Source organism: Anoxynatronum buryatiense (assembly GCF_900182905.1).
In the GTDB taxonomy this organism is placed as follows: Bacteria; Bacillota; Clostridia; order Peptostreptococcales; family Tindalliaceae; genus Anoxynatronum; species Anoxynatronum buryatiense.
In genome coordinates, this window is sequence record NZ_FXUF01000013.1 from 1 (window position 1) to 57671 (window position 57671).

At 47.6% G+C, this 57671-nt stretch carries 42 protein-coding genes and 5 pseudogenes (1 of these 47 running past the window's edge); 23 read left to right on the top strand and 24 right to left on the bottom strand.

The genetic code is table 11. The features are described 5' to 3' along the window. The coding region (locus QOL74_RS14170; protein WP_283410155.1) for a hypothetical protein at positions 1-200 on the top strand (200 nt) is incomplete at its 5' end. A 671-nt stretch (positions 201-871) separates the two neighbouring features. Beyond that, positions 872-1477, top strand: a complete 606-nt coding sequence (locus QOL74_RS14175; RefSeq protein WP_283410156.1) for a DNA-3-methyladenine glycosylase family protein — start codon at positions 872-874, stop codon at positions 1475-1477. Between the two features lie 133 nt (positions 1478-1610). Here QOL74_RS14175 and QOL74_RS14180 read toward each other — a convergent pair whose 3' ends face one another. Beyond that, a complete protein-coding gene (locus QOL74_RS14180; protein WP_283410157.1) occupies positions 1611-2945 on the bottom strand; it encodes an MATE family efflux transporter in 1335 nt (444 codons plus the stop codon). A gap of 386 nt (positions 2946-3331) precedes the next feature. Here QOL74_RS14180 and QOL74_RS14185 point away from each other — a divergent pair, with 386 nt between their 5' ends. Then, a complete protein-coding gene (locus QOL74_RS14185) occupies positions 3332-4228 on the top strand; it encodes an ATP-grasp domain-containing protein (protein ID WP_283410158.1) in 897 nt (298 codons plus the stop codon). Positions 4229-4617: 389 nt separating this feature from the next. Here QOL74_RS14185 and QOL74_RS14190 read toward each other — a convergent pair whose 3' ends face one another. Then, on the bottom strand, positions 4618-5520 hold the full coding sequence (locus QOL74_RS14190; protein ID WP_283410159.1) for a LysR family transcriptional regulator: 903 nt from the start codon (positions 5518-5520) through the stop codon (positions 4618-4620). A gap of 206 nt (positions 5521-5726) precedes the next feature. Here QOL74_RS14190 and QOL74_RS14195 point away from each other — a divergent pair, with 206 nt between their 5' ends. Then, positions 5727-7445, top strand: coding sequence for an FAD-dependent oxidoreductase (locus QOL74_RS14195; RefSeq protein ID WP_283410160.1), 1719 nt, complete (start codon positions 5727-5729; stop codon positions 7443-7445). A 165-nt stretch (positions 7446-7610) separates the two neighbouring features. On the opposite strand, the gene QOL74_RS14200 is transcribed toward QOL74_RS14195, so the two are convergent. The 5 genes from QOL74_RS14200 to QOL74_RS14220 all read right to left on the bottom strand — a co-directional run bounded on the left by QOL74_RS14200 (position 7611) and on the right by QOL74_RS14220 (position 18707). Then, positions 7611-8273, bottom strand: coding sequence for a hemoblobin-interacting domain-containing protein (locus tag QOL74_RS14200; RefSeq protein WP_283410161.1), 663 nt, complete (start codon positions 8271-8273; stop codon positions 7611-7613). Continuing rightward, a complete protein-coding gene (locus QOL74_RS14205) occupies positions 8270-13975 on the bottom strand; it encodes a hemoblobin-interacting domain-containing protein (protein ID WP_283410162.1) in 5706 nt (1901 codons plus the stop codon). The genes QOL74_RS14200 and QOL74_RS14205 overlap by 4 nt, the downstream gene beginning before the upstream one ends. A 245-nt stretch (positions 13976-14220) precedes the next feature. After that, positions 14221-14835, bottom strand: coding sequence for a response regulator transcription factor (locus QOL74_RS14210; protein WP_283410163.1), 615 nt, complete (start codon positions 14833-14835; stop codon positions 14221-14223). Then, positions 14771-16255, bottom strand: coding sequence for a sensor histidine kinase (locus QOL74_RS14215; protein WP_283410164.1), 1485 nt, complete (start codon positions 16253-16255; stop codon positions 14771-14773). The genes QOL74_RS14210 and QOL74_RS14215 overlap by 65 nt, the downstream gene beginning before the upstream one ends. Continuing rightward, complete coding sequence (locus QOL74_RS14220) at positions 16248-18707, bottom strand: histidine kinase N-terminal 7TM domain-containing protein (protein ID WP_283410165.1); 2460 nt, start codon at positions 18705-18707, stop codon at positions 16248-16250. The genes QOL74_RS14215 and QOL74_RS14220 overlap by 8 nt, the downstream gene beginning before the upstream one ends. A gap of 371 nt (positions 18708-19078) precedes the next feature. Between QOL74_RS14220 and QOL74_RS14225 the strand changes: the two genes are divergently transcribed. Beyond that, on the top strand, positions 19079-19435 hold the full coding sequence (locus tag QOL74_RS14225) for a hypothetical protein (RefSeq protein ID WP_283410166.1): 357 nt from the start codon (positions 19079-19081) through the stop codon (positions 19433-19435). Between the two features lie 226 nt (positions 19436-19661). Here the strand turns inward: QOL74_RS14225 and ltrA are convergent, their stop codons facing one another. Both ltrA and QOL74_RS14235 read right to left on the bottom strand, forming a co-directional pair. Further along, complete coding sequence (gene ltrA, locus QOL74_RS14230) at positions 19662-21080, bottom strand: group II intron reverse transcriptase/maturase (RefSeq protein WP_283410167.1); 1419 nt, start codon at positions 21078-21080, stop codon at positions 19662-19664. A gap of 505 nt (positions 21081-21585) precedes the next feature. Continuing rightward, a complete protein-coding gene (locus QOL74_RS14235) occupies positions 21586-22224 on the bottom strand; it encodes a YczE/YyaS/YitT family protein (protein ID WP_283410168.1) in 639 nt (212 codons plus the stop codon). 51 nt (positions 22225-22275) lie between these two features. Here QOL74_RS14235 and tnpA point away from each other — a divergent pair, with 51 nt between their 5' ends. The 12 genes and pseudogenes from tnpA to QOL74_RS14290 all read left to right on the top strand — a co-directional run. Then, on the top strand, positions 22276-22455 hold the full coding sequence (tnpA, locus tag QOL74_RS18490) for an IS66 family insertion sequence element accessory protein TnpA (RefSeq protein ID WP_430383876.1): 180 nt from the start codon (positions 22276-22278) through the stop codon (positions 22453-22455). A gap of 38 nt (positions 22456-22493) precedes the next feature. Then, positions 22494-22622: pseudogene (locus QOL74_RS14240) on the top strand (hypothetical protein); the annotation flags it as partial. A 45-nt stretch (positions 22623-22667) separates the two neighbouring features. Then, positions 22668-23137 (top strand): annotated as a pseudogene (locus tag QOL74_RS14245) (IS66 family transposase); the annotation flags it as partial. Continuing rightward, on the top strand, positions 23073-23327 hold the full coding sequence (locus QOL74_RS14250; RefSeq protein WP_283410238.1) for a hypothetical protein: 255 nt from the start codon (positions 23073-23075) through the stop codon (positions 23325-23327). The pseudogene QOL74_RS14245 and the gene QOL74_RS14250, both read left to right, overlap by 65 nt. A 417-nt stretch (positions 23328-23744) precedes the next feature. Continuing rightward, positions 23745-24179 carry a hypothetical protein gene (locus tag QOL74_RS14255; RefSeq protein WP_283410169.1) on the top strand — a complete coding sequence of 145 codons (435 nt, stop codon included), beginning with the start codon at positions 23745-23747 and terminating at the stop codon, positions 24177-24179. A 145-nt stretch (positions 24180-24324) separates the two neighbouring features. Then, positions 24325-24558, top strand: a complete 234-nt coding sequence (locus QOL74_RS14260; RefSeq protein WP_283410170.1) for a transposase — start codon at positions 24325-24327, stop codon at positions 24556-24558. A 98-nt stretch (positions 24559-24656) separates the two neighbouring features. Then, positions 24657-24980 (top strand): annotated as a pseudogene (locus QOL74_RS14265) (helix-turn-helix domain-containing protein); the annotation flags it as partial. Positions 24981-25135: 155 nt separating this feature from the next. Further along, a pseudogene (locus tag QOL74_RS14270) lies at positions 25136-25283 on the top strand (IS66 family transposase); the annotation flags it as partial. A gap of 129 nt (positions 25284-25412) precedes the next feature. Beyond that, entirely contained in the window at positions 25413-26645 is a 1233-nt protein-coding gene (locus QOL74_RS14275; protein WP_283410171.1) for a tyrosine-type recombinase/integrase, read from the top strand. Then, positions 26642-27625, top strand: coding sequence for a tyrosine-type recombinase/integrase (locus QOL74_RS14280; protein WP_283410172.1), 984 nt, complete (start codon positions 26642-26644; stop codon positions 27623-27625). The genes QOL74_RS14275 and QOL74_RS14280 overlap by 4 nt, the downstream gene beginning before the upstream one ends. Beyond that, complete coding sequence (locus QOL74_RS14285; RefSeq protein ID WP_283410173.1) at positions 27618-28646, top strand: tyrosine-type recombinase/integrase; 1029 nt, start codon at positions 27618-27620, stop codon at positions 28644-28646. Before QOL74_RS14280 ends, QOL74_RS14285 begins: the two co-directional genes overlap by 8 nt. Before the next feature lie 138 nt (positions 28647-28784). Further along, positions 28785-29387: pseudogene (locus tag QOL74_RS14290) on the top strand (IS66 family transposase); the annotation flags it as partial. A gap of 440 nt (positions 29388-29827) precedes the next feature. Here QOL74_RS14290 and QOL74_RS14295 read toward each other — a convergent pair. Beyond that, entirely contained in the window at positions 29828-30643 is an 816-nt protein-coding gene (locus QOL74_RS14295) for a YczE/YyaS/YitT family protein (RefSeq protein WP_283410174.1), read from the bottom strand. Between the two features lie 264 nt (positions 30644-30907). Between QOL74_RS14295 and QOL74_RS14300 the strand changes: the two genes are divergently transcribed. From QOL74_RS14300 to QOL74_RS14310, 3 genes are all read left to right on the top strand, one after another. Next, on the top strand, positions 30908-31804 hold the full coding sequence (locus tag QOL74_RS14300) for a LysR family transcriptional regulator (protein WP_283410175.1): 897 nt from the start codon (positions 30908-30910) through the stop codon (positions 31802-31804). A gap of 205 nt (positions 31805-32009) precedes the next feature. After that, a complete protein-coding gene (locus QOL74_RS14305) occupies positions 32010-32708 on the top strand; it encodes an aspartate/glutamate racemase family protein (RefSeq protein WP_283410176.1) in 699 nt (232 codons plus the stop codon). A 92-nt stretch (positions 32709-32800) separates the two neighbouring features. Further along, complete coding sequence (locus QOL74_RS14310; RefSeq protein ID WP_283410177.1) at positions 32801-33541, top strand: hypothetical protein; 741 nt, start codon at positions 32801-32803, stop codon at positions 33539-33541. A 45-nt stretch (positions 33542-33586) separates the two neighbouring features. On the opposite strand, the gene QOL74_RS14315 is transcribed toward QOL74_RS14310, so the two are convergent. The 12 genes from QOL74_RS14315 to QOL74_RS14370 form a co-directional block, all read right to left on the bottom strand. Then, a complete protein-coding gene (locus tag QOL74_RS14315; protein WP_283410178.1) occupies positions 33587-34774 on the bottom strand; it encodes a hypothetical protein in 1188 nt (395 codons plus the stop codon). Between the two features lie 20 nt (positions 34775-34794). Continuing rightward, positions 34795-35790 carry a LacI family DNA-binding transcriptional regulator gene (locus QOL74_RS14320; protein ID WP_283410179.1) on the bottom strand — a complete coding sequence of 332 codons (996 nt, stop codon included), beginning with the start codon at positions 35788-35790 and terminating at the stop codon, positions 34795-34797. Between the two features lie 13 nt (positions 35791-35803). After that, positions 35804-37936, bottom strand: coding sequence for a phosphodiester glycosidase family protein (locus tag QOL74_RS14325; RefSeq protein WP_283410180.1), 2133 nt, complete (start codon positions 37934-37936; stop codon positions 35804-35806). Between the two features lie 31 nt (positions 37937-37967). Then, positions 37968-39674 (bottom strand): ABC transporter permease, encoded by a 1707-nt coding sequence (locus QOL74_RS14330; RefSeq protein ID WP_283410181.1) that lies wholly within the window; start codon positions 39672-39674, stop codon positions 37968-37970. A gap of 84 nt (positions 39675-39758) precedes the next feature. Continuing rightward, positions 39759-40757 carry an ABC transporter ATP-binding protein gene (locus tag QOL74_RS14335; protein WP_283410182.1) on the bottom strand — a complete coding sequence of 333 codons (999 nt, stop codon included), beginning with the start codon at positions 40755-40757 and terminating at the stop codon, positions 39759-39761. An 80-nt stretch (positions 40758-40837) separates the two neighbouring features. Beyond that, positions 40838-41869 (bottom strand): extracellular solute-binding protein, encoded by a 1032-nt coding sequence (locus tag QOL74_RS14340; RefSeq protein WP_283410183.1) that lies wholly within the window; start codon positions 41867-41869, stop codon positions 40838-40840. Between the two features lie 441 nt (positions 41870-42310). Beyond that, on the bottom strand, positions 42311-43927 hold the full coding sequence (locus tag QOL74_RS14345; protein WP_283410184.1) for an amidohydrolase: 1617 nt from the start codon (positions 43925-43927) through the stop codon (positions 42311-42313). A gap of 14 nt (positions 43928-43941) precedes the next feature. Next, positions 43942-44817: a carbon-nitrogen hydrolase gene (locus QOL74_RS14350; RefSeq protein ID WP_283410185.1), complete on the bottom strand. Its 876-nt coding sequence runs from the start codon at positions 44815-44817 to the stop codon at positions 43942-43944. Positions 44818-44905: 88 nt separating this feature from the next. After that, the gene (locus tag QOL74_RS14355) at positions 44906-46273 is read right to left on the bottom strand and encodes a Na+/H+ antiporter NhaC family protein (RefSeq protein ID WP_283410186.1); all 1368 of its coding nucleotides are present in this window, start codon (positions 46271-46273) and stop codon (positions 44906-44908) included. A 634-nt stretch (positions 46274-46907) separates the two neighbouring features. Beyond that, entirely contained in the window at positions 46908-48287 is a 1380-nt protein-coding gene (locus QOL74_RS14360) for a sigma-54 interaction domain-containing protein (RefSeq protein ID WP_283410187.1), read from the bottom strand. 63 nt (positions 48288-48350) lie between these two features. Further along, positions 48351-48953 (bottom strand): indolepyruvate oxidoreductase subunit beta, encoded by a 603-nt coding sequence (locus tag QOL74_RS14365; RefSeq protein ID WP_283410188.1) that lies wholly within the window; start codon positions 48951-48953, stop codon positions 48351-48353. Then, positions 48950-50965, bottom strand: a complete 2016-nt coding sequence (locus QOL74_RS14370) for a thiamine pyrophosphate-dependent enzyme (RefSeq protein WP_283410189.1) — start codon at positions 50963-50965, stop codon at positions 48950-48952. Before QOL74_RS14370 ends, QOL74_RS14365 begins: the two co-directional genes overlap by 4 nt. Positions 50966-51141: 176 nt before the next feature. Between QOL74_RS14370 and QOL74_RS14375 the strand changes: the two genes are divergently transcribed. The 3 genes from QOL74_RS14375 (at position 51142) to QOL74_RS14385 (ending at position 53913) form a co-directional block, all read left to right on the top strand. Beyond that, the gene (locus QOL74_RS14375; protein ID WP_283410190.1) at positions 51142-51552 is read left to right on the top strand and encodes a molybdenum cofactor biosynthesis protein MoaE; all 411 of its coding nucleotides are present in this window, start codon (positions 51142-51144) and stop codon (positions 51550-51552) included. 27 nt (positions 51553-51579) lie between these two features. Beyond that, complete coding sequence (locus tag QOL74_RS14380; protein WP_283410191.1) at positions 51580-52455, top strand: MerR family transcriptional regulator; 876 nt, start codon at positions 51580-51582, stop codon at positions 52453-52455. A gap of 219 nt (positions 52456-52674) precedes the next feature. Further along, positions 52675-53913, top strand: coding sequence for a M28 family peptidase (locus tag QOL74_RS14385; RefSeq protein ID WP_283410192.1), 1239 nt, complete (start codon positions 52675-52677; stop codon positions 53911-53913). A gap of 294 nt (positions 53914-54207) precedes the next feature. Here QOL74_RS14385 and QOL74_RS14390 read toward each other — a convergent pair whose 3' ends face one another. Next, positions 54208-55542, bottom strand: a complete 1335-nt coding sequence (locus QOL74_RS14390; protein WP_283410193.1) for an MFS transporter — start codon at positions 55540-55542, stop codon at positions 54208-54210. A gap of 13 nt (positions 55543-55555) precedes the next feature. Beyond that, positions 55556-57671, bottom strand: the 3' portion of a protein-coding gene (ppsA, locus tag QOL74_RS14395; RefSeq protein ID WP_283410194.1) for a phosphoenolpyruvate synthase. 509 nt of this gene lie beyond the right edge of the window; 2116 of the gene's 2625 nt are visible here — the last part of the coding sequence; the start codon falls outside the window, past its right edge; the stop codon is at positions 55556-55558.

The window sequence follows — 57671 nt, forward strand, 5'->3', positions numbered from 1 at the left end:
TCCCAGTAGGCTTCGTTCTCATAGGCGTAAGTGATGCCGGTTTGCTTATTGGTTTGATAAACGATGCTCATACCCATCCCTCCTCGTTATATATTATAATATATAACGAGGATCATGTCAATCAAAAAGTGCTTGATTTTGTTGAAATATCAATGTTTTTTATCGATTTCATCGTTATATATCTCGGGAAGGCAGGATAGAACCCTCCGTCTTTCTGTGATATCAGACCGCCGGAGGGGTTTATCTATACAGGCCCCCACACGGCAGAAAGTTCACCGATAAAAATATGAAAGGCATATTCTCGTTCAGAACCTAACATTCTGATGAAATGCGCCATCGAAAACCCTCCATTTCATTGCATGGGTGTTTTTTCTTGCTGCTTGCATGAGTGTTTCTTCAACAACGTACCATATTCACCAAATCACTTCGTTGATTTTAAATGAATTTTATGTAAATTTCTGTTTACACCACCGGCTATCGGTGATTCTTCGGCGGGTTCACCGTCCGTGTCTGATTCAATCTCAGACTCAATGTCAGATTCAATGTCAGACTCGCTTTCTGATTCACTTTCTGATTCAGCGTCGGTGTCCGTTTGAAAATCAAACTCAGAAAAATGAACTGAGCCGGAACAGGAAACAGTTGACAACCCGTGAATATCGGATGATGATAGACATACAGAGATAAACCGGGAACTAATAAGAGAGAGACGGTCCATGTGAGAAAAATCCATGGGAGAATGATCCATGTGAGAGAAAAATCCATGTGGGGAGAACGCCAAAGTGAGGCGTGAGCAATATGGGGGGAGAAGATCAATGATGCAGTTGCAAAACAGTCTGTTGAATGTACTTATTATCCGGGGATGTGACAACCTATGAAACCGGTTTTTAGATATGGAGAGAAAGAAGTGAACTACCTGAAAAGCAGAGACCGCAGGTTGGGCGACATGATTGACCGCATGGGTCCACTGGAAGTGGAGACAATGCCCGATGTGTTCACAGCGCTGGTGTTTAGCATTATCAACCAGCAGGTATCCAGTAAGGCGGCTGATACGGTGTGGGCCCGGCTGCTGGAAATCACCGGCACCATGACCCCTGAAACCATTCTGGCCACAGACCCGGAAGTGCTTCAAAAATGCGGCACCACCCACAAGAAGATCAGCTATATTCGGGGCATCGCAGATGCGGTGGCGACGGGTCAGGTTGATTTCAGCCAACTACACTTTATGAGTGATCAGCAGGTGATTAAACAATTGTCCTCCCTTCATGGCATCGGGCCCTGGACGGCTGAAATGTTATTGCTCTTCTCTCTCCATCGTTATGATGTGATCAGCTATGATGACCTGGCGATCCGCCGGGCCATGATGAAGCTCTACGACCTGGACCAGTTATCAAAGGAACAGTTTCAGCGCTACCGAAAGAGATACTCACCCTATGGGTCAGTGGCGTCACTGTATCTCTGGGAACTGTCGGTGGAATAAAGCCGGTGCCGATGCCGATGGCCATGAAGAAACGCCTCTCATGAAGAAGCGCCTGCCGTTTGGTAAAATACGCATATCCCAAATCACAAAAAGCCTGCATCAGCAATGATTCATCTGATGCAGGCTTTTCACTTTAAAAACGGCCGCCTTTTCTAAAAAACCTGAGATAATACCCTGCCATGAAAATAGCTGTCACCGCCCAGGTGATGGGGTATGTGATGGCAATTCCCTTCACACTGTCCACCCGCGACATGATAAGGTAAAGAAGTGCTATTCTTAAAATGCCTATGTTCGCCAGGGTGATGACCATGGGTGGCAGCGTCCTGCCTGCCCCTCTGATACTTCCACCTGTCACTTCCATTATCAGGTATATCCAATAAAAGGGGACCGTGATGCTGATAATGTTGATACCCAGATCTATCACGCCAGCATCTCGATTGATCAGGCCAAAGGCCTGTCGCCCAAAAATCATCACCAGGGCACTTAAGAGGATGGTGACGATGCTCCCCATCACCAGGCAGACCAGCGTACCTTGTCGAACCCTGTCAAATGCCCGGGCACCCATATTTTGACTTGTAAAGGTGGTGATTGCCTGTCCAAAGGCCATGATGGGCAGATACACAATTAACTCCACTTTAAAATAAGCAGTAAAAGCGGCAAGGGCATCCACCCCCAGGCTGTTCACATGATACTGCACCACCACATTCGACAGCGTAATCAATAATGCCTGTAACCCAATGGGGACGCCTATTCCCACGATTTTTCCAAAATGGCTGCTGTCAATTCCCAGTTGCCTCCAGGAGAACCGGTATGCTTCATCACAGTTTCCCAGATAGATCAGCACCAAGACAGCGGCGACTGTTTGAGAAAACAACGTGGCCCAGGCCACCCCTTCAACACCCTTTTTTAATACCAGCAGAAAAAAAGCATTCATGATCACATTGGTCAGCCCGCCCGCCAGCTGAATATACATGGTCATCTTGGCATTACCCATGGCTCTGATGATACTGGCCCCCATGTTGAAGGTGATCATCGAAACCGAGCTGATGAAATAGACCCTCATGTACGTAATGGCAATGATTCTGATTTCATGGGGTGTGTTGATCCATTCCACGAAGGATGGTGCAAAGATGTATCCGATGACCATAATCAAGCCGCCACAAAGGAAGCCAATCCCCATTCCGCTGTGAACGACTTTCTTCAGTTCCTTTTGGTCACCACCGCCAAAAGCCATGGATGTGACAACGCCTGATCCAATTGACAGGCCCGAAAAAAAGCCAACCAGACAGGTCACAAAAAGGGTGGAAGCGCCTACGGCTGCAGTGGCTTCTTTTCCCAGCACATTGCCCACAAAAATTAAATCAACGGTGTTATAGAGTTGTTGGATAAAGCTGGTTCCCAGTAAGGGTAACGCAAAGAAAAGAATTTTTTTCCATATAACGCCTTCTGTCATATCTCCGCTTTTCATTGATCAGTCTCCAAAAGATGTATTAGGTGCCCAGCACCCAAGAAAACACGCCATTTTCTCCCAACGGCTTGATGTGTTGATAATGATACTCAATCCATCCAACTCATTCTATCCTATGTACGGCCGTACTTTCTGTCAAGTTCTTTCTGCTTTAATCTGCGTTTTTGCTTAAAATACTCGATGATTGGCGTAGGTACCGCTTTTTCCCACTGCCACAGGAAAAGAAGGGCCGTTAACCCATCGGCATCGAAATGAAAACCCTTCTCATTAAGACACTTCTATGCTATACTGACCTTCATGGAGATTAATGAAAACAGTGCGCATTCATTTTGTTTTCATTCTTTGATGCTGCACGATTTCATCCTACATCTTAAGGAGGTTCTCACGTGAATCGAAAGCAATCCGTTGCCATTTTAGTCAGTGAAAAATATGCCTTAACCCCCCATGCCGATGACCTGGCGCTTAAGGAACATCTTGAAAGTTTTGGTCTCCAGGCCACTTTGGTTCCCTGGGATGATGCTTCTGTCTCTTTTGATGCCTTTGATTTGGCCATTGTTCGATCCTGCTGGGACTACCAGCACCATGTCTCCGCGTTTTTGGATCGGATGCAACACATTGGGCAGCAATGTATCCTTGTGAACCCGACTGCCACCATTGTTTGGAACAGCGATAAGCGCTATTTGCAGGAGATTGCCGCTCGGGGTATTCCCATCGTCCCCTGTCATTTTGTGGATTCTGCCGATGCCTTAACCCCAAACTGTTGGCCTTTTACCGCCGAAAAGCTGATTATCAAACCCACTGTCAGCGCCAGTGGTTATGACACCCACCTGGTGAACGCCCATGACTTCAGCGCCATTCAGGAATGTGTGCGGTCATTTGGAGAACAAAAAACGGCCATCATCCAACCCTTTATCTCAAGTGTCAAGACTGCAGGGGAGCGATCAGCCGTCATCATCGACGGTATGCCTATGTTTGTGATGAAAAAAACACCCGCTGATGAAGGTTTTTTAGTGCATGAACACTGGGGGGGCACTTACACCGAAACCACTCTCACTGAAAAAGACCAGCTGTTTTTATCCCGCCTGGTGGATGTGTTGAATCCCATGCCCCTTTATATGCGGGTTGATTTTCTATATGACCATCAGGGAGATCCATTGTTACTGGAACTGGAACTGATTGAGCCGAATCTTTACTTGTCCCGCAATCCGGCGGGTTTGGAGCTTCTGGGGCAGGCCATTACTCGTATTCTCAGTGAGCCTTCCCACTTCAGCGAATGTTCATAAACCGATTCAAACCCTCGTTGCCATCACCACGGCTTCTCAGGCCGCTGCAATGCGCATCGCTTTGATCCTGTTCATCTTAGGCTGTGCCAAATATTCCGAAGACGGCAGCCTCTTTTTTTGCAAAGTGCATTGTTCAAAAGCCTGTCATCGCACAAAAGCCTGTATCAGAATTTCCCTATCTGATACAGGCTTTTGTCTTACACTTCTTACACTTCTTACACTTCTTACACTTCTTACACTTCTTACACTTCTTACACTTCTTACACTTCTTACACTTCTTACACTTCTTACACTTCTTACACTTCTTACACTTCTTACACTTCTTACATGTATCTCTTTTTCTTCTTCTTTTTTTATTTCTATTTTTCGTTTAGAATCTTTTCAACCATTCATTTCTCACTGCTTGTCCAATCCTGCTTTTGACAAAATTCTTTATAGAGATGAATATTGGGGTTATCATTGCCTTTCTGCCAGGCAAGCACAAAATCAAGGTACATCCGTTCACTGTCAATGTCCACATAGGCAACCGATTCATGCCCCTTTATTTTGAAGGATCTTGGAATGGGTGTGACTCCCATGCCAGCCGATGCCATGGCAATCCCTGTCTCATATTTATCCACAAATTTTGCGTTTTCCATATCAAGGCCGGCTTCCGTAAGGCCTATGTTAATGGCCCTCAGTGTTTTTTCCGCATCCGAATTGTTGCTCATCACGATTTTCTGTCCGTTTAGAGATTCTGGTGCAACCATCTGATACTGATTGAGGGGATTGGTCTTCGAAACCGCCACTGCCGAGTAATCCCGAAATAAATACACGCTCTCAATTGTGGCTATTTCTTCAATTTCCCTTTTCTCAGAGAAAAAAACATCAATTCTTCCACCAAGCAGCATCTGGGTTAATTGGCCCCAACCGCCGATATGAACATCCACTTCTATGTCCGGGTACTGCTGGTGAAATTCGCGAATACGCTGATGAATATTGGCCCATTCCACAGGACCGTGGTATCCGATAGCCAGATGGTTTTTGCCTTCAGCGTGCAGCTTTTGCGCCTGGATCATCACATTCTCATAGTCTGCGACTATTTGGGTAAACTTTTCCTGGACAAGCTTTCCCGCTTCGGTCATTTCCACCTTGTGGCGGCTTCTTTTCAATAGTTTAACGCCCATTTCCTTTTCCATCATATTGATTTTCTGACTCATCGCCGGTTGAGAAATAAACACTTCTTTTGCTGCCATGGAAAGATTCTGATAACGGGCAACGCTTAAAAAGCACTTCATGCTGAAGATATCCATTTGATTCCCCACCTCGCTAAGAAAACCTTTTCCCTGCACATCAAACTTCCGGTAGCTGTAGCGTACCATTGAAACGTTGTACCGTCAATGGTTTCCCTGCTTTTGTCATTGCTTGAATAGGAAACTGTTATATGCTTATAAGTAGGTGTACGCTCCTTCAGCGACGTATTTATGTTATTTTTATATCAAGACAGGAGATGATATGAATGAAAAGAAATCAATTGAAAATCTATTCTTTGCTTCTCTGCTTTGCACTGCTTTTCACAGTAGGCTGCAGCCAGCCCGCATCACAGGAACCCTCGGCACCGGCTGAAGACCCGGCGGCTGAAGTGCCGGAATCCGGCATGACTGCCGGCACTTACGAAACCGTCTGCCGCGGATTTTATGGTGATTTTGATATCGCTGTCACCGTGAGTGATTCTGAGATTTTGGATATTGAACTGGGTGAATACCAGGAAACAGAAGCTGTTGGCGGTGTCGCCCTGCGACTGATGAAGGATAACATACTGGCCGCCAATACAGCCGGTGTTGACCTGATCTCCGGTGCAACGGTAACTACTGCCGCCTTTCGTGCAGCCGTCATTGACTCCCTGAGACAGGCCAATGCTCCGGAAGCTCTCACTGCTGCACCGGAACAGCCGGCAATGCAAGAGCTGGCTGTTGAAACCGATGTGCTGGTCATTGGCGCCGGTGCCGCCGGATTTGCCGCTGCCATCTCAGCTGCTGAAAACGGCGCTGATGTCACGCTCATCGAGAAGCAGGACATCGTGGGTGGTTCCACCATTATTTCAGCCGGTATTGTGTATGCTGCCCTGGACGAAAGCGATGTGGCTCCCATGGTGGACTACTACATGGAGCGGGCTGAGCAGCATGCCGACCGGGAACTGCTGACATTTTATGCAGAAAACTCCATTGATACCATTGCTTTTCTGGACAGCATCGGTGTTCACTGGATGATGAATGTGCCTGCCGGTACTGCTCCCCAGCCCCGTGCCCATTTCTCCATGTACGAAGACGGCACCTTCATGATTGGTTCAGCTTTGATCGAACCCCTGGAAGAGGAGGCCCGTAGACTGGGTGTCACCATCCTCACAGGCATCAAGGCCACTGAGTTGTTGATGGAAGAAGGCGTTGTGAAGGGTGCCAGGGCAGTTTCCAAAGATACCAACTATACCTTCTCTTCAGAAGCTGTTGTGATGGCCACCGGCGGTTTTGATGCCAGTGAAACATTGAAAGAGCAGTATATGCCCGTTGCAGCCGGCGACTTCCCCTTATCCAACAAAGGCAATGTGGGTGAAGGCCTCCTCATGGGAATGGATGTGGGCGCTGCCACAGATTTCAAGAATGGTGCCATCGGCTTCCAGATTGTTCATGGCAGTCTGCCAAATTCTGGATACAATGCTTCGGCCATGTTTGCCCCCTTATACGTTCAAACTGACGGCACCTTCGTTGCCCCGGGCAAAGATTACCCCATTAACTACACGAACATGAAAAAAGTGGGAGATGATCTTTTCTACGGCCTTTACGATGCCACTGGGGCAGACAGTGCTCAACCTGCCATTGACCGGGGCTATGGGTATCAGGCAGACACCGTGGAAGCCCTGGCGGAAGCTGCGGGGATGGATGCTGCCAAGCTGCAGGCAGCCTTTAATCAGGGAGACGACCTTGTCAACGCCCCCTTCTATGCCGTCGAAGCCCGGCCCAGCACCATTGGTTCCATGGGTGGCCTGTTAATCAATACCCGGGCAGAAGTGCTTGCTGAAGCCGATAATCAGCCTATCCCGGGCCTTTATGCCGCCGGTGAAGTTGCCAACAGCGCTTTCTACTATCAGGAGTATCCTTCCTCCGGTTCATCCATCTCCATCGGGTTAACTTATGGTCGTGAAGCCGGCAAAAATGCGGCTGCCTGGGCCTTGGGCGAGTAAGTCAAGAATCCATCGGATTTTCATTTTTCAGATAAACGTTTGATTAACTTTGATGCACTTTTGGTAATCGGGTAGATGGCTGACCCACTAAGGGTCAGCCATCTACCCGATTTATGACATTTGACTATAGTACTTTGAACCTCCGATTTCTATGATCTTCCCGGTTTAGGGTCGAACAACAGTGAACACAGCCCAATTTTCTGTTCCGGGGTCCGTTAGATATATGTCTATTCCTGTAAACTTGAGAGTGAGAGAATCTTGATTCACCCCTTCACTCAGATTAACCACTATATTGTTGAAGGTAACCTGTCCGTCAGCATCTGCCGATGCACTCAAGGTGCCAGACAAGTTGGATCCACCTCCGTAACCTTGGGGTATTTCTGCTGTTAAGCTTATACCGGCATCAGGCCCATCTATCAATGCATTGCCGAATCTGTCTTTCAGCTGAAGCTTGATTTCCGGCAAAGTCTGGCCGTTGTTGTAGGTTCCCCCCTGTACGGGTCCACTTATGGTTGTCGCTGAAAATAGTCTGTCTGCAGTAATAACCTGTGTAGTAGTGGCATCCAAGTAACCTGTGGCTTTGATTCTGATTGTATGGGCACCTCTTACCTGCAATGGAGGAATTTGGTTTGGGTTCAATCGAATGCCCCCACCATCGCTCTCAAATACAATCTCTAAGCCCTCCATTTTCCCATACTCTATTCCATCCACCTCTACCACAGTGATGGCATTTGCATAGGACTCATCATAGGGGCTACAGTCAATGCTTATCCAATAATTAGGTGTATTGTCCGTGGTGTCTGGTATCAGCGTCGGTGGTGCCGTCAATCTCCCAACAAGAAATTGGCCACCAAGGTAGTGTCTTGTCCGTTCATTTGATAACCGTAAGAGGCAGCTGTGCTGACTACCACACCCTCACGCGTCCAGTTGTGAAATGTGTATCCTTCGTTGGCCACTGCGGTCACCGGCACTTCATCAGAGCCCCCGAAATAGTTGCTTGTGACCCCACCCTCAAGGGTAACGGTACCGCCGTTGGTGGGAGAAGCTTCCAGGGTCAATTGGTATAATTGGGTAAAACTGGCCCACAAGGTAGTGTCTTCCCCCGGCATAGTATAGTCCAGGACCGCCTCTGCGCTAACAAACGGCCCGTTGATTCCTCCCCATGACCAGCCAGCGAATTCGTAGCCCACACTGGGCTGGGCGGTGACCGTGACAGTGAAGCCTTGTAAAAATACACCGCTGCTGGTTCCCGCAGAGGTGGTGGCCGTGCCAACGGCTCCGCTATCCGGGAAAACTTCCAGGGTTAAAGTATACCCTTCCGAGACTGGGATACTGAATTCATCACTCACCACAGATGCACTGGAGCCTTCCAATGTAAAGCTTAACTGTGCGTTTAGAATAGTTGATTCAGTCCCGTTGGTGGCCGTCAAATCAGGAAAATAGGCGTTTCCTGCATTGGCGGCTCTTGTGGTCGTTCCTCCCAGTGTCCAATCCCCTCCACCAAATTTTTCCACCGACACTTCTGCCCCAACAGAGGGGCCTTGGAAGCATTCGTTGTTGTACGCATCTTTAAGCTTGACCATGGGCGGAGTGGCGAAATGACCCCCATTAGCGGTTGGCCCCACGGGTTGGATGTCAATCTCTATAATCGTTGCCAAACCCGGGGTAATGGTTTGATAGGTGTCGGTTACAGCATAATTTTCAGCTCCAATGGATACGTGGTGGCTTCCTGGTTCCTGCAGACCCAGAATTTTCGAGGTGTCAAGAACCATCTTGCCAGCCTCCAGCGTTACCCCTTCTTGACCAAATACCTGGGTGTTTGTTTTGATGATGATGCTGTTAACCGCTGCCCTCCATGCTGGATCATCCACAAAGGTGATTTCAATGGTATTGCCGGCATAGTTGTCTGTGGTATCTGGTGTTAGTATGGGTGCAGACTGACTGCCAAAGGCTGGAACAGTGAAATCCTCACTGAAAATAGTGAAGCTTGGTAGTCCTGTAAAGGTATAGCTTATTTGAGCGTCGGTGATTACTTCAGCACCGGAGGGGTTTGAGGCAGTTAAATCTGTAAAGGTGGCGACACCGTTCACCGCTGTTACTGTACTGGTGCCTCCCAGTGTCCAGGAATCTCCGACAGCTCTCTGCAAAGTGATGGACGCACTGCTGGAAGGGCCATCGGCGCATGCATTGCCATAAGTGTCATAGAGAGTTAATACAGGCTGTTGTTCCAGTTGCCCTCCGCTCACAGAAGGTCCCAGGGGCTGGGTGGTAAATTCAGCGCTTGCCTGTGGCCCGGCAGTAACACTTTGGCTCACCACTGCATTGTTATAACCTGAAGCCTCTACCGTTATCGTATAGGTGCCCGGTGTCTGCAGCTGGGTAATGTTTCCGGTTAAGAGTGTCAGAATCCCTGCTCCGATATTGTATTGTCCCGGTGCTGAGGGTGTTAAGGTGTCATTGCCCACCTTGACTGCCGAAATGGCGTTGATCCAATCTGCCCAATCTCCCGCTGAGAGAGTGATGGTAATATTGTTCCCCGCGTAATTGTCGGTGGTATCTGCTGTCAGGGTGGGGGCCGCCAAGCCAGTTGCCCCTGGGATGGCAAAGCTTTCGCTATAGAAATACTTATTGGGGCTGCCAATCACCTCATACATGAGCTGGGCATCTGTGATGGCCAGTCCTGATGGGTTGGTGACGGTGAGGTCTGCGAAAGAAACCACACCATTGACGGCGCTGACCGTGGTTGTGCCTCCCAGTGTCCAGTTGCTGCCTGTTTTCTTTTCCAGTGTGATTTCTCTGTTGCTGGATGGCCCGTCGGTGCAGGGGTTGTTGTATTTGTCATAAAGGGTCACAACTGGCTGTGTAGCCAACAGCCCCCCATTTTCCACTGGTCCCACCGGTTGTGTGGAAAATGCTGCCCGGTCAAAGAATGTGGCAGTGATGTCCTGCATCACCACAGCATCGGCATACCCGGTGCTTTTTACCCTTATTTCTTTACTGCCGGGGCTTAGGAAGGCATTTATTTTGCTTCCGTACAGTGAGATCTGCCCGTCCACCGCAGCATCCCCTGTGTTGAGGTAATATTGAATGTTGTCAGGCTGAAGAGAAAGAACCTCTCCCTCCACCGAAATCTCTGTAATGGCATTGGCCCATGCCTGTCCGTCGCTGAAAGTGATCATAAGGGTTTGTCCGGCATAGTTTTCCGTGGTGTCTGCGATCAAGTCAGGTGGCATAATTAGGTTAGCTGATCGGCTGACAATAATGGTGTATATTTTTGTGTTGATGCCGTTTTCTGCTGTTACCTGCAATGTCATTTCAGTGTCGGTTCCAGGTATCCCCAAAGCCACAGACAATGGGGTGCCGCTTCCCATAGGGGTGCCGTTGAGTGTCATGGAAGCGCCTGCATGTGAGGGAGAAGCTATGATGTCCACAGCACCGACATCGTCGGCCACTTCCACCGTATAGCTTAAGGTGTTTGCTGCAAAGGCAGGTGATAAGCTCTGGCCAACCACGGATAATGAGTTTAGATTGGCATTGTCAGATAGATTTTCCCATCTGTGATAGGGGGTGGTCACATCTTCCTGTATGGTCCAGATGGTGTTAAAATTCCATTCTGGGAAGCTGGCTTGCTTTTTCATGTTCTCCAATGTCAGACCATTGGCCCCACTGCCTTGGTTCACAACTGCGATTCCCGCATTGTAGTGGTTGTGGTGTATGGTGCCTGATCCTCCCGGTGCAGATGTGTCATGTTTTCCAAGGAAGGCGCCAATGGTTGAGCTGCTGCCTGAAATGGCAACATCAGCATAATTGTACCCGGTATCAGATGGCGAACCTCCTAATAGATGGGCTGCATTGTTTTGAATCTGACCCACAAATCCGCCTGCAACGGTACCTGTGTAGGCAACACTGCCTATTGCGTAACTGTTGGTAATGGTTCCGATGTTTCTGCCTGCAAATCCGCCCACATAGGTTCTGCCGGAAACAGTGCTGATGGCATAGCACTGGTCTGCTGTGGCGAAATAGTTTAGACCCACAAAACCACCGGTATCCTGAGCATAATCTCCGGTAATGGCCACATTTCCATCGGCAAAACAGCCCGTGATGGTTCCATGATTCATATAGCCGACAAAGCCGCCTATCTCTTTGATGCCTGTAACAATTCCATGAGCGCTGCTGCCGGTGATGGTATTGTTACCCGAATTGCCAATAAAACCGCCTACTTTGTGGGTAATTGTGGAACTGGATGTTTCTCCTATAACCCGTACATCGGCGCTACTGCTAGATATGATGCTTTGATGGGCATAACCGATCAAGCCCCCTACTGAATGAAGGCCTTTTACCTTAGTGCTGTTTTCAACAACGCAATTGGTAATATTTGTTTCAATTGCCTCTCCAACCAGTGCGCCGACTGATCCGGTGTTGGGCACATCAATGTCCACACCTTTGAGTCCAATATTACTTAAACCAGCCTCCTTCGTATGGCTAAATAAACCAGAACCTGATTTGTATGTTTGGCTGTTGTCTGCAATTTTCATGTTTTCGATATAGTAGTCATTTCCGTTATAATTCGCCATAAAAGGCTCACCCTCAGTAACCAGGGTTTGGTCGTAAACACCGATGGGTTGCCAGTCTATGTTGTTTAAGTCGATGTCTGAAGTCTGTTGGAAATATAATCCTGAAACTGCGACATAGTAGCGAACTTTGTCCAGATCAGCCGCCGTGGCCACCCGGAAAGGATCTGCCGCCGTACCGCTGCCGGAAAGGCCTACTGCCACTGGCTGGGAGATAACAGCTGTCTGGTAGCCTGTGGCTTCCACGGTCACAGTAAAGGAACTCACTGCTTGCATGGCAGGGATGGACGACGTATTCAGCCTTAGTTTTCCGGCTGTCAGTTCATACTGCGTTCCGGCGGTTAAGGCACCACCATCCACTTTTACCGCTGTTACCGCATTTCGCCAGACACTATTGTCTGTAAAAAGAATGTCCAGATTGGTTTTAACGAAATTACCTATGGTGTCAGCCGACAGCACAGGTGGTATGTCAGCTCCGCCAACGGGAATGTTTTCGTAGGTAACAGCAACCGTCGTGTTGGCACCCATGGTGAAGGTGTGCCGGTTTACCGGTGCTGCCAGTAAGTCTGCCTTCCGGTTGACTCCGTTAACGGAAAAGGTGGCCACTTGCTTCCCTGAGGGAGGTGTGACGGTCACTGTTACGGAAGTATTGGCAGCCAGAGACCCTGCCGCTGGATTTGAGGCAATGCCTTCCCCACTAAGTGCCAGGGTATAGGTGACCTGGGGTGGCGGGTCGGGGGTTGTTGATCCACCTGTTCCACCTCCACCACCGCCTCCGCCTCCTGTAGCAGTCGGACTGGAAGATGTTGAGGCTGGTTTGTCGTTGTCTTTCATCACCGTCACTGATTCGCCAATGGTAGCTTCCCCATTCTTTTCCTCAATGGTACCCATTCCTTCCACTTTGGTGCTGTCATTTTCGGTGCTCAACAGACCAACGATCGTGTTTTCCGACAAGTCAAGAAGGAACTCTTTTCCAGATTCTGTGACCAGTAGTTCGTCCACCCGTGTGTCTCCCTGGGTTTTGATGGTCACCTCTGATGCTTCCACTGTCACCCGGCTGAAATTTCCTACCAGGATAATCAATTCACCAGGCTCAGTGGTGGCAATGATTATTTCCAATCCCTCCACGTTGGTGGCTACAATACGGGTGCCTCCCTCAGGGGTGTTTCGGACAATGATGTTCCCGTACTCCCCTCCATTTATAAAAATGCTCTCAGTACCGCCGCCTTCAATGAAGGTGTCCCCATCAACAGTTATGTTGTTTAGCGTAACGTCGCCCACTCCAACGCTTTCAGCTATGAGAAGGGTTCCGGTAATGTGCTGGTTCTGCAGTACAACATCTTCTGAAGAAATCACCACGTTCCCGTTAGTGGTGCTGGTGCCTTCTGATGGCCCGTAGATTCCCGGGGCATCAAAGACAATGGTTTCTGTGACATCAAGACTTAACGGTAAAAAATAGGCTGTACGGCTGGTTCCATCCCAGTTATACGCTACTCCCAAGGCCGATGCAAGGCGGGACAATGGTACCATGACACGGCCTGGTGGTACGATTTCTACCTCCGTGTCCATCTCCATGAAACCTTGCCCGTTTTTCATAAGCTGACGGCTGCCGATACGTAGGATCAATGTATCAGTCCCGTTTTCCACCACAACAGACCGGGTATCTGCCTCCCAGACCACCGATGCTCCCAGTGCCTGTGCCGCATACCTGACAGGTACCATGACCCGGTTGTCTTTCAGATAGGGCGCTGTGTCTGCCAGGTGCCATTCCCCGTCCAGGGCGTATCCTGGTTTGTCAATGGTAAAAGCCACCGCTCCCGGTGGAAAATCCTTTTCGGACGTGGTTTCCAGTGCCCATGTGGGTACGGTGGAGCCCACCAGCAACAGCAGTGCCATGAGAATTGCCAGATAACAGTTGTGATGGTGTTTGAAAGCCTTATGTTTATGCCTCATATTCATCATTTCCCTCCTCCTGAGATTTCTTTTTCAAATCTTGAACATACCATGATGAGCTTGCCTTTCCATTGGTGCACACTCCCACATATGAGCCTATCACGTTGTCCTAAAGCCATAACAGGCCGCCTGTCCAAAAATAGACGCTTTTCGCAGGACATATGTCCACGTTTTCTACTTACCAGGCAGGCACCGGATATTTGCATAAAAAAAAAGGGGGTTCGTCCCCCTTGTTTCATGACTGCCACTGGTTAATCATCTGGCAGGATATATCCATTTGACACGGCATAAACAGCAAATTTCATGATGCTGTCATAGCCGGTTTTGTTAAGAATGTTGGTGATAACGGCTTTTACTGAACCCTCTGACATGATCAGTTCTTTGGCTATTTCTTTTCTGCTTTTTGCTTTGCAGACCAGTTTCAACACATTGATTTCCGTTTTGGTAAATGTCAGATTGCCTGGCAGCACTGAAGGTGATTTGCCGGGAAAGGTACCATAGCCCTCCATGGTGCTGCGGATGGTCGTGAGAAGGGTTTCGCTGTGTACGTTTTTATAGAGAAAACTGTCCACCCCGGCTTTTCGGGCTGAGTCAAGGTACGTGATTTCCGGCATTCCAGTCATGATGATGACCTTGATCTCCGGAAAGACAGTTCGAAGCTTATCTGCTGCAACAATGCCGTTCTCGTTGTGTTCTGTCCTGACGTCCATCAACACCAGGTCAGGAGAACTTGTCCTGCAGGCTTCCATTGCTTTTCCAGCACTTCCGATACCGGCCACCACTTTCATGTCTGGCTGGGCATCAATGAGGCTGGTCAGCGAATCTCTCACAATCACCTGGTCTTCCACAATGAGTACTTTGATCATACACATTCTCCCTTCCTGTGGTTGGCACATGGGCGCAGATGGTGAAACCCGGATTGGTGTTATATATGAATTTGCCCGAGAGGGACTCAATCTGCCTGCGCATACCAGCCAGCCCTCCCCCTTCTCTTATGGGTTCCCGGGGCGGTGTTCCGTCATTGCGTACTTTTAATGTGAAATGGTTCCCATGATCTTCCAGGGCGACATACACATTGTCCGCGGCGCCGTGGCGCACTGCGTTGGTGGCACTCTCCCGTATGACTTGAAGAATAGTAAAGGCCGCTTCCGTATCAGGAGGCAGGGTTCCTTCCAGATGAACCTGGGTGCCGATGGTTGCGTAGGACTGGGTTATGGACATCAGCAAGTGCTCAGGTGATTTTTCCGTTGGGCTTACCACGTCTTGTGTCAGGTCTTCCACCAGCGATTTGATGTGTTTGAGGCCGTCTTCCCAGTCCACGTCCTTGTCCAGCAGCCGGTTCAGTATCGTAAGGCGCTGACCCAGAATATCATGTACCCTGGTTTTAAGCTCCACAATTTCTCTCTCTTTCACCAACTGTTCCACCTGCTCCAAGGAGTTCATCAGCTTCCCTTCAGTCTGCTTCAGCCTATGGTAGTTGGCTTCCAGCTCTCTGTTCATCAGGTCTTCACTGGTGATGTCGAAGGCAAGCAGTTGCCAGTACTGTTTTCTGCTTACTTCGATCATTTGCAGGGATAACAGCCACGCCCTGTCATCTTTCAGCCGGATCAGTACTTTGTCCCTGTCCAGTTTTTGCACCCTAACATGCCCGGTGCTTTCATTATTAACCAATGTTTCCCACATTTCTACAATATCCAGTTCCGGATTGATGTCAAGGGACATGAACAGGTTTTTCATGGAAGGGTTTAAGATTAACGTGCTCCCACGGGCATTGGCATAGAGTATGCCTCCGGGATAAGCATTCACTGCTTCTTTGACAGACAGCTTGGTCACATGATTTTTGATGATGCCCCATTCTGCATCCAACATCACCGCACTACGCAGCAGTATGTAGAGGTTTATTCCAAGGAATAGTGTGTGGGTGTAGTCCGTATAAAAACCCGGCAGCAGTGTGGCTGTCAGCAGAGCGCAGAGCATCGGCTCACTCTTATGCTCCGCCACCTGAATCCAAAATCCCAGAATGACCAAGGGAATGGCCAGGTACCGGCACTGGTAAAAATACCCCGCAGGATAATTGCGATGATACATGGTAATGGTTAGTTGCAAAATTGATGATAGTAAGTAAATCCACAGGAATACTTCGAAGGCCCCGATCAGTTTTGATGCCTTATGTGTTCTCTGGTAATGCATGAAATGAAGCCGTATGGCTTGGATCACAAATGCCAGTATCAGGAGAACTGAAAAATAGATCCGGGTCACTGGTGCCAGCCGGTATAGTTCAATCATTGGCTTGACCTCCCCCAGGCAGTTTTAAATCGATGATTAGTTCATCCTCATTATGAGCAAAAGTAAGGGTTACCCCAGTCACTGATGAAATTCTTCTAAAAGCCGGGACTTCCTTTAATCCGGCAACTTTCCATGCCCCCTTTGTTTCCAAGGCAATGCGTACCACAAGATCCCCTTCTTCTACTGACAGGTGAAGGAGGATGACAGCCGGAGTTGTTAGGAGGGGGCTTTCCAGTAACTCCTGGAAGTCGTCATACAATATGGATGCAGATTTGCTGCTTAAGGTAATGTTGTCCGTTTCCGTTACCATGCCCATGATGCCCATGTTTTCAGCTTCCCACAGTGACTCCCTCAACCACAGGGCTATTTCAGCCCCGCTGCAGTCTTCACCCCCGGCTTCAAGCAATGCCAGTTGGATGCGACGTTTGCAGTAATTGACAATCACTTTTATGTGTGCCAGTCGCCGTTGCATAACATCGGTATTTCTTTCAGCACCTTCCTTCTTGAACCATTGGTTTACATGGCTGTTGATGGTCTTCACCTTGTCTTTTACCACTGTCTCTATTTGGTCGTAAAGCTGTTGTTGTGTCCGCAGTCGAACAAGTTCACCTTCTATGTTCAGGGTGCGGGTTAATACCTGGTTCTGCCCTTCAATTGTCCTGTTTTGCTGCTCCAGGGTTTTTCTCATTTGAATCACCGTGTCAAGAGACTGGGTGACAACAGCATAACCTCCCTGGATCCGGTTAACGTCATAGAGATAATTCTCACATCCTGGTAACCTAAAGCTCATTGACAAGTTTTCCTTTGCCATTTGCTGCTTCAAATGCTCAGCCAGGGTTTCAGGCAACTGCCTGGCACATTCTGTTTCATATTCAACCTGCATTGTGTCGGAAAGTATGTGCAGGTTTACAGGTGCCTTGTGCAATAGTTTGCCCAGCTGTGTGTTATTTGGAATGAGTCTGTTGCGAAAACAAATCTCCAGAAACGCAAGTGCAAATATTCCGTAGGCAATGCTGAATTCTGATTGTCTCATGAGGGAAATGCCCAGGGAATACCCACCAAAGTAAACGGTGGAAGCCGTCAGCAACAATAGCAGTGGTACGGCTCTTTTCCACTTTGATTCGGTTTTTTCTTTCATGGCTAAGAACACAAAGACAAATATAAGGAAGAATGACCAAAAGAAAATGAAATAATAAACCCATCCGTAAGAGTAGTACAGGTCATACATGTTACCACTGGTTCCACGGTAGAAGTAAAACACCCTTTGATGAACATCGTTGGTAAGCACCAACAATGAGAGCAGGCATGATACCAGCATGCTGGCGTTTCTCAGTCGCCGGCCCATGGGGCTGCTATCTGTGTTGATCAGTATTTGTCCCACCCAGAGCAGTAGAACGGGAAGGAATGTAAGTGGTATATAAAACAGATACCAAAGGGCCCGGTCGAAGGGACTGCTTTGTGTCATTATTTTTATTGTGCGGACCAACATCCAGAACAGCAGCAAACCACTGATTGCAAACAACTTCTGCTGCGATGCTTTTTCAGAGATACGCATTAGCAGAAAGCCGCTCCACACAACAATTACCATCATAAAGCCCAGGTAAGACAGTGTGTTTTCCAGGCCATTGGAGGGTGTCAGCAGCCGTTCTCTAAGCACCTTTCTGCGAAAATCTGCAATGTAAAAGACAGTTTTTAGTGTTTCTCCAGGGCGATGATCTGCTATGGAAGCAACAGCATATGCACCTTCATCCGGGTATATGCCAAGGTCACAGTCACCGTTGGGAAGGCGGAAGCCTGCTCCCATTAAATCACCCGGACTTACCAGCGGCAGTTGGGTTGACTGCGTGCTCATAATCCCCACGGGTAATGACAGTGTGCCTTCTTCCGGCACAATTATTTCCAGTCGTTTTCCTTCCTTTATCAATTGTGCAGCCTGGTGGTCAAAGAGAATCGCCACCGGTGCCACTTCAGGTTCACCAGACACCAGTCGTCCCTCATTGTGAAGCAACCGTAAAAGACGCAGCGAATTGGTGTTTTCACCATTGTTGCCATCCAGGCCAATCGACATGGCCTGCAGACTGGAACCAAACACTACATGGCTCAGTTGAAACCTGTAAGGAAAGTAAACTGCATAGTCACCCTTTTCCAAACAGCGCCAACCGCTTATTTGATCACTGACCAGATCTCTGTCAACTGCAATGATGATGGTACTGATAAAATCTCTGCGATATTCTTTTGCAACACCTGCTTCCAATAATGCCTGAGCCTGGAGTTCATAAGCAATGTGCAGAGGCTCATCTGTTATGGGCAACAAAGCATCATAGTGTGGTATATCGTTGCGAAACTGAACAGAAAGGTCCGGAGAGCCTCTGGTAATCACATTTATTGCGAGGAGCATAAAGACAAGGATGCCCACAACTGCGATGTATGTCCATTTCCCTTTTCTGGTCATCAATGAACATCCTTTCCCCATCCATTATGGTTCAGTTTCTTCATTTTTCCAGCTCTTCATGGCATTCTGGCACATACATGCCATTGCAGTTTGTTGCAGTTTACTTCTTATTTGAACCAACCCGGCTTTATGCTGATTGGGTAGAAATGAAACAGAATATGTAACCATTTTATGATCTACCTACCATGTATTATAATTTTGTCTATTGTTAAATGCAATCAGATTTTTATCTTATAATCTTCAGCTGTTAACGTTTCACCCTAATCCGTTCATTTTTTAATTTCCACATACTTCCATCACAAAACCATCACATTCTCCCACTATAATGAACTTGTATGATCAAACAAATAGATTAAAGAAGATGTGATGAAATGAAAAAAGTATTACAAGTAGCCGCCGTCAGTTTATTGGTTGTTGGACTCAGTGCTTCCATGGCTTTTGCCGACACGCCAGGCAGAGGAAATGCCAATGGTGCACAGCTGCGGGATATGACCAGTTCCGTGGAAGAGCGCCTGAATTTCAAACTGGAGCGCATTGACGAACTGGTGAACCTGGGCCGGTTGACTGAAGCGCAAGCCGTTGAATTCAAAGCTCTGATCACCGAGAGAATGGAAAACTGTACCAGTGACGCTATCGGTCAGAACGTAAAAGATCCTTTGTCTATTGGCTTTGGAAGAACGAATGAAAAAGGATTCATGAGAGGTGCGGGAAACCACTTAAATCGATAGGCAACTGTCATGCTACACCAGAAGGGGCGGAGTGATCCGTCCCTTTTTTCATCTGAAAACTATTAGAATGCATTATCCCGGGACGTAGCACCGCTTATCGCCCTCTTTCTGAAGAGGGAAATAAGCGGTGGGAGTCATCGGAATCGGGTAGATGGCTGACCCTTAGTGGGTCAGCCGACCTCCCACAGAACCGTACGTACCGTTCGGTATACGGCTCCTCCCTTGTTTACACACGAACAGTCTCATAATAGTTGAGAAAATTGAGATATCCTGCCTTTTTAAGTCTCTCAGCAGAGAGGGCTTTGGCGATAATTGGGTTACGGGCACAGCGCCAGTAGCCCTTTCTCATGTTTGCGCCTTCCCTTGCTACCCAGTCTATGATTTTCAGTTTTCTGAGCATGGTATATCGCGTTCTTACTCTTTTCCACTGTTTCCAAATTACCATTCGAGTACGTCTCCGTAACCATTGGTCTATTCTTTGCAGCAGGCTTTTCATGTCTGCGAGTTTAAAGTAATTCACCCATCCGGTAATGAACTGTTTGAGTTTTACTTTTCTTTGCTCGTATCCCATTCCGTTGCTTCGTGATGTGATGTGGCGTATTCTGTCTTTCATCCTTGCTACGCTTTTGGGGTGTACTCGCAAACTCGCTTCTTTCTTGCTGTTGATGTAGAACGCATACCCTAAGAATTTTACCTTGCCTACATAGGCTACTTGTGTCTTTTCCCGGTTCACTTTGAGAAATAGTTTTCCTTCCACGAAGGGGATGATGTTCTTTAGTGTTCTTTCTGCCGCTCTTTTGCTTTTGCAGAAGATGAGCAGGTCATCCGCGTAGCGGACAAACCTGTGCCCTCTGCGTCCCAGTTCTCTATCCAGTTCGTTCAGCAGGATGTTGCTACAAAGGGGACTAAGTGGTCCTCCCTGTGGTACGCCCAGTTTTGTTTCTTCGAATCGGCCCCTTGTGATGGCTCCGGCTTGCAGGTATTTATGGATGAGAGAGATGACTCTCCCGTCCTTGATACTCCGCGCCAGTATCTCCACCAATTTACTTTGGTTCACTGTGTCGAAGAACTTTTCCAGATCCATGTCCACGACGTATTTGTATCCGTCGCGAATGTTTTCCTGGCATGCCTTAACGGCATCATGGGTGCTTTTTCCTGGCTGGAACCCGAAACTGTTCTTTGAGAACTGTGGTTTATAGATTGGCGTCAGAATCTGTGCAATGGCCTGTTGTATGACTCGGTCTACGGCTGTTGGTATTCCCAACTTTCTTTTCTTCCCGTTTTCTTTGGGTATTTCTACCCGCCGTACGGGTTGTGGACGGTATTTTCCGTCCTTGATGGTCTGCCGGAGTTCTTCTTTGTTGTCTTGGAGATATTGTAGAAGTTCTTCCACTTTCATCCCGTCGACTCCGCCTGCTCCTTTGTTCTTCTTAACCCGTTTGTAGGCTTGGTTAAGGTTTTTGGGGCACAGGATTTCCTCCAGCATTCCATCTTTGGATCTGTCGGCGTTGGTGATGTTGTTTTCAGTTATCCTTGAACTGGTAAGCGCTCCCGCATACTCTTCGTGTTCCGCACTATCCCTTTGCGGCCAGCCACTGCTCTCACAGTGTTTTCTGCTATCATTCTGGTTCTTGGTAACTTTCATTGACTATCACCTCCAAGGGTTCCGCCCTTCACAGCACTATTTTCTGTACTGCTACTATGGCTTCATCTGACTCCTCACGATAAATCTTTTCCAACCGGGTTCGGCAAATACGCCTCTGCCGTCCGTGAGGCCTCCCCGGGTAAGGGTCGCAGTCTTTCTCTCCATCTACCTGCCGCATTTACACAAACTGATTCTGGGTAGTTATTGGACTTTGACCTGTTAGGCGGCCTTATCCTCAGTTTATGCCTGATGCGATTTCTGTTCGTCAGGCCAGAGATTTGCCGTCGCCTTCCTTTACACTCCACCTCACGATGGACGCGCTTGGCCTTGGCTATACACTTCCCACTACCGGGCGTGTTCGGGACTTTCACCCGTTAGACTGCGCCCATGCCGGGCGCACAGCGAAAAAGCACCGGTTCCAGGAATGTCTCCTGAGAACCAGTGCTTTTGTATGTGTTGATCCGTTTATTGATGCATTTGTTAATCTATCTACTGCTCTACTGCTCTATTTCTCTGATTCTCTATTTCTCTGTTTCTCTATTTCTCTGCCTGTTTCGCTGTCATTCATGTTACACCATTTTATCTGACAGCCCCTCTGAGAAAGTACTTTGGCTGGCGACTCGCCGGGGTGCCACATGATCCCGCCAAAACTGCACCACATTTTTCTGTTCAACAGCGTGAGCATCAGCCCATCCCTGGGGCTGGCTCCCAAGCCGCAGCTCATGTAGAGAGATACCCCATAGGAAAGAACGAAAAGCCCTGCCATGGAGAAACCCACCTGAGACACCAGGCCCGAAGGCGTGGGCACCACTGCCATCAGCTCCAGCAGATCGATGAAAAAACCCACAAAAAACATGTCGAAAATCGTGCCGATACCGGGATAGAATTTGAACAGCGTCATCATAACGATGATGAACAACCCGATGATCTGGCTCCAGACACCAAAAGAAATACCGGTGACATTCGCCAGCCCCGCGTTGAGAATTCCCCAGGGGAACAGCCCGATATTGGCGTGAATCATCATCACCGTTCCCAGCGCTGCGAGAAAAAGACCAATGATGAGCTTGGGAAAAAGACAGAACAAAGATTTGGTGAATGGCTGACCTTTTGGTCTGATTATGTAAGCGTCAAACCTTCCCCACATGTTCATAATCCCTCCACAATGAGATAATAGCATCAAAGAAAGCGATGGACCATGAATCATGCAACCATCCGCGAACTGCAAATCAGCCAAGTTGAAGCATACCGGAGCAGTGATAAACCTGCAAAGGTCTGGTGCGAAGAAAACCAGTTGAACCTTCACACTTTGAAATACTGGATCAGGAAACTGAACCGTCAGGCAAAGGACAGCACCAGCCCCAATGGGTGCGTTTAAATCAGAATCCACCTACTTCTGTTGGCATCACCCTTCGAATGGGAACTATCACCATTGAAGTCACAGATGGGTTTGATTCCCAGCTCCTTGGTGAAGTCATCCAAGTGTACCTGGCTGTGGGACCCACCGATCTCAGAAAATCCATTGACTGCCTGTCCGTCATTGTTCAGGAACACTTTCAGCTGGATACCTTTTCCAGAGGCCTGTATGTGTTCTGCAACCGGCTCTTTGAGCTGGAAAGGGAGTTGCCAGAAGACCGTTACACTGCCCGCCTGGAACAGTCAAGGCCTGTGCTGGAGGCCTTCTTGGCGTGGCTGAAAGAAAACAAACCTCCGCCCTTCCCAAGTCACCCCTGGGAAAAGCCATTACTTACTGCTTAAACCAGTGGCTCCGGCTGGAAGGGATGGCCGACTGGAAATGTCCAACAATCGGGCAGATCGGGGCATCAAACCCTTTGTCATTGGCCGGAAGAACTGGCTCTTTGCCAACACCTCCAAGGGAGCCAAAGCCAGTGCCATTATCTACATCATTGTAGAAACTGCCAAAGCCAATGGCTGAGTCTTACCTATTTGAAAAACTCCCCAACATGGATCTGATCGATCCAGCAGTGATGGAGAATGTTCTTCCCTGGTCAAAAGCGTTGCCGGCTTCTTGCTTCAGTGGTGCTAAGCCGCTGGTTTAGTTCATTTTATCAGGGCAGTGGTTCAGGGTCTATGTGGACAGTAATTGACGCTTACGTAGAAAAAGAGGGATTAAGAACTTTGTTTTGGCACGATGATTTGCATACTTTTTATCTGATTGGAAAAGTTGATGAAGAAACGATTGTCAGAATGGCGGAAAGCTTAAAGTTAAAAAAACAATTTTTAATGTAACAGATTATATGATTACTCCGTTCTTAATTACAAGGAGGTGATCATATGGCAAAGTTAAAAATTATTAAATGCTGATTGTTATATTAATGATCTGTATGTTCACAGGACCAGTTTATGCATTTGATGAATTTGAGAGGAGGTCAAGTGTAAATTCTGAAGAATCAATCAATCCTTTGTTTGCGCATGCTATATTGTTTCAAAACAATTTTGACATCGCTTCAAACGGTTAAGTGTCGGTTTCATCTTACTTAACAGCTAGTAATGTGGATTCCCTTGGAATCACAATTAGTTTGCAACAATACGTCGATAATAGATGGAAAACAATATAATCGTGGTCAAATACGAATAATGGTGCTTACATGGGACTTAATGATAGTTACTTGGTTTAGATGTTGCGTATTAACACGGGAGGTTACTATGTCAAAAAAAATAGCTTTTCATCATTTAATTACCTTGTTAATATTCGTCATATATGCATTAGTAGGACAATACATTGAAGATTATATTAATCACTACCGAATGCAGACCTACAATCCACTTATTGTGATAAATATGATTGTTACAATGGCTTTTAACAGCGGGGTAGGAATATTACTCGCTTATGATTACTTTTTGAATGAAAAAAAGAAGGAGGGAAGTTGGAAAGTAGATAAATATAAATTATTCATAATTTGCATACCAGCTTTATTTTTATCAGTCGGATCATGGATATATTATTTAAGGATTCCAGTATTATCACATATACTCCAATTATTAGTTCATTTGAGAATCACCGCATTGAATATTTTTCAAATACTATTTGGCTATACTTTAACAACCAGCTTTTTCAAAAATGATAGCAAAAGTCATTAATCAGTATGACTAATATTCAATTCTATTCTGAGTTTAAAGGCGCCTTCGCACAGGGGAAATGCCCCTTGGCCCCCTTAAAAACCAAGACACCCGCAACTTAAAAACTACACTATAATACTATTAGGTCATTAAGGAGGTGTCTCTCATGGGAAGTCGCCGAAAATACAGTGATGAAGAAAAACTGCAGATGGTCAGTCGCTCTCTGAAAGGACAGTCCTTACATGAAATCAGTGAAGAAACAGGGATCCACCCCGCTCTCCTCAGTCGATGGCGTAAGGAATATGTGGAGACAAGCCAGTTTGGTCATAAAAAGCAGTCTTCGCCCCCGCTTTTGTTGCCAGAAGAAGCTCAGAAAGAACTGGACCGTCTTAAAAATTGACTGGAAGAAAAGAACCTTGAAATCGCAGTTCTTCGGGATATGCTAAAAAACCACTGACCTCCCTGAAGAAAACCCAGGTATTGATAAAGTGGCACGCCATGGGCTATCGGGTTCAACTGCTGTGCCATCTTGTCGGGCTGTCCAGAGCTTCCTACTGCCGACTCACCGCATTGGGCGAATGTAAGGGGAAACCAGTCCTGGCAGTGGTTCCTTCCAGTGTTACAAGATACAGCTACGACCTAAAGGGCACAAAATATGATGATCCTGGGCTGAAGAAATTGTTAGAAGACATCGTTGCCGGCGAAGGATATAACTATGGGTATCGAAAACTCACCTTTTGCTTGCGAGCAAAGCACCATATCCACATTAACAAGAAAAAGGTGTATCGTTTGTGCAAAGAAGCCCATCTTCTTAAGCCTGCAAGGAAGCCTAAAAGAAAGTCTCCCCGAGTATTGGCAAGAAATCGCTTTGTCACAGGTCCCAATCAGTTGTGGCAGGGAGATATCAAGTACGGTTACATCCATGGTGAAGAAAGAAGCTTCTACATCCTGTCTTTCATTGATGTGTTTGAAATGTTCCCATCCGCCTGTATGGCTACCAGACCACCCAGGCCAGCAAACACCCTTGACGCCTTCCTGAAAGGCTTCAAGGGGTATCTGCACACTGACGGGTATCAGGGCTACAATCAGATTCCCGGGGTGAAAGTCATCGGCTGTTGGGCTCATTATCCGAGCAATATGATTATCCGAGAGGATATCTGAAAGCAGCGTAAAAACCGACTCAATCTGATATCTTCTCCAATAATACTCATCTCCGATAGAATGGGATTACAAACATTCTAAGGAGGTATTATTGTGAATCCAGAAGAAATTAGAAACCTATCGTTTGGAGGATTGCTTGACGAATTATTGCAAGATCTCGAGGAAAAGTCTTATGCTAAACTGACGTTGTGCAACTATCGCCGGACACTCAGAAAAATTGACTCTTTTATGGTTAAACAAGGTATCGATGTATACACTCCCGAAATTGGCATACAGTACTACGAAATCTACATTGCTGAGAATGAACTGGGCTCCTCACGGCAAAGATTTATATTCACAACAATCCGAAGGCTAAATGACTTTTATTGCGGCAAGGATTATCAAATTCAGGAGAAACAGAAAATAGATCAGATGCCAAGAAATTATGAGCATGTGTTGGTTCTGTATGCTACAGCGTGTGCTGAATCGGGTAACAAGGAAAACACTATCGAGAAGAAGAAACGATGTGTTCGCGTTTTCTTTAGAAAATGCATGTCACTTGGGTGTTTAGACATTCTATCCTTGAACGCAGCTTGCATCACGCGAGCTTGCCTGGCAATCAAGAACAAGGATACTTTGGACGTGGTCAGAGCATTCCTGATATTTTTAAGCAGCAGAGGAATGCTCGAAACAGATTTTTCACCACTTGTTCCACGATACAAACAACCCGTTAAAATACCAGAAACCTTTAGTGAAGAAGAAGTCTGTAGATTTGAGGCTGCCGTCAACCGCTCAAGTGATGTTGGTAAGAGAGACTATGCAATGCTGCTCTTGACGACAAGGCTGGGTATGAGATCTGGAGATATCGCAAAGCTGTCTCTGGATGAGCTGGATTTTGAGCACGAAGAAATTTGTTTCATACAACAGAAGAACGGAGAGATGCTACAACTCCCGATGTTGTTGGAAGTCAAAAAAGCATTGACTGAATACATTAGCAATGTACGTCCCAGTGTAGCAATTAAGTCGGTATTCTTGCGACACAGAGCACCCTACCAGGGAATCACCACTTCTGTCCTTCGATTTGCAACAGCAAAGTATTTTGATTTAGCCGGCATTGATATATCCGCACGAAAGCATGGCCCTCATACATTTAGGTCATCTTTGGCCAGTTCAATGGTCAATGATAATGTTCCATACGAAGCTGTCAGGACTATCTTGGGACATTCTGATCCCGATGCAATAAAGCACTATGCAAAGCTCAACATAGAAAAGCTGCGTGAGTGTGCCATAGAAGTACCAGAACCGACGGGCTCATTTAAAGCATTCCTTGAAGGTGAACGGCCATGATCCAGTTTAGGAGTGTATTGCAAGATGAAATTACCGATTTCTTGGCACTTCGCAAAGAAACAAAAAGCAAAAGCACCTATGACCACGATTGCCACACGTTTAGGTTTTTAGACAACTACCTCTGTTCTATCAATTGTGACGATAAGAATCTCACAGAAGAACAGATGACCGGCTGGAGTAGTACCCTTGGAGGAAAGAGCAGTTCTATTGCCAACGTGGTGCGTGTTATCAAAACCTTTCTGGTGTACCTTAAGGGATATGGAGTTAATGCTTATATTCCACCAGTTCCAAAGGTCAGCGATGATTACATTCCGTATATATTCTCTGATGGTGAATTGAAACTTATATTCTCCATTGCAGATACCTTGCAAAAGACAAAACCACGAAAGAATAATCTTATTCACGTGGAGTTTCCGATGATTTTGCGCCTCATGTGTGGATGCGGGCTTCGCATCGGTGAAACGCTTTCGTTAAGAGTAAAAGATGTAGATTTTGATATCGGTGTGCTGACACTGAGGCACACTAAAGGTGATAAGCAAAGGCTTTCACCTATGCATCCTTCTTTGACAAAAATCATGAGACAATACTGCATGGCCATGGGGATGATCGGTTGTCCCGAAGCATATCTTTTTCCCACCTCGGATCCGACGGAGCCGGTGACTGCACATAATACCCAGCATAAGTTCGATTTCATACTGGAACAGGGTAATATCTTCCTGCTTGGAAGAAAGAAACATCAGAGAGGCCCATGCTTGCATTGCCTTAGGCATGTGTTTGTATTCCAGTCTTTTGCTAAGGCAGAACAAGAAGGTCGCAGAATTGATGACATTGTTCCATACCTTTCCATCTATCTGGGGCATGACAGTCTGAAAGAAACAGAAAAATACATGAAGTTTAGCAGCGAAATGTTTCCGGATGCCATGGAACTGTTTGATGGTTACACTGCGCAAGTATTTCCGGAGGTGAATTTTAGTGAATAAACCTTCGCGATTTTTGGAGTTGCTGAACAGTTTTTTTACAAGCTACATGCCCTGTTCCATTGGAGCAAGCCCTCACACGGTTACATCCTACAAATATGCTTTTCGGTTACTACTGGAGTTCATGTATTCCACAAAGGGAATTCCTGCCGATAAGATCTCCTTTGAACAACTGGATTTTCAAACCCTGACAGAATTCCTTGACTGGATAGAGAAGGATCGTGGCTGCAGTGCATCAACAAAAAACCAGAGACTTTCAGCTATCATGTCTTTTTCGGACTATGCTCAGAACCGGGATTTTGCTGCTGCTTCAGTATTTCGAAGCGGTGTTATTAAAATTCCCGTGAAAAAAGCTCAGAAAAAGCAAAGAGCGGTGCTATCCGTGCAGGAAGTCTCAATACTCCTTCGCTTACCTAACGACAGTAAGAATATCGGCCTCAGAGACAAGGTGCTACTTAGCTTAATGTATGCAAGTGGAGCAAGAGCACAGGAACTATGCGACCTGACGGTAGGAAGCGTACAGTTTAACACAAAAGGAGCTACCCTGAACATCAAAGGGAAAGGCGGGAAGTCAAGGCGCGTTGGTATTCCAGACAATTGCTCAAAGATGCTGCAGAAATACATTTCGCACCGCCGACTGAACGCAAAGCCTGACAAGCATGTTTTCTCAAGTCAAACCCATGAGCACATGACTATTTCCTGCGTTGAAGGGATTTTTAAGAAATACGTACGACAGGCTAAGGTTGAGAATCCAAGCTTGTTCAAAGAAGACAGTTATCCACCTCATTCCATGAGGCACTCAACTGCAAGTCACATGCTGGAAGCTGGTGTTCCAATTGTAGTCATAAAGAATTTTCTTGGTCACGCATCGCTCCAAACAACGCAAATCTATGCAGAATTGTCAAAGAACGTGGTGGATAAACACTTGAAAGAATGGAATGAAAAATGGTTCTTTCATGACTCTGAAGAAACGAGAGAATCTAAAGACAAAAATGAGCTGCCGGATTTCTTGTCGATTAGATAAATCATAGGCTTAGGTCAGATCATGGTTAGGTTATCCGAGAAAAAGCAGAAAGTCTCTTGAAATTAGGCGATTTTTAACATTTCTTCTTGGATAATCATATTGCTCGGATAATGAGCCTTATCTTACTTCTCGAATAAGGCTCATGCTCGGCGTATGTTCACCGATGCCTTGAAGGTGCTCACCAAGGAGAAGGAACCCCTCTCCCATACCAGGTCCTCCGAAGGGCTGGCCTTTTGCAACCGGCTCTTTGAGCTGGAAAGGGAGTTGAAAGACCTTTCGCCAGAAGACCGTTACACTGCCCGCCTGGAACAGTCACGGCCTGTGCTGGAGGCTTTCTTGGCGTGGCTCAAAGAAAACAAACGTGCCGCCCTTCCCAAGTCACCCCTGGGAAAAGTCATCACTTACTGCTTAAATCAGTGGCCCCGACTGGAAGGGATTCTCCTGGATGGCCGGCTGGAAATCTCCAACAACCGGGCAGAGCGGGGCATCAAGCCCTTTGTCATCGGTCGAAAGAACTGGCTCTTTGCCAACACTCCCAAGGGAGCTAAGGCCAGTGCCATTATCTACAGCATTGTGGAAACGGCCAAAGCCAATGGTCTGAGTCCTTTTCACTATCTAATGCACCTATTTGAAAAACTCCCCAACATGGATCTGACCGATCCAGTAGCGATGGAAAATGTCCTTCCCTGGTCAAAAGCGCTGCCAGCTTCTTGCTTCAGTGGTGCTAAGCCGTTGGTTTAGTTCATTGTATCAGGGCAGCGGTTCAAGGTCTATGTGGGCAGTAATTGACGCTTACTTTCCATCGGGTCAATCCAACCGTTCAGCTAACAATCTCCGACTATTGTTGTAAGTATCTTACACCACAAACCCCTGTATTAATCATGAAATCTGTTTTCACTTTCAGACGAACAAAACCCTGTACTGCCTTTATCTACAGTTCTTTTTCTGATGCTTTTCTAAACCACAAAAAAATCACTGGCCGCAGAAGTGGTTCCTGGAGTCAGTGATTTAAATGGCTTTTTTACCGAACTGTTATCAAGTTCCTGTCAAATCGTTATCAAGTTGTTATCAAGTTGTTATCAAGTGGCTAAAATGCTTAAGGTGCTTAAAATGCTATAAGATGCTTAAGCTATTTTAGATATTCAAGAGAATAACCGCGATATATAGCTTTGATGGCATATTTAGAGGCTTTCATCCATGGCGGTAACCGGTCTTTCGCCGGCGACTCGCCGGGGTGCCACATGTTCCCGCCAAAACTGCACCACATTTTTCTGTTCAACAGCGTGAGCGTCAAAACCTGTCCATTGAAAGACCATGGCCATCACTTTACCGCCTGTCAGTGCCAGCAGAATGGTGCCAAACCCAAAGGGACCGCCCAGTGCCAGACCTAACAGGGTGACAGTCACTTCGATGGCGGTTTTCACCACCCCTGCTGATTTACTGGTCAGTTTCATGAGCATGAGCATCAGCCCATCCCGGGGGCCGGCTCCCAAGCCGCAGCTCATGTAGAGAGATACCCCATAGGAAAGAACGAAAAGCCCCGCCATGGAGAAGCCCACCTGAGACACCAGGCCCGAAGGCGTGGGCACCACTGCCATCAGCTCCAGCAGATCGATGAAAAAACCCACAAAAAACATGTCGAAAATCGTGCCGATACCAGGATAGAATTTGAACAGCGTCATCATAATGATGATGAACAATCCGATGATCTGGCTCCAGACACCAAAGGAAACACCGGTGACATTCACCAGCCCCGCATTGAGAATTCCCCAGGGGAACAGCCCGATGTTGGCGTGAATCATCATCACCGTTCCCAGTGCTGCCAAAAAAAGACCAATGATGAGCTTGGGAAAAAGCCAGAACAAGGATTTGGTGAATGGTTGACCTTTTGGTCTGATTATCATGTTCACAACGCTCATCTTACCCCAACCTTTCATGTGGGTTGCTGCGGCACCGCCGCTCATTAAGGTGACCCAGTTTCGATGTTCCGGTTTCATCACCATCTCTATGCATCGGAGATTAGCTGCTCTTTGAGGTGATGTTAGGTGATGTTAAGTGATGTTAAGTGATGCTAGGTGATGCTAGGTGATGCTAGGTGATGTTATTTGTTGATGATTTTTGGTTGAGGTCAAAGGTAGAATCATCTTTCTTGGAATAACTTGCATTCTTCTTGTAATCATGATTATAATGGAAACAGCAGCATTAGTAAAATGAATGTTTTTAATTGCTGGCATGAGACTTATTCATGAAAGGGTGGCGACATGCGTTATCGCATCTTTCAGAAAATCATTGAAACAGGAAGTTTTACTTTAGCGGCGGAAGCCCTTCACCTGACACAGTCTGCCGTCAGTCATGCGGTCGCTGCCCTGGAAAAGGAAATGGGATTCCTTCTCTTTCACCGATCAAAAGGGGCTGTTCGCCCAACCGAGGAAGGCATCTCCATGATTCCCTATGTGGATGCCCTGGTGGCGGCCGAAGACCGGCTGCTGAACCAGGTACATGCCGTGAATCAACTGGAGTCGGGCAAACTTCGGGTAGGCAGCTTTGCCAGTGCCTCCACCCGTATTCTGCCTGACATTTTCAAAGTTTTTGATGAACGGTATCCCAATATTGCCATTGATTTTTTCGACGATGGGTATGAAATGATTAAGGAGCAATTGCTTCAGGCACGAATTGATGTGGGGTTTTTGCTGGATACCCACTTGGATGACCGGTTTTATGCCCTCCCCTATTTTGTGGATGAAGTGGTGGCAGTGCTGCCCCGTCACCACAGCAGCGTACTGGCTGAAGCGCCTGCCCGACTCTGCGGGTCACTGCCACTGGAAGCACTGTCTCATTACCCCCTCATCATGCCCGACAATGCCCAGGACACTTATCTGGAACAGCTCTTTCAGGCTCACCAGGTGCGCCCCCGCATCAAATACCGGTTTCAGCTGATGTCAACGGTTTTCGCCATGGTGGAGGTGGGGCTGGGGATCACGCTGGTGGCTGAATCGGCGCTGGCCAAGACCGCCTATGAAGTGGATCGGCTTCCTCTAAAACCCCGGGTATACCGCAACATTCATCTGGTCACCACCCACCGGCAATTGGCTTCTCCTGTGGTGCAGGCGTTTTTGCAGGTGGCCCGCCAGGTGCGGCCTCACCCGTTGACACCATGAGCACAAAACTGTTGACAGTGTCATCCTCATTGTCAGTATCAAGCTCAAAAGGGGTTGGCCGGCATCCATCACACCTTCCCCTGGATCAAGTGCGTGAATCCAGCCTACTAGAGCAAAGCATTCAGCCGTGAAACATCCTTCGAGCCTCTATCGTCTACATATTTATAGCAGCACTATCACAAAATAACCAAAAGGGAGTGATTCTATGCCTTCGCCAAATACTTCTTCAGTCAATGATGCCCCCTCCATCAACCGGCCCGTGGGGATCATCGGCGGCACTCATTTTGACGCCCGCCTGGGGGAAGCTTTTTTTCAGCAGCAGGGTGTGACCACCGTTGCCCGGGGGATTTCCGACACCCCGGAGGAGGCTTCGGCCCTTCAAATTCTTTCACCCTTTAAGCTTCATCGCATGGTGGTGAATGAGCTAAACCGTTTGAAGCAGGATCACGATATTCACACTGTCTGCCTGTACTGCAATTCTCTCAGCGCTGCCATCGACCCCGCCGCGGCGGCTGAGGAAACCGGCCTGCGGGTGATCACGCCTCTGGATGTTTATCGTCTGGGAGCTGACCGGTACCGGCGCATGGGTCTTATGGCCGCCAACTGTCAGTCACTGGGCGGCATCGAAAAAGTAATTTTGACACAAAATGAGGCGGCCCAAGTGATCGGCGCCGCCATGCTTGAAATTGCCGTTGAAATTGAAAAAGGGACAGATCCCCGGGAGATTCTTCGCTCATTCGGACTTCTGCAGCTGGTGCGGTTTTTTGAAGCAGCGGCAGTGGAAGTGCTGATTCTCGGCTGCACCCACTTCCCTTACCTGAAGGCTTCTCTGGAGGGTGTCACTGCCATTCCCCTGCTGGACCCGGCTGCGGAAATGGTGTGGTTGTGCCAGTCAGGGGAATGACCATAAGAATCTTGATGAAGTGATGGACGAAAAAAATCGATCAGTCGTTGATGGTGGCGTCATTCAATCCCTATCACAAGGAGCGGATCCCCATGAGAAAAGTTCAATCACTTACCCCTTTGTTGCCGGTGCTGTTGGCAGCCCAGCTGCTGCTCACAGGCTGCACATCCTCACCGGCGAACACCCCCAATGACGCGTCCCGCGACGCAGAAACCGCCAATTTGCAGACAACCATTGAAGAACAGCATGTCCTGATTGCAGCACTGCGAGAAGAAAAGGAGCAGCTGGACAGCCAGGTGTCTTTTCTGGAAAACCAACTGAACCAAGCTGCCTCCGAATCTTTGCTGATGACAGCCCTGACATTGGTAGAGCTCATCGCCAACCAGGATTTTGAAGCTGTGGCCCTCTATGTGGACCCAGATGAAGGCATTCGTTTCTCCCCTTATGGTTACGTTAATGTGAGCGAGGATTTGGTTTTTTTGCCCCAGGAATTGGAAACCCTTCTCCAGGATTCAACCGTGTATACCTGGGGCGGTTTTGACGGCTCCGGGCACCCCATTGATAAAACCTTTGCCCAATATTATGACCGTTTCATTTATGATCAGCATTTTGCCAGCCCTCACCTGATTGGCAACAACACCATTGTTGGCACCGGCAACTCCCTCATTAATCTGAGTGAGGTGTATCCTGCTGCCGAGTTTGTGGAGTTTCACTTTACAGGCTTTGATCCCGACTATGGAGGAATCGACTGGTGCAGTCTGCGGCTTGTATTGGAAGAACAGCATGGCAGCTGGATCTTGCGGGGCATCGTCCATGATCAATGGACGATCTGACAGCAACCATTCTGACACATATTCAGTTGCGCCTGAAACGTACTGTTAGTGTGATCGGTTGTTTGAAGCAGTCTTAATTGTTTTCACCAGATCGGTGTACTCTTTTTGCCTCCTGGCAAATTTTTCATACAGGTTTTCTTGGCTCACTTGATCTATTATCAGGTAGAGTTTATCTCTTAATTCATTCAGCTTTTTGTTATCATGCCTGGCCGATAGTTCTTCAAGGATTTCCCCCACCTTATCTTTCATGTTGTGATGATCGATCATTTTGCTCATGTAAAAGGACAATGATTCTAAACCCTGGCTATCCAAATGACTTTGAGACTTGAATCTTCCCCAATCATATATAAAACGTGTCAGGTTTTTTTCCAGATAGAACAAATACTCTTTTTTGGCTTCATAAGGAGGTTTGTGAATAATCGTTAAGGCTTGATCCGGTACGAAGAATGAACGATACCGCGCATCATGTTTGTTCGTGGCTGTTAACGCATTGCCGTTTTCATACAATAGCCTTGTGGCTAACAAAAATGAAAAATCTTCGCCCCGCGTCACATCTTCTGGGTGAAACATGGTTTCAAATACATCCTTGTGGATAATCATATTCCCTCCAAAACCAAATATAGACTCTTTAATCGTAGGATCACTCATAAGTTTTGTCATGTCTTTATTCATCGAAGAAAACTTTTCCCAGCTTTTCAAATCGTCTTTCGTTGTGATCATCACTGTTCTGTTCTTCTCGTACGGCGCAGTAAAAATGGATTTATCGCTATGCTGGCATAGTAATGCCCTCAGCGTGACAAGATACGATTCTCTCAGTATTTCATCATCGTCAATTTGAATGACATAATCCATGTCATCTTCTGCCGCATATAAGAACCCCTGGTTGCGAATCGTCGAATAGTTCTCCACTGAATAAAAATCTGAATCATATTTTTTTTGATTCCCAGCAATATGGCTATTTGTGATAATTTCATACGGGTATTTTGAAGTTTCGACAATTTTGTTGATTTTTGCCTCGATGATCGCGTCATTGGCAGTCGCTTTGGAAACATCTATCCCGAACAGATAAAGTTTAACATCCTCTTCAATCGCCGCTAACGCATTAATCGATTGAATGGTGTGGGAGAGCGTTTCAACCTTTTCAAATTCATCAAGATAAGTCGGATGATCAAAAGTATGATAGACGTTTTTGTCTGCTGCTACGTAAACATTTATTACAATGCCCAGTTTCATATGGTCTCTCCCCGCTTCATTTATGGTGTTTCAGTCGTTTCTCTGATGATAAAGTTACTTTTAATAATTTTAGACGGTGGCGTCTTTCCTTCAAAAATATCTTTAAGGGATTCAATCATTGCTTTCGCTATTTCATCTGAATTCTGATCGATGGTCGTGAGCGAAGGGGAATAATACGCCGACATCGGAATGCCATCAAATCCAACCACTTTCGTTTGTTCTGGAATCGCTATTTTTCTGATGTTGAGCGCTTTTAATACTCCCAGCGCTTTCTCGTCTCCCGATACAATTATTCCATCAGGCATTTTCTCTTTAGGCACGCTCATGACATGATTGTACCCATCTTGAGAGGTGCGAATGTCTGTGATGATTTCATGTTCTAATTGAAAGCGGGTTACCCCATCTATGAATCCCTGTTGCCTTTCTTCGTTCACTGTATACGCCAGGCTTCCTAAATAGAAGTGAATCTTTCGGCAGCCAAGATTCTTTAGATAAATGACCGCATTATAAATGGCATCATAATTATCGATATCCACATAAGGGTTTTTTTGATTGATTAATGATTTGCCCAACGTGACTGTCGGCAGATCATCTTCCCTTTGTGTGTGGTCTGTCGATGGTTTTTTCCTCGTATTCAGCTGTAGTAAGCCGTCTGCTATCCCTTCAGCAAAGATCGAATTGCGGTTGGTATCTAAATGATCAATTTGGTGAAGGATTAGTTTGTATCCATACTTTTTGGCATATCCATTCAAACTTTGAAATAAATTCATGTACCATTGTCCAATGAAAGGCGTGTTTTGTTTTTCCACACTGACAATAATGTGGTAGATGGATTTGACTCTCAAATTTTTTGCATAAATATTAACATTGAAGTGCGTTTCATCTAAGATTGCCTGCACTTTTTCCCTTGTCTTGGTTTTCACATTAGGATGATTGTTAATAACCCTTGATACCGTTCGAATGGATACACCTGATAGTTCACTGATGTCTTTGATGGTTAGATTTTTATTTTTCATATTCATTACCTATTCATTTTTTATTTTCCTGATTGCATTTCAGCTGAAACACAAAAAAGGAATTGACGGGTCTCACCATGCCAGTCGCATTGTATTTTGAAGCACAGGGAATATTTAATTCGGTAAAAACACCTTGGCTGGCATATCCCAGACAACTGGATGCCCCGCCATCTAAATTCACCAGCCAATCTAAATCTTGATGCTCCCTTAAGACATGCACCACCACCTCATCAAATCTAACTCCTTCACTCTCCTTAATTCTACCCGAAAAAGAATATAGCAACATTTCGCCAGCCAGTGTCTTTCCAATGACGCTGCGAGGTCCTCTTTTGAATTCGTGCACAATGGTTTCTTGTGACTTTAAAGAATTCTCATGCAACCACCCTTCATTCTCAAAATTTGATAATTGCTTGGCGTAGGTTTCAACTAAGTTCTCACCATTTTTATAGAGAAAGGTGCCGCCGCCCGCTGCCACCACGACCTGATCCCACGTGCTTTTAGGTATGTCTTTCGGATAATCAATTTCCATGTGCATGGATACTGTTGCCATTTCACTGATAAGATTAAAATCAAAGTATTTGAAAGATAAGACAATGGCCGTTGGCGGTACGGTTCGAGTCCCATAAAAAAAGTCCTGCAGCACATTATTAATGAACACTAAATTGTAGCGGTTCTTCATCTTCTCAGCTGAATTGCCATCAAATGGCGTCATCAAGAAAACGGCTTGTTCCCCGTCCATGGGATTGATCTGACTTTCTTCCAGTTCATACGTGCTGTTTAAAAGCTTGATTTTAGCTTTGTTAATGACTCTATTGCCAGCAATTACATCCCCATCCCTTGTAATGCCAACGAATGCTTTGTTAAACAAAGGCGGTAGTTCTATCCCCTCTTGATAGTATAAATAATCCATATAAAAATTCTTAAGGGTTAATTTCTTTTCTTTAGGGGAGATGCCGGCATTATATTCATCTCTCAGTTTTTCTGTGTAAAAATACAACCCGTTTAAGTATACATAATCACCACTTTTGTTTTTGAAGTAAGCCCTCGGATACACCAGGTCTTTTTGGGTTTGATACGGAGAGACAAATGTGACATGCTGTAATTCTTTTGGATGAATGACGGCTTTCGCATACTGCAACGGGGGATTTGCACGATGATATAAGCTGATTTGCGAAGGTAATGACGGCGTGTGCTGCATGTCATATTCATAATAATTAGAAGCTAATCGTTTGTCGTTTTCATGTAACTGGTGCGCATAATGGTAGAGTGAATAGGCTCCCTTCTCAACCATCGTGCAATTTTTGTAAGCGAACTCATTCTTTTTTATATATGCCAGAAAGGGATGCACGCCATCCCCATACACTTCAAATAAATTGGTGAAGCCCTGTGAATAAGGATTCAACGCATTTCCGATGATTAGTTTATCTCCCGGTATATCATTGACCCGATACAGGCTTAATTCGCCCAACAGAATGGTTAACCGCTCCTGCTGACCAAATGATGGATGGGCTGGATTGATGTACGGCTCGTCTGATTGATCCAATTGGATGTCAATCTCTAATTTGTCGAACCGTCGTACTAAATGCAACAGCTCTTCATACGTGGGCTCATTGATGACCTCATGCACCTTAACCAACACACTGATTGAATGCGTTGCTCCTATTTTTTCCAAATATCTTAACATCAGTTCAAGCTGTTGATAGTGCTCGCTCACAATCAATAAAGGCTTGCCGCGAAAAGTAGGCAGGCACCTGTTTTCTTCCCATACAAGACGTAACGAGTTGCGTTTATTTTCATCAATATTATAAAATGCGATCTCTGTCAATGATATGTTACCATGATTTCTTTTGAAGTCATTCATCCTGTTAATACCAGGCAAAAACTGTTTTCTAATTCTCACTAAGTCACCATATATCTCTAAATTGTACTTGGTGCGATACTGTGCATCGTTTAAAAAATAGCCTTCTATTTCACGATAATATTGCTTTTTCAGATCATCGTCTTCAAAAGAAACTTCGGCCACTTTATCATACAGCATATGTTTACCCTTTGATAAGTCGATTTGAAACTCAAAAAATTCAAAGCGATTATATTGATTATATGATTGTATCCATGCTCTCATGAAGTCACTTTTAAACTCTTTCATGGATGTTCCTCCAGTTTGATGTTCCTCCAATTTAAAGAACTTTCTTTTGTTTGCCATAAACTAATGACAATGAAATCGTTGAAATCAGCATCAAAATCACCGAGTAGACCAATACAAGCGCTTGAGCATTGGGATTAATTTGACTTTCGGCATTATTCTTCATGACAACACCCAATGGCTCATACAGCGGGTGATAGAGTAATACAGACAAATCATAATCTGCCAACAGCGCATTAAAATTAAGGACAAAAATCGCCAGAATAAAGGGGCGAATGACAGGGAATACGATTTTACGAAAAATATAAAACGGTCTCGCTCCCATGCTTTTAGCCGCTTCTTCTAATGAATGGTCCACATTGTACAAGGCCGCATTGGTCATGCGTAAAGTGAAAGGAATCTTGATAATGATGTACCCCACTAACAACATCACCGGTGTTCCTGTCAAAACCTTTCCAAACAACAACATTCTTTTGGTATCATATGTCACTATTAAACCCATGGCGATCAGTGTTGAAGGAAGCAGCCACGGGGTCATCAGTGCATAATCCACGACACTTCTGTAGAAGGATTTTCCACTCCTCAGGTACCGTGCCAGTGTCAAAATCAACGCACCCACCATGAAAGCTGCAAGGGTAGCATAGACGATACTTGTCAAGTAGGGTTTGTATGAGGAAGGTTGAAATAGCAGCGACGTGTAGTTTTGCAGCGTGAAAGAACTGATTCTGATATTTCCGGTGGCGATGGTATACCCATCAGTAAACGAGTAAATAATGATCAATAGAATTGGAATCACATAGATCAGAAAAATGGTATAGGCGCTGACATGCAAGAGTATATTAACCGCAGGATTTTTAATTTCTTGCTTTATCAACGTTGTTTTGACTTTTGAAACAGACATGTAGTGATACCTTGACTCTATTATTTTGGAAATAAACAAAGTGAAGATGGTCGCTATCCCGAGTATGAGAGATAAGACCGTTGCAATATCACGCGAGGCAATGCTTTTTGAGAATCTGATAATCATCGGATTGATTGTCTGAAAATGTTCTCCTCCGATCATTAATGGTGCTGAGGTCGCACCTAATCCAGTCAACACAATGAGGATGGTGATGGCAAAATAATTGGGGCTTAGCACCGGCAAGACCACTTTTGTTAAGATCGTCCAACTGGAAGCTCCCATACTTTTTGCCGCTTCTATGGTTTGGTAATCAATATTCTTTAAAGCGTCAGATAAAAATATAATATGAAAACTTGTTAACGCAAAAGTCATCACAAATGTAACCGCACCATATCCTTCAAACCAGTGTGGATTCATCGCAGGAAAAATTTTCATTAGCATGTTCGTTATCACACCTGAGCTTCCATACACAAAAAGATAGCCGGACGCCAGTACAATTCCACCGTATACTAACGTACTGCTATACCCGATTTTCAGAAACCGGCTGCCTTTTATTTTGAAATAATCAGACACCAAAACAATGAACGTCCCCAATAGGTTGACGGTGATTGCCAACGTTCCCGCCAGAATAAAACTATTTTTTAGACTTCGCATGGCCCTGCCTGATTTCATAAAACGTTCAATGGCAGAAATCGTGAAGCGGCCATCCTGAAAAAAAGTTTCAAAGATCAAGTTGATATTTGGAAATATCAGAAAAGCAAAAAGCAACCATGTCGTTCCACTCAAAAATAAGAAGTGCATTGCATTTACCTTTTTCATTTTAGCCATTATATGTTTCATATTAACTCCCCTTGTGCAATTAAGTGGAGCCGAGGCAGTTCAACCAGGGCCGAAGTTTTTTCGAAAACAGCGCCATTCATTGGCCTAAAAAGTTAAAATGGCATTTTTATCAATGTAAATGTCTACGTGATCCCCAATGGCACAATCGTTTCTTTCGTTATCGATCACATAACTTCTCATCAGGTCACCTTGGTACTGATAGGTGTATTTACTCAGATTTCCATAATACTCTTTCTCTACAAGTACCACCCCCAATTTATGATATCTCTCAGGGCTCGGGTGAGGGGGTTCTAAATAGATCTTTTCCAGTCTGATGTAGGCTTGAAGCTTGATGTCTATTTCCAACTCTTTTTTCAGATTCCCCGGCAATAAATTAATGTCCCCAATAAAATTCGTTACAAATTCAGTTTTCGACTCATTGTAGATTTCTTTTGGTGTGCCTACTTGCTCTAAATAACCCTTATTAAACACTGCGATTCTATCTGAAATGGTTAAAGCTTCTTCTTGATCATGGGTGACATAGATGGTGGTGATCCCAAATTCTCTTTGCAGCCTTTTCAGCTCCATTCGAAGCTGCCCTCTCAAATTTGCATCCAAATTTGAAAGTGGTTCATCTAAAGCAAGTATTTTAGGTTTCATGACTAACGCCCGTGCAATTGCGACTCGTTGTTGCTGGCCTCCACTTAACTCTGAGACTCTTTTATTCAACTGCTCATTGTTTAAATCTACTTTCTCTGCTATTTCCCAAACCATTTGCTCAATCAACGTTTTGGATTTTTTTTGCAACTGAAGGCCAAATGCAATATTGTCAAACACATTCATTGTCGGGAATAGCGCATAGCTCTGGAAAACAATGCCTATCTCTCTTTCTTCCACCGGTTTATCGTTCACCCTGACTCCTTCGATCAGAATAGTGCCCTGAGAAGGCTTAATAAAACCCACCAGACTACGTAACGTGGTTGTTTTACCGCAGCCAGATGGCCCTAGCAACGTGAAAAACTCACCTTCGTTAATGATTAAATTAAGGTTTTGGATTGCCACAAAATCCCCGTACCTGATCTCTACGTTATCGAATGTAATCATTTTACACTCCTTCAACTTTTTCAATCGCTTTAATAGCGACAGCCGAAGAATGAACTCGGCTGTCGCAGGATTGAGTTGTTTTATCTCATGATTTCCAACTCTATTTTTTCGGCCCACTTTTCGATATGGGCACCAACAAAGCCCCAATCAATGTCTTGAACAGTAAGGGATTCGTCAATGGCTCTAATATATTCTGGCGCAAATGAAAGTGCTTCTTTGTTAGCCGGTAAAGAATAAAATTCTTCAGCCCATTTGCCTTGTACTTCTGCCGAGCCAAACCAATCTAAAAACTTCTTCGCTTCATCAATGTTTGAAGATCCGTCAATAATACCAATCTGTTCAACCACATAAGGAACGCCCACCGCCGGCTTCGCATAGTAAGACTTGACGCCATATTGCTCTTCCCGGGCTGCAAGTCCACTTGACCACATTTGGCCCATTGGCGTTGTTCCTTCTGCTAATAGCGCATAAAATTCTTCACCCTCTTTTGCAATGTATCCATTGTCATAGAGTTGTTTAACAGCTTCCCAGCCTTCTTCGGATACACCCAACTCTCCGTTCTCATCTAGATACCGTACTAAGATGCCGCTAATAACCGCCCTCGTTGTGCCGCCTGAAAGACTTGAAAACAGAAAATACTGACCATGAAATGCTGGGTTCTCCCATAAATCTGTCCAATCCTGGGGACCCGTTGCTTCACTATACACATCTTGGCTGTATATCAGTAATATGGCTTGCTTGACCAATGAATGATAGTATCCATCCTTATCGTTCATGCCTTCCTCAACTTCACCGGCCCATTCAGGAACATATTCAAGGAGAACGTTTTCATTTTTTAAGGATTCAAATCCCATTGTGTTTAAACCAAAAACGATGTCGGCAACCGGATTATTCTTTTCTGCAATCAGACGATTGGCAAGATCTCCACCACCAACCTGAACTGCCGTGACAGTAAAGCCTGCTTCTTTCGCTTTTTCCTCTACCCATTCACCACGACCATCAGTGAGGGAATTGGAGTAAATAACCAACTCGCCACTACCCTCTTTTTGTCCACAAGCTGGTAATGTCAACAACATCATCGCAATCACTATCAGACAAATCCATTTTTTCATGACTGTCCTCCTCTGAGTATTATTATTTTGCCATCGTTGGCAATTTGAATTATACACTCTTATGGATGCTTTATCAAGTGTTTTTAGATGAATATTGTACTTATCTAGTGATAATGTCACCTAAAGGTTAACTTGAGAAAATATCACCTCATACGATAAACTACCGTCATGAAAAAGAGGTTCTTATCATTTGAGCAAACAACCACTGGACCGATTCAACATCATTTCTCTTGCCATTGCAGGATATCTTATGTGCAAAGAAGCTGTGACAGATTTCTTATTTGAGATTGAATAATGGGTATGGATTCAGACGATGATACTGTCAGTCACTGGGAGATATCGAAAAGTGAGTTTGACGCAAAGTGAGGCGGCCCAATGCATTGGGGCCGCCATTCTGGAAATTGCTATTGACATTGAAAAAGCGACCGTTCCTGTCTCTGATCACCCGTTGATGATGGCCCCGTCCATCATGGTAAACGTCACCCGGGTACGGCGAATGGCTTCCGGGTCAATGTCAAAAAGATTCTGGTCGAGAATCACCATGTCGGCCAGCCTGCCCGGTGCCAGGGTGCCCAGTGCTGCCTCTCTGCCGGCACTGTAGGCCGAACCGTAGGTGTAGCCCCGAAGTACTTCTGCCATGGTCAATTTTTCTGAGGGAGTCCATCCGCCGGTGGGCTCCCCGTCGTTATGCAGCCGGGTGACTGCCCGGTAGATCTCCAGAAAAGGGTTGTTACTCACCACAGGGCAATCGCTGCCAATGGCCAGGAGCCCGGTTTCCCGCTGGAAAGACTTCATGGCAAACATGCGGGCAGCCCGTTCTTCTCCCATCACCTGGCGAAAGGGGGTGGCGGCAAAGGTTTGGGTCATTGCCAGATGCTCCGGCATAAAGGAGGGAATCACCTCCAGCTGCCGGTACCGGGGAATATCTGTCGGGTCCACCAACTCATTATGCTCAATGGTGTGGCGTACAGCCCGAGGGCCATGCAACTTTACTGCTGCTTCAATATAATCCAGTGCCAGTCTGGCGGAACGGTCTCCACAGGAATGAAGGCAGATGCTGAAGTTCCGCCGGTGGCCTTCACCAATGGCGTGGCCGATGGCTTCCAGGTCGCAGAGGCTGGCGCCCCGGTCTCCCGGCGGACCGTCAGCATAATCTTCCAGCATCAGTGCCGTGTGGGTGGTGGAGACACCATCCATAAATTGTTTCAAATGACGTACCTGCAGCCGTTCACTGGCGTAGGTGCGGCGCCAGTTTTCTGCTTCATCCAAATCTCCCAGTAAATCAGGGGCCGCATGCACCCGCAGGGGCAGCTCACCGTCAGCTTCCATCTGAGCATACACCTGCAAATTGCCCAGGTTACGGCCAAAATAGGGCTGCATATCTTTCACGGCTGTGATGCCATAGCCAGCGGCACTTTTCAGGTAGTCCCTGATATACTCTTTTTCCTGTGAAGGTGATAAATCAAAGGCCAGCCGACCCACCAATCCCAGGGCAGCCTCTTCCAAAAACCCGGTGGCTTCGCCGGCATCATCCCGGTGAATGGTGCCATAGGGCGGGTTGGGGGTATCCCGGGTAATGCCGGCCAGTTCAAGAGCCTTGGTATTTACCCAGGCACCGTGTGCTTCAGCATTGACAAGTATCACCGGTCGATGAGGCAGCCATTGATCCAGCGAGTGGCGGGTCGGCAGCCGGGGTTCTTCCCAAAACACATGGTACCAGTTGAAACCGATGACCCACTCCTGGTCTGGAACGGATGCGGCGTAGCCCTGCACCATGGCAGCCGCATCGGCTTCGGTGCGGGCCTCTCCCAGATTGACACACTGCTGGTACATGCCGGCCAGCACCAGATGGGTATGGCTGTCGAAGAAGGCGGGCATCACCAGCCCGTCGCCGGCATCCAGGATTCTGGTGGCTGTACCGGTCAAGGCATCTGCCTCCTGCCGGCTGGTGCCCACCTGCAGAATGCGGTTTCCCTGCACAGCCACAAATCCGGCAAAGGGTTCTGGCTGAATGCTGTCGAAAATGGCCTTCCCCCAAATAAGATAATCTGCTTTCATAACGTCCCTTCTTCCTAATCAGTGATCACTTTCTGCAAAATTTCGCCATAGCTGTCCACCCGCCGGTCCCGGTGAAACTGGAGAATATCCCGGGCTTTTCTGATCTCTGCCAGATCAAGGGTGGCCATGAGAATTTCATCTTCTGTGCGGCCAGACTCGGCCAGCACCTTCCCCCAGGGATCGCTGATGAAGCTGCGGCCGTAAAAATCCATATGCCCCTCATCGCTCTCTTCCCGGCCCACCCGGTTCACGGTGGCCACGTACATGTTGTTGTGAATGCCGTGGGCACGAATGGCATCTACCCAGGTTTGGGAGGTGTCCAAATCTGGATTGTCTGGCTCAGAGCCAATGGCTGACGGGTAGAAAACAATGTCTGCTCCCTTCAGTGCCAGAATGCGGGAAGGTTCTGGGAACCACTCGTCCCAGCAGATGAGCACACCAATGTTGCCGAAGCGGGTTTTAAAAACGGGATAGCCGGTGTCACCGGGGGTAAAGTAGTATTTTTCAATGTACTGGGGCCCTTCAGGAATATGGTGCTTCCGATATTTCCCCAGATAGGTGCCGTCGGCGTCAAAAACGATGGCTGTGTTGAAGTAGACACCGTCCATGGCATACTCATAAATGGATACCAGCATCACCACCTGCAGTTCCCTTGCCAGGGCCTGCATTTTTTCATAGGTGGGGCCTGGAATGGGTTCTGCCCAGCCATATTTTTCAACGTCAATGGTCTGGGGAAAATATTGACCTGCAAAAAGTTCCTGGGTGCAAATCACCTGCGCCCCTTTTGCGGCAGCTTCTCTGGCCATCTGCATGGCCTTTTCCACATTGGCTTCCCGGTCGGTACCGCAGGCATGCTGCAGCATAGCAATGGTCATGGTTCCTTTTTTCATATGCGTTCTCTCCCCATTGATTATTAGACTTCCTTGATTTGACGCTGCTGCAATCATTGATTTCTCTCATCTGTTAATGCTCCCTGAATTACGCCATGATGGTGCCCATCACCACAAAGAGAATGATTCCCAGCAGGGTGGGCAGGGCCACCAGAGGTATGGCTGTTTTGGCATAGTCCATGTTTTTGATCTGGGAAGAAGCACAGGTGAGGGTAACGGCATCGCCGTAAAAACAGGTATGACTTCCGAAGGCTGCGGCTGAAATGATGGCACCGCTCACTAAAAAGAGGTCCACTCCCAAAGAGGTGCCCAGGGGGATAATAATGGGGAAAGCGATGGCAGCCACTCCCCAGAAGCTTCCCGTGGCAAAAGCCAGGAACCCCACCACCATGAATGAAATGGCGGGCAGCAGTGCGGGACTCATCAATGGCTCAACGGTTTCAATGACAAAGGGGGTCAGCCCCAGCCCTTCGTTGGCCTGTTGCAGGAAAAAGGCAGCCACAATGATGCCCAGCACCAGCACCATATCTTTGAAGCCTTCCAGTGCATGGTCAAAAAAGGCATTCAGACTCATCAGTTTTTGAGGTATGAACATGACGGCACAGGTGACGATGGCCAAAATAACCCCCACCAGCATATCTTCGGTGTAGATGGTGACACCTGCCAGCAACAGCATGGGCAGGGCGAAATTAATGACTCTGGGCACGCCTTCAGGCTGGGATTCCAGCACAGCGGCTTCGCCGTTTTCATCCAGCTGGGAAGCAGGAAATACCTTGCCCGTGGTTTCAGCCCGTTCTTCCGCCTGCTTCATAGGACCGAAGCGGGGCAGTATTTTCAGGGCAAACAAGGGGACAATCAGCACTGCCACCCAGGCATAGAGAATGTAGGGAATGGTGGCAATGTAAGCACTGGTACCACTGCCGCCCACCATGACATTGTTGGCTTCCAGCTGTCCCGCCATGAAGGCTGACCACGTGGAAAAAGGAATCAGCACACAGACGGCCGCTCCCGTGGAATTAATGACATAAGCCAGCATTTCCCGGGGCACCTTGTAGTGATCAGTGACTTTGCGCATGGCAGCTCCCACCGAAAGAGCGTTGAGATAGTCATCCACAAAAACGATGATCCCCAGCACCCAGGTGATGATGAGAGCAGCTCCCCTGGATTTGGTATGCTTGGTGGCCATGGCCGAAAACCCCAGGGCTCCGCCGGATTTTTCCAGCAGCTTAATAAGACTGCCGAAAAGACCGCACACGAGAATAATCCAAACAGTGACACCATCCATCATGACCAGGTAGACGGCATCCAGCCAGGCAGGAAAAAATCCGGCCCCTTCCAGCAGGATAAAACCCACCACTGAGCCAATAAGCAACGGTTCAAAAGTGCGGCGGGTGACAAAAGCCAGGATGACCACCACCAAAACGGGGACTAAGCTGATGAGTCCATAATGTTCCATTTTCTTCACTCCTTTGCTGTTTTCATTGATCATTGTGATAACGGCTTTTGATTGACCCTCCTTTCAGCGGGCATCTCACACAGACTGCATCCAGCACCACCAACATTTCCCCTTGTTGCGGCCACTGGTTCAAGACGGGTGATCTACCCACAGATTGGTGCTTAATGCTTATTTCTAAGTGCTTGATGCTAAGTGCTTGATGCTAAGTGCTTGATGCTAAGTGCTTGATGCTAAGTGCTTGATGCTAAATGCGCTGCTGGTCAACGCATCTCCCCTTTAACAATTGACCACTTCATCGTAATGCATCCACTGCATGAATGATCTTTTGCATTAATCGTGCCATCATTGATGATTACCTGTCATTTTTATGAATAATTGCACTTATCATGTCATTTCAGGCATTTCAACGCACATCAAACTTGATGCTTGTTTCCTTTGATTTCCGTGAAAAGGGGAAGGGCGTCATTTTATAATGACACCCTTCCCCTCAATTTCTTTCTTTTCCCTGCAAATGCTATCAAAAAGACAGTGTCATTTTTAAATGACACTGTCTTTTTTAAATGACACTGTCTTTTTTAACTGACATTTCGGCTATAGCCACTCCCCTGTCTAAAGGGCGTGGACGCCCAGGGGATTAGTGGGATTTACCACTGATCTTCAGGCGTTTCATTTTTTGATAGAGTACCGGCCGGGCAATCTTCAAAGCCTGGGCTGTGCGGGTTTTGTTCCACTGATGGTCCTTCAGTGTTTGTAGAATCAACGCTCTTTCGGCCTGAAAGCACACTGCTTCAATGGGTGACGGGTGATCTGCAGTTGTTCCGGAAATCCCTGCGTACTGGCAGAACCCCACTTCCAGATGCTCTTGTCGCAGGGTTTCTCCCTCCGCATAAATCATGGTCCGTTCCAGTGTATTTTGAAGTTCTCTCACGTTTCCCGGCCAATGATACTGGCTGAAGAGAGTCAACACTTCAGGCTCCACCCGAGCAACCCGGGTTCCCAGCAGGTTGTTCAGCTGGTTCACAGTGACCTCCACCAGCTCCGGCAGGTCTTCCAGGCGCTCCCGAAGAGCAGGCATATGGACTTCCACCACATTCAGGCGATAGTAAAGGTCTTCACGAAACTGCTGCCGTTCCACCTGTTCGGCCAGATCAGTGTTGGTGGCGGCAATGATGCGCACATCCACTGGAATGGTTTTTTCGCCGCCAATCCGTTCCACCTCCCGTTCCTGAAGCACCCGCAAAAGCTTGGGCTGAAGGGCCAGGGGCATTTGATGCACCTCGTCAATGAACAGGGTTCCCTTATGGGCCAGCTCAAACTTTCCTTTTTTCCCTGTTTTTCGGGCTCCTGTGAAAGACCCTTCGTCATACCCGAAAAGCTCTGAGTCTGCCAGGCTTTCCGGCAGGGTGGAGGCATTGATTTTGATGAACTCCCGCAACTTTCGAAGGCTCAAGTGGTGAATGGCGTGAGCCGCCAGCTCTTTTCCCGTTCCTGTTTCGCCGGTAATGAGCACCGTGGAATTGGTTTTAGCGGCATATTCGATGCGCCGCCTCACCTTCTGCATCAGCTGAGAACTGCCAATGAGGTTCTCCAGTGTATATTTGGTGGTGCGCAGGTGTTTGATTTCTTCTTTATAGTAGTTCACTACCTCTGTCTGAAACACTTTGTAGTTATCCACGAACTCATCCATGGGATCATAAGACTGGAAAAGGTCATATTCCAGCAATCCCACTTTAACACCATTCTTTTTCAGGGGTACGTGCACACTGGCTCCTACCCGGCCATGGATATGGTAAAAGACCACTTCAGATTTTTCCAGCTTCAGCCCTTCCATCATTTTGGTATCTGGAAACACCTGGGTCACGGGCTTGCCAAGTGAAGGCCCCAGCTCTACCCCCAGGTAGTCGGCACACTGCTGGTTCATGTAGATCAGATTACCCTGAAGGTCAATGGCCATGGCACCATAGACATGATCCAGGTAAAAATTGGCTTCTTCTCTGGTAAAGGACAGTTTCATGGGCATTCCTCCTGCAGGCTGCCATTCTTTTTCAGTTGTGCCAATGGCAACGAAACTCTATCTTTACTCCCAGGCCGCCGCCAGTTCCCGGCCACGGCGCCAGGCCTTATGATTCACTTCCCGAAGCTTTTCTGGGTAGGTGTCATCAATGGCCTGGTGCCAGCTTTTTTCACTGATGGGGATCCAGTGGGAAAGGCACCCCACCAGCAGGGTGTTAGCGGCTTTTCCGTTGCCACACTTCATGGCTTCAGCCACGGCGTCCAGTTGGTGGGTCCGGCGAACCGCCTGCATTTTTTCAATGGCTTCAACCGGGTAGGGCTCTTGCTCTTGCTGCACCCGGGTGGGGGCCACCTGGCGGGTGTTCATTAAAAGTCGGCCCTGGGGCTTGATGAGGTGTTGCCACCGGAGGGTTTCCAGAGGTTCCAGTCCAATGAGGTAGTCACCCTCTCCCGGGGGAATGTTGGGGGAATGAATGTGATCGCCAAAGCGAATGGACCCCCACACCATGCCTCCCCGCTGGGAGAGTCCGATGACGTCGTTGCTTTTCAGGTCAAACCCTTCCAAAAAAGCGGCCTGACAAATGAGCTGGGTGGTCATCACCAGCCCCTGGCCCCCAATACCGGCCAGCATCACATTGATGGGTGTTGGGTTGGCGACTGTGGTCATCGGTTTTCCTCCTTTTCAAGGGATTCTGCACCATGGGAGGGTGTGGTTTTCTTGCCTCCGGCGCCTTCAGTACTTTCAAGACTTTCAGCTTCTTTGGCGCCCGCCTTGCTCCCGCTCTTATTCCGGTCCACCGGCCGGCTGATGGCGTTCACCGGGCACACCTGGGCGCAGATGCTGCACCCCACGCACATGGTGGGATCAATGGAAGACTTCAGCTTGTCGTAGCCTTCGTAAGCCTTCATGCGCAGGGGCGGGCAGTTGGTTTTGATGCAGGTGCGGCAGCCAATGCAGATGGCTGGGTCCACCTGATATATGGGATTTTTGATTTTGAAATGTAACGCACAGGGTCGGGTGGTGATGATCACCGACAATCCCGGGGTTTTGATGGCTTTATTGATGGCTTCACTGGCTTCTTTGTAGCGAAACTGGTCCACCACCTGTACATCGGCCACTCCCATGGCTTTTAAAACCTGGGGAATGTCGACAAAGGGCTGGGTATTCGTTTCTGAACGCCCGCCGGTGGCAGCATTGGCCTGACCGCCGGTCATGGCGGTGGTGCCGTTGTCCAGCAGTAAGATAGTGAGATTATCCTCCGGCTCCAACCCCGTGAGGAGGTTCACCATCCCCGGCATGCCTGAATGAAAAAAAGTGCCGTCACCGATGACGGAAACCAGGGGGATGGGGCGTCCAGCCTGGCGATTGGCCTTTAACATCCCCTTGGAGATTCCCAGGGTGGCCCCCATGCTGATGAGGGAGTGAGAGGCTTCAAAGGGAGGAAACAGCCCCATGGAGTAACAGCCGATGTCGTTGTTCACCATCACCTTGCTCTTTTTTAAAATGTCAAAGACTGGCCGGTGAGGGCATCCGGCGCAGAAAAGGGGCGGTCGGGAGGGCACCTGAACTGCTTGCCCGGCAACTTCTTCAGAAACAGCGCCTTCCCTGGCATGGGCATCTTCACTGGAAGCGACACTTTCTGCCAGATTCACTTCTTTCAGATTTGCCGACTGGTACGCGGGTTGTTTCACCAGTCCTGCTTTCATCAGGCCGACCTCAATGGTTTCGGTGTGCAGCTCGCCGGTGAAGGGAAACAGGCTTTTTCCCTCGCAGGCAATACCCATCACCTTCAGCTGGTTTTCGATGAAGGGGGTCAGTTCTTCCACCACAATCACTTTTTCGTATTGTGCTGCCAGGGCTTTCAGCTTTTTTTCCGGCAGAGGGAAGGGCATCCCCAGTTTCAGAATACTCACAGGCTGGTTCAGATTCTCCAGCTCTTTCAAATTGTGATGGGGCAGGCCGCTGGTGATGATGAGGGTGGCCGCACCGGGCGTCTCTTCCAGCTGCATCAGCCCTTCCATCTCCGGCCCTTCTGCCAGCTTTTCCAGCCGCTCTTTCATCTGGTATTGTTTATCGAAAGTGTTGGGAGGGATCATGGCATAATTGGGGACTTCCCGGGGAAAGGGCGTGCCCCTGTGTGTTTCCCGTTCTCCCAACACCACGAGACAGCGCCCGTGGCATACCCGGCTGGTGATCTGCACCATCATTGGCAGATGATAGGCTTCACTGATTTCAAGGGCCATGCGGGTATAGTCCTTAGCCTCCTGACTGTTGGAGGGCACCAGCACCGCCATGTTGGCGAAGCGGGCAAAATTCCGATTATCCTGTTCATTCTGAGAGCTGTTCATTCCCGGATCATCACCGGAAATCAGTACGAACCCGCCCCGGGTGGGTGTCTGGGTAAAGGTCATGAGGGGGTCAGCCGCAATGTTCACCCCCACATGCTTCATGCTGGCCAGTGCCCGAACCCCCGCGAGAGAAGCGCCAATGGCCACCTCCAGGGCAACTTTTTCGTTGGTGGAAAACTCTGATTCAACTTCAGGGAATTGATGCAGACTTTCCAGCACTTCCACGGTGGGAGAACCGGGATAACTGGCCGCCACCAAGCCACCGGCTTCCCAAAAGCCCCGTGCAACGGCCTGATTGCCTGTCATCACTGTTTTTTGGGGACTGCTCATCTTGGATCCCTCCTGATATAATGGTGGTGGTATCTCTTTCCCATAGATACCCAATTAAAGAAGGAGTAACAGAGGAGGTTCCTGAAAAAGAAAAGACGCTGTTAACCGCCATGATCAAAAGTGGATTTCTTTGAAATCATGTGCCACCAACCATGTGAAAAGGAGCGTGTTCACCCATGAACAACACCAGCACGTCCAAGCCGTCCCCCAATATCACCCAGTGGCTCAGTGAAGCCAAGGCCGATCCCCGATCTTCTCAGGTCGGCATGTTTCTGGTTCACAACGGCGTCGTACGGGAAACCCCCAAGGCAAAAGTGCGCCAGGGCATTGATGACGGCACCACCGTACAGGGCATGGACTTTTCTTTCGATGCTGCAAAAGTAGAGGCTGCCATTGCTGAAACCTATGAAATGGCAGGCATTTTTTACATCAGGGCATGGCTTAATGAAGGCCGTCTGACAGTGGGAGACGACATCATGTACGTGCTCATTGGCGGTGACATTCGCCCCCATGTGGTGGATGCCCTCCAGGCACTGGTGGAAAAAATCAAAACCCAGTGTGTCACCGAAATCGAACTGAAGGCCTAACCCAAACGCCGCCGGAGGTGAGCGCTTATGTACCGCACCAGTGACATTGCCCGGAAAACCGGCATTCATCCCAACACGGTTCGGTTTTATGAACGCCTGGGGTTAATTTCTCCTGTCGCCCGCAGCACCAATGGCTACCGGGTTTTTGATGACCGCCATTTGGTGCAGGTAAAGGTGCTTCGCTGCATTTATCTGGACGAATGGCCGGGTGAAGCCATTCGCAAGGCTTCTCTGAAAATCGTTGAAGCTCTGAAGGTCTGGGATCTGGAAACAGCCCGGCGTCATGCCCAGTCGTATCAGGCAACCATTGCCGCAGAAGCGGAAAAAGCCCTCTTGGCTATAGAAATTCTCAGCCAATGGGCGGCTAATTCCGAACTTATTTCTGAAACTGATTGGGTACCCAATGGTGCTTTGACATCTCCCAGTACTTTCACATCCCGGCGAACCACCGGAGAAACCCTCCTGGAATCCTTTTACCCCTTGAAAATGCTTAACTCAGAGGAATTGCCTGCCTCTAAAGACATTCCAAACCCCAGTGACGTTCTAAACCGCAGGGAAGCCGCCGCCCTCATCGGCGTCACCCCGGAGGCCCTGCGCAACTGGGAGCGGAATGACCTGATTCAGGTGCCCCGGCAGGGCCGGCACCAGACCCGGTTTTACCGGCCACGGGAAATTCAGCGTCTCCAGGTGATCTATCTGCTGCGCCAGGCCCGGTTCAGCATGTCTGCCATTCACCGCTGTTTCACGCTGCTGGATGCAGGGCATCCCGAGGAAGCGTTGAACGCGCTGAAGCATCCCCATGCGGAAGCCCTCTGGACAGGCGACCGGTGGCTGGCAGTGCTGGAAATGTTCGCCGCCAAGGCTGATGAGATTGACGACCTTCTCCGATCCATTGGTTGTTAATCATTTCAGCCTCCTGTCTATTTGCCACTTATCGTTTCAGCCACCTGTCTATTTGCTTCCTATCGTTTCAGCCACCCATCTTTTCTGTCAATCATCTTTTCAACCCTCCATTGATACACCACCCCCTTGACAGATGGTAAGATGCCTGTGAAGGATGATCCGCAGACAATGATCAGCAGAGATGATCCTTCCATAAAATCTGATACGGGGGTATTTTACATGGAAGCAAATGTCTCAATGCCATCAAGTCTTGATCGTCATCTGGAAAAACTGGTGGTGGAAATGGGCCACCGGTCGGTGGGCAGCCCGGCCAACCAGAAGGCAGTGGCTTATGCCGCCGACACGCTAAATGCCTTGGGCTGGGAGGTGGCGCTTAACGCCTTTGACTGCATGGACTGGGATGAAGCACCGGTTCGCCTGCAGGTTGGCAGTCACCACTTCACCGCCTATGCCAGCCCCTATTCCCCTCCCTGTAACGTGAGGGTACCGCTGGTGGCGGCTGATTCACTGACCCAGCTTCAGGCTGCTGATCTGGAGCACCGGATTCTCTTCATAAGTGGCGATCTGGCCAAAGAACAGCTGATGCCCAAAAACTTTGTTTTCTACAACCCGGAGGAACACCGGCATCTGATTGCCCTGCTGGAAGAAAAGAATCCTGCCGCCATCATCTGCGCCACAGGCCCGGGAGAAGGGCTCTCCAAGGGACTGAATCCTTACCCGGTTTTTGAAGACGGCGACTTTCACATTCCCTCTGTTTATATGAAAGAAGAAGATGGAGAGCGCCTGCTTCACATCTGGCAGCAGCAGCCCGATGAGGAAATCTTGCTCGCTCACCAAAGCCGGCGCATCCCTTCCACCGGGCATAATCCAGTGGCCCGGAAAATAGGCACCGGCCAGAAAACCGATAGAAAGCGGATCCTCATCTGCGCCCATATCGACGCCAAAAAAACCACCCCCGGCGCCCTGGATAATACCACCGGCGTGGCGGTACTGCTGTCGTTGGCAGAAGCCCTGCAAGATTATCGGGGCCGGGACGATCTGGAAATCATTCCCTTCAACGGCGAAGACTACTACGCTGTCTCCGGGCAAATGAACTACCTGCAGCAAAACGACGGAAAGTTTGATGACATCCGGCTGGTCATCAACATCGACGGTGCCGGCCACGTTGATTCCAGAACAGCCCTTTCTTTCTACAACCTGTCGGAGGATGACATTGGAAAACTCTTGACCACCGCTGGCGGGTTTTCTTCTCTGGAGCAGGGGGAAGCCTGGTATGAAGGAGATCACTCCATTTTTCTCCAGCAGGGCGTTCCCTGCATGACCGCCACCTCCTCCAACCTTCGGGATGGGGTCATGACCATTTCTCACACCAGCCATGATACCCTTGACAAGGTGAATCTGTCGCTGCTGGAAGAATTGGTTGCATTTCTCCGTGATGTGATCATCACCCCGCCATAATCTGAGAGCCCTTCACGTCTAAGCCAGCTCTTGAATAAGTAGAAAGCTGATTTCAATGGGTGATCTTTACAGATCGCCCATTTACTTTCAGCCTCCCCTCATCAAACCGTACGTGAGGTTTTCCCTCATACAGCTTTCCTATACGCTTCATCAAGTGCAGTTACGGCTGTTCCCTAAGCGAGTTTTAGCAGTCTGCCTTCAATCAGTTCTTTGACGGTCTGCCAGTTACTTCATTTGTTCCTGTTGGAACGACATTTATTATAGTGTAGAAGAAACAGTTCCCTGATAGAGCAGTTACGTCTTGCCAGTCATTTCACCGACATGGTTGAGATATAAAAAAATGACCATGATCAATGTCAATAAGATCGTGGTGACCAGCACTGTCCAGTGCATGGCAACCCTCTCCAGAATCAGGCCGAAAAGCAAGGCACCCAGTGGTATGCCACCCCGTGAAATCATACCCACCAGTGAAAAAACCCGGGACATATACTCATTTGGCGTGGCTTGCTGTATGCGGCTCTGCACCGGAATAGAAACAAACATGGCCCCTCCGCTGAAAAGTCCCAGCACCCCTGCCAACAAGATAAAATACAGGAGTGTGTCGTTACCGAGTAGTGTTAAACTGGAGGGAAAGAGCAGTATGGAAAACAGCAACATCGCGCTTAAAAGCAGGGTGCATCCTGCAATCAGGGGATCGGTTACCTTCTCTTTCTTTTCTTTCTTATCTTTCTTATCTTTCTTATCTTTCTTATCTTTCTTATCTTTCTTATCTTTCTTGCCAAATAAGCTGCCTGCCAGAATACTGCCCAGCAGTGCCCCTGCAATGATGACTGTTTGCAAATACCCATAATGTGCATCTGAATAGGCTAAGCTTCCCTTAAAAAACAGTGGCAGCATGACGCTGAACACGGGTTGTATCACAAAATAGATAACCAGCAGAAAATAGCTCAGCTTGCGGATCAGATGATTGTTGACGACAAATTTTATTCCTTCCAGCAGGTCATGCATCATTCCTTTGACACCTTCTGGTGCATTTTGTTGAAGATGGGTGTACCGGATCATCGTCTCACTGATGCCAGACATTAAAAATGAAATGCCATTCACAAAAAACACCATGGTCACGCCCACATGTGCATACAAGGCGGCTCCGATGATTGGGCCGATGAGCACAGATCCGCTCCTGGCAGTGGCGACCCTGGCATTGTACCGGGTCAACTCTCCTTTATCCACCAGCTGGGGCAGCATTCCCCTTGTGGCAGGTTCAAACAGGCCATTGAGTAATGAAATCACGGCCTGCACTGCCAATAAGAGGGGGAGTGTCATCCGGCCCCAATGGGACATTAACCCCAAGCCTGCTATTACTCCCCCACTGACCATGTCTGTGGCAACCATGATTTTTTTTCGGTTTATTCGGTCACCCATCACACCGGCAAATGGATAGACTAAAAGTGCCGGCAGTAGTGATAAGAAGGCAAACAGTCCGATGGTTGATGCTGACCCACCCATGTCAATGATGTAGAGTGGCATGATCATCATTTGGATGCTGGTGCCTGTATCTGAGACAATCCTTCCCCCCAGAAATAAAAGGAAGTTGGTATTAATCGATTTCTTTTCTCCTTTTCCATTCATATGCGTTACCCCATTAGATAATTTCCACATACCCCTCCGTGCCATTGACACGAATTTGCTGTCCGTCGGTGATCAGGGTTGTGGCGTTTTCAACCCCTACCACCCCTGGAATACCGTACTCCCGGGTTACAACGGCTCCGTGGGTCATCAATCCCCCCACCTCTGTGACGATCCCCTTGATAGACACAAACAAGGGTGTCCAGCTGGGATCCGTGAAGGCGGTTACCAAAATGTCACCATCTTCAATCACTGCGTCCTCCAGCTTCAACACTACCCTGGCCCTTCCTTCAACGGTGCCTGAGGAAACGGGCACTCCAACCAGGGCGCCTGCTGGCACATGGTTTGTGTTGTACGTTCCTGAGATCACTTCACCTTCAGAGGTCATCACCCTGGGTGGCGTCATTTTTTCAAATTGCCGGTACGCTTCTTTTCGCTGAGAAATAAGGCCATCATCCAGGGTTTGTGTGCGAACCGCATGGCGAAATTCCTCAAAGGACAGGTGGAAAACATCTTCTGCTTCCTTGATAAGTCCCTTTTCCTGTAACGCCTGGGCCTCTTTCAACAGAGCCCTTTTATACACCTGGAAACGCTTGATGAAAGAGTATTTGGGATACTCCCTGAAACCAATGACATTTCGTAAAACAGCAATCATTCTCCTGGTTCTTTTCGCTTTGCCCTTCCCCCCTGGCAATTGTTCCAATCGGCTTAAAAGTTCCCGCTCCTTCGCCAAGGCTTCCTGGCGTCCCTGCTCATACCTGGCGGTGCCTGAGACTTGCTCAACACTGCTAATGTTGCTGAGAATCATGGGCACGAGCATGGTTGGTTTTTCGCTCCAACGGGTTTTTGTGATGTCAATTTCACCGGGGCAACGCATACCGTATTGATGGAGAAAAATCCTTATTGCTTTTACCACTTCTTCTCCACCATCCACCTTTGACAGGTCTTCAAGAAAAGTTTTTTCTGATGGATGGTGCAGGTAGTCAATCACCTCTGGGTACCGGCGCGCCTGCTCTGCTATCTCTAACAGTGCAAATCCCATTTCTGTGGTCACATTGTTCTTCGCCGATTTGGAAAGCACATCGACTGCGCCTTTTTCGCCCAGCCATTTTTCCATTTTCTTGTTTATCCAGTTTGACACAAATCCTCCAACCACCATCATCTTCATGTTTTCCCGGCCAGTCAGCACAGCTTTAAGGTTTTTTGTGTCCTCCTCAATGAACTCAAACAGGTCATCCCCTGACAAGGTGCTGATCTTCTGCTCCATGTCCTCAATTTGTTTTTCGTTGGACGCGATGAGGGTTTCAACGGCCTTGTCATCATTTTTCAAGTACACCTTGATGGCCGGAAGAATCCAGGACAAGGCGCCCGAGCCTGCGTTAATGGATGTTTTACCCCTGGGAAGGTTTTTGACAAACCCCTTGCGCTGCATCAAATTCTCCAGGGCATTTTTCATCAGAATGTCCGCATTTCCGGTACTGGCGATTAACACTTTTCTGCTAATGGGTGAAGCCAGGTCATAGGTTCCATCGATGAAAAGCCTTCCACCGGCTGGGGTTAGGTTTTGCCCAAACCAGAATGACAACATTTGGCAAAAGGAGATGCCCAGGGGTTTTATGTCTTCTGTCATCATCTGCAGGTGCCCTAAGGAGAAGTAGACGCGGTGCTTTGAATCTTCAGAGGCCGGCAGGGGGTATAAGGTGGTAATGGGCCGGCTTTGAACAATGTAAAACCTTCCCTCAAACAGGCACCATTCAATGTCTTGGGGATGCCCGAAGTATGCCTCAATGTGCCGACCGATTGCTTCCAGCTGTAAGATCTGTTCATCTGTTAAGGTTTGCATCTTTTGCTTATCTTTATCAATCTCACGCGCCACTGTTCCACCCTGGTTCAACGGACTGATTACTTTTTCTTTGATGGAGATATTTTTATCAATAATCCTTCCATCCCGCACTTTGTAATTGTCTGCATTAACGATCCCTGACACCAGGGCTTCTCCCAGGCCAAAGCTGGCGTCAATGGAAAGTACCTTTCGGTTGAATGTGACCGGATCTGCCGTAAACAGAATGCCGGAAGCTTCCGGATAAATCATTTCCTGAACAACCACGGACAACCATACTTTTCGGTGGTCG

Coding starts and splice junctions, on each gene's coding strand:
- QOL74_RS14215 (WP_283410164.1), bottom strand. CDS start 16,255: ATGATTGAACTATACCGGCTGGCACCAGTGACCCGGATCTATTTTTCA.
- QOL74_RS14180 (WP_283410157.1), bottom strand. CDS start 2,945: ATGAAAAGCGGAGATATGACAGAAGGCGTTATATGGAAAAAAATTCTT.
- QOL74_RS14325 (WP_283410180.1), bottom strand. CDS start 37,936: ATGAAAGAGTTTAAAAGTGACTTCATGAGAGCATGGATACAATCATAT.
- QOL74_RS14310 (WP_283410177.1), top strand. CDS start 32,801: ATGAGAAAAGTTCAATCACTTACCCCTTTGTTGCCGGTGCTGTTGGCA.
- QOL74_RS14320 (WP_283410179.1), bottom strand. CDS start 35,790: ATGAAAAATAAAAATCTAACCATCAAAGACATCAGTGAACTATCAGGT.
- QOL74_RS14360 (WP_283410187.1), bottom strand. CDS start 48,287: ATGAAACTGTCCTTTACCAGAGAAGAAGCCAATTTTTACCTGGATCAT.
- QOL74_RS14195 (WP_283410160.1), top strand. CDS start 5,727: ATGAAAAGAAATCAATTGAAAATCTATTCTTTGCTTCTCTGCTTTGCA.
- QOL74_RS14355 (WP_283410186.1), bottom strand. CDS start 46,273: ATGGAACATTATGGACTCATCAGCTTAGTCCCCGTTTTGGTGGTGGTC.
- QOL74_RS14335 (WP_283410182.1), bottom strand. CDS start 40,757: ATGATTACATTCGATAACGTAGAGATCAGGTACGGGGATTTTGTGGCA.
- QOL74_RS14210 (WP_283410163.1), bottom strand. CDS start 14,835: ATGATCAAAGTACTCATTGTGGAAGACCAGGTGATTGTGAGAGATTCG.
- QOL74_RS14175 (WP_283410156.1), top strand. CDS start 872: ATGAAACCGGTTTTTAGATATGGAGAGAAAGAAGTGAACTACCTGAAA.
- QOL74_RS14300 (WP_283410175.1), top strand. CDS start 30,908: ATGCGTTATCGCATCTTTCAGAAAATCATTGAAACAGGAAGTTTTACT.
- QOL74_RS14280 (WP_283410172.1), top strand. CDS start 26,642: ATGATCCAGTTTAGGAGTGTATTGCAAGATGAAATTACCGATTTCTTG.
- QOL74_RS14350 (WP_283410185.1), bottom strand. CDS start 44,817: ATGAAAAAAGGAACCATGACCATTGCTATGCTGCAGCATGCCTGCGGT.
- QOL74_RS14225 (WP_283410166.1), top strand. CDS start 19,079: ATGAAAAAAGTATTACAAGTAGCCGCCGTCAGTTTATTGGTTGTTGGA.
- ltrA (WP_283410167.1), bottom strand. CDS start 21,080: ATGAAAGTTACCAAGAACCAGAATGATAGCAGAAAACACTGTGAGAGC.
- QOL74_RS14375 (WP_283410190.1), top strand. CDS start 51,142: ATGAACAACACCAGCACGTCCAAGCCGTCCCCCAATATCACCCAGTGG.
- QOL74_RS14370 (WP_283410189.1), bottom strand. CDS start 50,965: ATGAGCAGTCCCCAAAAAACAGTGATGACAGGCAATCAGGCCGTTGCA.
- QOL74_RS14380 (WP_283410191.1), top strand. CDS start 51,580: ATGTACCGCACCAGTGACATTGCCCGGAAAACCGGCATTCATCCCAAC.
- tnpA (WP_430383876.1), top strand. CDS start 22,276: ATGAATCATGCAACCATCCGCGAACTGCAAATCAGCCAAGTTGAAGCA.
- QOL74_RS14255 (WP_283410169.1), top strand. CDS start 23,745: ATGTCAAAAAAAATAGCTTTTCATCATTTAATTACCTTGTTAATATTC.
- QOL74_RS14235 (WP_283410168.1), bottom strand. CDS start 22,224: ATGTGGGGAAGGTTTGACGCTTACATAATCAGACCAAAAGGTCAGCCA.
- QOL74_RS14295 (WP_283410174.1), bottom strand. CDS start 30,643: ATGAAACCGGAACATCGAAACTGGGTCACCTTAATGAGCGGCGGTGCC.
- QOL74_RS14250 (WP_283410238.1), top strand. CDS start 23,073: ATGTTCTTCCCTGGTCAAAAGCGTTGCCGGCTTCTTGCTTCAGTGGTG.
- QOL74_RS14205 (WP_283410162.1), bottom strand. CDS start 13,975: ATGAATATGAGGCATAAACATAAGGCTTTCAAACACCATCACAACTGT.
- QOL74_RS14365 (WP_283410188.1), bottom strand. CDS start 48,953: ATGACCACAGTCGCCAACCCAACACCCATCAATGTGATGCTGGCCGGT.
- QOL74_RS14340 (WP_283410183.1), bottom strand. CDS start 41,869: ATGAAAAAATGGATTTGTCTGATAGTGATTGCGATGATGTTGTTGACA.
- QOL74_RS14390 (WP_283410193.1), bottom strand. CDS start 55,542: ATGAATGGAAAAGGAGAAAAGAAATCGATTAATACCAACTTCCTTTTA.
- QOL74_RS14330 (WP_283410181.1), bottom strand. CDS start 39,674: ATGAAACATATAATGGCTAAAATGAAAAAGGTAAATGCAATGCACTTC.
- QOL74_RS14260 (WP_283410170.1), top strand. CDS start 24,325: ATGGGAAGTCGCCGAAAATACAGTGATGAAGAAAAACTGCAGATGGTC.
- QOL74_RS14305 (WP_283410176.1), top strand. CDS start 32,010: ATGCCTTCGCCAAATACTTCTTCAGTCAATGATGCCCCCTCCATCAAC.
- QOL74_RS14345 (WP_283410184.1), bottom strand. CDS start 43,927: ATGAAAGCAGATTATCTTATTTGGGGGAAGGCCATTTTCGACAGCATT.
- QOL74_RS14190 (WP_283410159.1), bottom strand. CDS start 5,520: ATGGATATCTTCAGCATGAAGTGCTTTTTAAGCGTTGCCCGTTATCAG.
- QOL74_RS14220 (WP_283410165.1), bottom strand. CDS start 18,707: ATGACCAGAAAAGGGAAATGGACATACATCGCAGTTGTGGGCATCCTT.
- QOL74_RS14315 (WP_283410178.1), bottom strand. CDS start 34,774: ATGAAACTGGGCATTGTAATAAATGTTTACGTAGCAGCAGACAAAAAC.
- QOL74_RS14385 (WP_283410192.1), top strand. CDS start 52,675: ATGGAAGCAAATGTCTCAATGCCATCAAGTCTTGATCGTCATCTGGAA.